The following is a 56,495-nucleotide window of genomic DNA, read 5'->3' as shown; positions in this document are numbered from 1 at the left end:
CACATAGCAGAAAGTTCGGTATTATGCAGTGATGGTGCTTGGGCATATGTCAGTGTTGCAAAAAACACAAATTGCGATCACAAACGATTGATAAGTGGTAAAAAAAGAGTGATAGATAAAATTTATCATATCCAAACAGTTAATGGAGCAATAGCTCATTTCAAAGGTTGGGTGGATGTAAAAATGCGAGGTGTTGCGACAAAGTATTTGCCACATTATCTTGCTTGGTTTAGAGAAAGTAACTCAAACTTTGATTATCAGCGAATTTTACAATCCGCATACGGGTAACAACACATAAATGGAACAGAGCCTTAAATTTACAATCAATGTATCGTCTGAAGGATCATTGTCGTACTCGGACAAAATCGTACCGTTATCCGCAGCGAAGCCTTTGGCTGAATTAAAATACAGCCAATCTAGAATAACTTTTTCTCTTTTCAAATCAATAGACTGTATTATTTCATCCAATATGATTTTATCTCTTCGGCGCTTTTTAGTTGCAGCCAGGTAAATAATATATACACCCGTAATGAACCAGAAAAACGGAAAAAAAACAGATATTGCTATTAGAGTTATTATTGTTAACATTTATAGGCTCCTCTATATGCAGTTAATATACGACCATGTATTTGACAGCATACTTACGAACAAACAAAAAAACATCAATCTTACCTGATTGTAGCAAATAAACATAAAGCCAACGCGCATTTATCACCTCTAAATGATTGTAAAAATATGTAAGAAGCAGCTAATACGCAGTTAAAATATCTTAAATAGCAGACATTAACACCTTATAGTCTTAAATCAGAAGATTAGCTAAAAACACTATGGCAGGTCAGTTCTTTCAATACAGCCTCAGCCCCTATAATTTAATTAATAAAAATATTAAGCTCTACAGAATTTTCGTTTTTCAATATTCCGAAATACTGCTTAAGTATTTCTATACTTGCCGTCCGCCTGCTGCTTTTCCCTGACCGGTGCATTTCATAACGATTCACAAAGCCTTATTCCCGCTGTTGTGAACGGTGGAGCATATTGTTCGGATAACCGCAGACTATGGCGCTTTAAAGGTTTTCGAATAGGTGCGTACGCTTAATTCTGGATCACATTTCCACCAGCCTGGTTGAAAATGCAGCCCCGAGACTAAATGAGCATATGCAGCTAACTGCACAAATTCCGGCGAATGCAGAGTATTACGCTGACAGTTGACGGTCGGCTACTCACATACAGGTATTATTTCGGGTATTTATTCCGTGTCTACACATCCTCGGTTAATTATCTGTTTCCCTTTTTATAAAAACTTTTATTTCATGATCTCATTAGACACACTCACTAAGTGATAGAGATGATCATGCAAGGACCGGGATTTAAAACACCAGACAGCCGTCATGGTCGGCGATGAAAGCCTGATCGGCGACGATCTAGATCCGCTGCGCACTACCGCCGAACTGTCCTTTGAATTAAGCGGCATCAGTAAAGCGCCGCCGGGAAGAATGTACAGTGAAATAATCGATATCATTTTTGAAAGAAATCACCAAATACAAGAGTAAAAAAATGGTTACAGTACGCATAATTTTAACTTTTATGTCGACTGCTTTCTTAAGCCTCTACAGTATTCAGACTATTGCAATCGTGTCGTACGGTGGGATAAATCTTACTCTAGCCAATGGAGATAGTTACGCAATTGGCGGAAGCGCTAGAGGGGCGGCCTGCACTACAGGAACAGCTTCGGCAGCCGCAAGGGTTATGACGCCTAGTGGTCCTGGAGGAGAAATTACTGCAGATAAAAATTTAAGAACCTTTTCTTTAGGTGGTCAGCCCGCTGAGGTGACCTTGATTAGTGACAAGGGTCATACGCTTGATATGAGAATATGGCCGCTGGGTTTTTATAAAGCTTATGTTACTGCCGCTAAGGAACCCCATAAAGGCGCAATAGCCTATAAAATATCCGGCGATACAGCATGTAAAGAAGAAATAAATGAGAAAGGCAGCTCATATGCACGAAAGCGACTCGGATCAACTGCTTCTATGGCTGTTCGCTATGTTTCGGGAAGCAAGAAATACGAAAGTACATATTTCGCATTTGAAGTACTAGACCCGCTTAAAGTAAGAGGCGGCACTTATTCCCTAACAGGTTATATTTTTGACCCTTCGGTGCTGGCAATTAGCACAGCTGGATCAGGGAAACAGGGAGAACCGGGAACTCCGGTTACACCGGTTGGACCAGTCATACCAGTTATAACTCTAGAAATACCGCAGTATTTTTATCTGGACTTTCCTTACAGCGCCATTGCCCTGCAGGCCGATCCAAAAGATGATGATCTAATGATCGGCAGGCTGCCTTTTGTTGTTGATACCAATGACCCCTACAGCATGACTTTACAATGCGGTCAGTCCGGTGCCAGTGCAGCTGGTAACTGTAATTTCGGTCATCCGGAGCTGGAGCTGCACAGCAAAGTCAACTTTATACAGACCGGGATAAGTCTGGATTTAAAACACCAGACAGCCGTCATGGTCGGCGATGAAAGCTTAATCGGCGACGATCTGGATCCGCTGCGCAGTACCGCTGAACTGGCCTTTGAATTAAGCGGTATCAATAAAGCGCCGCCGGGAAGAATATACAGCGAAACAATCAATATCGTCTTTGAAAGTAATTATTAATGACAAACGGGTATAACTAAAGACTATGATTTTTCAATCCTTTTCCTAATAAAACCTGAGGACGCAGGCGCGTATAAACACAAAAAATCCTGCATAAGCAGGATTTTTACTAAGCCTTTATTTACATCGCTAAGCACTATTTAAGCGTCTTTAATATTCTCTTCAGACTCGGCTTGCTGTTTTGTTCCGCCCTCTACTTTTTTAGGTTTAGCAATCCAGGCTCCGTTATATGAATAAGCAGCAAACCACCATTTACTCCAGCTGATTAAGCGGGTTGCTACCCATAAAGACCAGGCCAGCATCACCACCCGATAAAACCACATCGGCAGGCTGAACACAGTGACAAGCGGCAGCCGGCCGTCTGCGGCTGTATCCTGAAAGAACTTAAAATAATGACCGTAACTGCCGTTACCTGTGACCTGCATTTCCGGTGTTGACAGCAGACCTATCGGAATCGATACAAGCAGAGAGATAACACAAATAACGGTTAAGCTCAGTAGACTCAGCTGCAGAAAATTAAACTGCCAGCGCTTCATTGAAGCAGGCTTAACAAACTGGCTGCGCAGTGCCGTTACAAAAAAGAACAGTGCGGTTATCAGCACACCGTAGCTGTTAACCGTTGAAAAGCCGAGACCTAATAAAATCCAGCCGAATGTACTTATCGGCATGTTCAACTGCAGTTTCCGGGCGATAACCGGCAGGACCAGCGCGCCGATTAAGATAACAAAGAGCACTCCCCAATATAACATCGAAGCTCCAAGGGACGGACCGTTCAAATAAATTAACCAGCGGTCGCGGGTAAGGTGGTATTCGATATTAATATTAACGGTTTTACCCGGCAGTTTTACAGCAGCACTGCTGTTACTCCAGCTCAGTTCAGCACGCCTTTCAAATTCCAGCTCAATCTGCTGTTCGCCGGGGTGCAGCTGTACAACCGCGCGGCTGCCGCTGTTAATACTCATTTTCCGTCCGTCGTGCAGCAGCGAATTAATTTTAGCCCCTTCAGCTAGGGCAATTTCATAAGCCGTACCCTGACTGGCTCTGACTTTTAGTTTGAGAGTTGATTTTTGTACATTTTTACCGGACTGCTGCACTAACGCCGCCTTTTCAGTGGTAAATATTTCACCGGGCACACCATCAGGACGTTTTACATGGATATCAAGGGATTCGCCCGGCCATGGTTTCCAGGTCGGCTGCAGCTGACCGCTGTTAAGATCCGATTTTAGCGGTTTAATACCGGCAAATTTTACGTGCCAGATAGAGGAAGGTATTAATGTCCAGGTTTCTGAGTAGGCAGGGTTATCCGCTGCTGTAAGACGAATACTTTCACTCGGCTGCAGTGCCGACAGCCAGCTGATAGTACGCTGGTTTTTCGGGATCTGTACATTAACGGTGCCGTTTTCATTAACCGGATAAGCAGACAACAGCTGTTCGCCCTTTAACAAGGCAATATTAAATGAGGCGGCATCAACTGTCGGCGCCAGCTTTTCTACGCGGGTCAACATGCGCCACTCTTTACCAAGGGTTATGCGGCGGTGCACAACAGCATACGGCTTCACCGGCAGCGGCGCCAGCGTATTGCTGTCCTGGCGGGCAAGCACCTCTTTTGAGGTGAGGCCGATACTGTTATTAACCACCACGCCGTTGCGGACACCGTCAATTAACCAGGACGGCGCATTAACCCTGAAGTTATGAATATTGTGCGGCAGGTTAATGGATATCTGTTCATTTTTCACCGCTCCCGAGATAGTGAACGAATGATGCCCTTGAGCAATAAACGCCGTCAGCACACCTTTAGACTTTCTCAGCACTGTCGGCTTATTATCAAGCAGGATTTTTTCCGCCCGCCAGGTTTCTCCCCCAGTGGGCAGGGGCATGGCAATATCGGCATCGGCAGAAATAGCAAAGCTAATACTTAACTGATTATCCTTTACCAGCAGCAGACCATTATCTAACGATACACAAAACGGCAGGCAAGGCGGCGACTTTAACAGACGGGTTTCATATTCATTAAGCAGATATTCAGGTGGATAGCCGTTTTCTTCCGGAAGCCGATCCGCCGCATCCGCACTCTGCGCTGCAACAAGCATAAGCCCACTTATTAACGGAAGCATAACGCTAAGTACTGCAGGTTCTGAACGACGGGGCTGATTATCAAGCGGTGCTTCGCCGCTGTCAGGAGCGTTTTGATCCGGTTTGTCTTTTTTAAACTGTGCAGCCCTTAAAAGGCGGCGCAGCACAACAGCCCCGGTAAAACCAATCAGCACAACATTAATAATCCGCCACAGCGCAGTCAGTAACGGAGAAGAAAGCAGCAGATGAATCTGCTGTTCCGTTGTCACTGTGCCCGAGGAGTTAATATATAAAGCGTTCCAAGACCACGTGGGAATGCCCGGCCCGGTCTGCACGCGGTCATTATCTCCTACCTGATATAAATTTTGTTTCGCTTTGCCTCCGCTCTGTGAATAAATATCACGTTTGACTTGTTTCTCACGTCGACTGTCTTTTTTACTTCTGACAATAACCGCCTCATCCATCTCCTGCATCAGTACCTCTGCCGGAGCCGCATTCTGCTGATAAACCGGCGGGCTTACCTGATAACTGTGCATATCGTGTTTTTCCAGTGTCGGATATACCGCTAAGCGCAGCGAACTGATAGTGAAAACGATAAATGTCAGTACTAAAGCGGCCGCCGGCAGCAGTGCCATTCTGCTCAGCCACAGCTTATGCCTGCCTAGCGGTAATCCGATAATCGCGATAAAGGCCAGCAAAATAGCCCAAAGCGTATTCGGTGCCTGTTGTTCATGAAAAGTAAACACTAATGTCAGCGCCATTAACAGCGCCCCTTTCACGCCAAGCAGCTTCCTGGCCGCCGCAATTAAAATCATCAGCCAGAAGATATCCCATAAATTCCACTTCTGAATCCAGGTACCGCTAATGCCGTCAACACCGCCGGCGTGAACCGCACGCCATCCAGGAGGAAGGTGGATCACCGCCGTTAATTGTTCAACATCTGTCTGCCAGCCCACCGCATTGATATTCTTCACTGATGCAATAGAGCTGACCGCTTGTAAATTTATCTGCGGACTGCGGATTTCCACGCCCTGGCTGCCTGCAAAACGGGTAATTAATACCGGAGTATGATTAACCGACGCGCGCCCTAAACGGATACTGTCGGCTGCATCTAAACGCCAGCCCTGATGCATTTTACCACTGATATTATCTTTGACTGTGGCATCGTTTCCGTCAAAGGACAGCCAGATCTGCCGGTCAATATTAATACTGTTGTGATGTGAAGCACTGTCTCCGCGCGTTATCGTCTCAAGCAGCAGTGTGTCCCCCTCTTCCAGGCGGTAAGTCGGGTAAGATTTCCACTGCGCCGGTACATCAACCAGTGATGTATCAATGCTTTTAACCGCGTTGATTTTTACTTCCCGGATACGGGGATCGGCGATAAAAGAAAAATACTCATACTGCGGCCACTGCGCAGAAACCTTGCGGGTGGAAACAGCGGTGCGGTTATCTGTAAAACGCCCCGTCACTGTTATTGTATGTATTCCCGGCTTCACCTGCACCCGAAGCATACCGTCTTCTTCTAACCTTGCCGGTAAAGGTGAGTGTAGAGAAATTGTTCTGCTGTCTGCAATTGAAACCTGCCCTATGGTTATTTCACGGGGTTTACCACTAACGAAGAGTTTTATAATGGTAGTTAAAGAGATCGGCACTGCATCCTTTACTGCCCGGTATACCTGAATTTTCAGTGTATTTTTATCATTAAGCCGCGCTTCTTTTTGGTGCGCCGATAAAATAAGACGTCCGTTATTAATGCTGATTGGTAGATCTTTACCGCCTCTTAATACTTTCACTAAACCAATATTGTCCGGCAGCGCAATAGCCGGCGGGATTTCCTGCCATAGGAACTTGCCGCGAATAATATTACTGCCGTTTTGAAGATGCAGCCTTGGTGTTCCGTTGTGATCAACTGAAGCGGCCGGTTGTTTATTAACCGTTAAAGCGCCCGGCCAGTTACGTTTACTGCCGGGTAAGTTTACCAGTGCATCTTTGGAGAAGACCTGTACCGTCATTTCAAACAACATGCCGTCATCCACTATCCGGCCGACAAACTCTCCCGGCCAGTTACAAATTTTTTTGTTCTTCGCAGATATAAGCCAGGGACAGTCTAAATCAGGATGGCGCTCTGCCACCCACTGCTCCCACGAAGCGGCTGTCTCTGTCTGTTGTGAATAACCCGGTAAACTCAATAAACAGCCGAGCAGCGTAACCAGCATGATGATTATACGTTTAAACAACATCAGAAATTCCTTTTGGCAGTTCAGCTTAGGCTGCAGATAAAAGAATAGAACATAACCAATTGATTTTTCGTTGCCGTTTAATTTTATAATGATAAAAGTGAGCCAGCGCTACATTTAAGACACGCAGAGGTTTAAGTACTGTGGGAAAGAAGTGACAGCCATGCACAGAAGCATGCTTAATCATCTGCAAATACACCTAATTAGGGTTTAGCTGCTAACTAGCTTATTATGCAGACTTAGCAGAAATAGTACTGCATGTTTAAAGGCTTTTCAGCCGCTGGAGATAAATAATGAAATACCAATGGATCCTGTTTGATGCTGATGAAACCTTGTTTCACTTTGATGCATTTAAGGGGCTGCAGTTAATGTTTTCACGTTACGACATTGATTTTACCCGTCATGATTATGAGGAATACCAGGTTACCAACAAACCTTTGTGGGTCGACTACCAGGACGGTACAATTACCGCTAAACAGCTGCAGAATATCCGTTTTGAGGGATGGGCAGAAAAACTCAACGTAAGCACACAGGTTTTAAACAGCGCTTTTCTGGAGGCAATGGCCGATATCTGTTCACCGCTGCCCGGTGCTAAAGAACTGCTTGCCTCACTGCACGGCAAAGTCAAAATGGGCATTATTACCAATGGTTTTACCGAACTTCAGGAGATCCGTTTAAAACGCACCGGTTTCACTGAATACTTCGATTCGCTGATTATCTCCGAGCAGGTCGGCCTTGCCAAACCGCACCCGGGAATTTTTGAACATGCACTTGCCAGCATAGGACAACCGCAGAAAGATCAGGTATTGATGGTGGGTGATAATCCCCATTCAGATATATTAGGCGGTTTAAATGCCGGCCTCGATACCTGCTGGTTAAATGTGAACGGTCTGGAAAATCCGGCAGACATTAGGCCGCATTATCAGGTCAGCTCCTTACATGAGCTGCAGGCACTGCTTGAACAGCAGAGTGTTTAAACAGCAGAGTGTTTAAACAGCAGAAAGGGTGATTATAATTTAATAAAATCAACTCAATAATTAGATCCCGCAGCTGTTTTTTTAAACCTAATTCGAAAACTACTGTAAATCTGCAGGTAATACTCTACTATTGCCTGCTTGTTTAAATTTGAACAGATAAGAATACTGCTGCATTTAATCGTTACTGTGCATTATAAAGGTATGGCCCAAAACACGTTATTACTATGAAAAACAAATCCATCATTACAATATCAACTATTTACGGAACCAGAGGTTTTCATTTTGAGAAATGGCATTCTCAATTTCTAAAAATCACAGCGGCAGTTTTTTTACTGGTGATTTTAGCCGTTGCTTTTAACCTTTCCTACCTTACCCAAAAAGTTGATCAAGTCAGCGCACAGGAAGATAAACTCAAACAGCACAGCTCAACGCTGCAGTCGACCATTGAAAATTTAAATTCTGAAAACAAAGACCTTGAACAGGATCTAGAATACAGAGACTCTCTTATTAGTGACGTTTCAACACGCCTCGATGAGATTGAACAATACCTTGAAACAGACAGCTACCCGGCATCATTAAGCAGTGAAAAAGACAGCAGTTTTGATCTGCGCTTAAATATAGCCGCGGTTAATTCCGCAGTCCGTATTAGTTTGCTGGAATCAATACCTAACGGTGCACCGGTTAAAAATGCCCGCCTTTCCTCACGATTTGGTTACCGTACTCACCCGGTAACTAATAAAAAAAAGAGACATAACGGTCTCGATTTTGCGGTTAATACCGGCACGCCCGTTTATGCAACAGCCGATGGTGTTGTTGAAATTGCACGTAAAAGTAATGCAGGGTCAGGTAACTTTATACGTCTTCAGCATGGTTTCGGTTTTACCTCATCGTTTTCACATTTAAGCGCTTTTAAAGTTAAAAACGGCGACTTTGTTGAAAAAGGACAGCTGCTGGCCAAATCGGGTAACACGGGTCTATCATCGGGCCCGCATCTTCACTACGAAGTTAGATTTATCGGCAGAGCACTGGATCCGCTCTCGTTTGTAAAATGGGATAATAATAATTTTGATTCAATATTTGAAAAAGAAAAGGCGGTAAAATGGGAATTTTTGGTAAAAAAAGTGGAGCGCCAAATAAGCTCTCAGCTACAACTATTATCGCAAGTGGATGCAGAATTACTGGTACAATCCAACTAGCCTGCGATATTCAGATAGACGGCCAGGTTGAAGGCAAGATCATTTCTGAAAAAATGGTGGTGATCAGTCACGAAGGCTGCGTTAAAGGTGAAATTTATGCTGAAAAAATCGTAGTCAATGGTGTGGTTAACGGCTCATGTTATGCAAATGCGGTAGAAATTCTCGAAAAAGGTAAAATTACCGGATCGGCATTCAGCGACAATTTAAGTATTGACCGCGGCGGCCTGTTCTTTGGTGATATTCACCCGATGGAAAAAACAGCAGTGTCCAGTATCGACAAAAACAGCGGCCAGCTGGCAGCACCTGAAAAGAACAATGATCTAGCCAAGCAGCTTAAATCTGAAAGCAGTAATAAAGTGGTTAATAAATAATATAGATTACCGGACATCAATACAGCCGTAAATATTTTAAGATTTACGGCTGCGGTAGTCTGCTCTGCACCTACCCGCCAGTTACTTTTCTTTATCCTGAAGAGGAGGTCGAATCCCGTATTGTTTATAGATATGAGTAATTTCACCTGAAATTACCATATTGAGCAGACTCTTATTGAGCTGATTAAATATTCTACTGCCGGCATACTTTTTTGGCATGCCGTAATAATTTCCATTTCTCTGAATATACTTATAATTCGCATAGGCATAATCCGTTATATTATGCCTATGCAGTGCATCTTCAAGTGCTTCTCGATCAAGTACTGCCATGGTATCAAACCTGTCCCGCTGGAACATTCGCACCATATTTCCATCATCCATATGCACCTGCTTTTCAAGGCCATTATCTTGATCAAAACGCTTGAAATAAGCAGTGCCTCTTTTAACTGCTATTTTGATCCCGTAGAGATCTTGATAGTGGTTAATCAAATCCTGCCGGCCCTTTCTTACTAAAAATAAAATGTCCTTTTTCTGGTAGCCAATTGGACCAAGGTAAGTGATAAACTTTTCTCTTGCTTCGTTTCTCACCGTCCTGGGTAAAAGATCTACACTGCCGCCTTTCAGACCTTTTAAGCTTCTAATAAAAGGCGCCTTCCGCCATTTTATTTTATAACCTATTTTATCTGCGGCCTGTTCAATAATATCCTTCAAAGGTCCGGATATCTGCTCTCCTGTAACAACCATTTCCGGCGGACGATGGCGGAAATCTGCCTGCAGAATTTTCTCCTCCGCATGCACTAATGTAAGAGTAAGCAGTAAACTTAACAGCATGATTACTTTTTTCACCCTTGCCCTGCCTTATTTTCCTGCTGTCTAAAAACCGAATTATGCGGCCGTAGCTAGCGTTCAAAAGCGCCGATATCAGGTCTCAAACCGTTATAACTAAGTCCAATGCCCTCCCCGCGTTTCCAGGTAAGCGCTTTGTCCAGCGTAATCGTTTTATGCTTGTGATTAACATGAATGATCACCGCAGTTGCAGTCCGCCCTTCAATCTGCACCCTATCGCCAACTTCTCCCGGAATAGCAAAACCGTCGTAAAAAGAGTTAACATCAGCAAGCTGCAGTTTACTGCCGGAGCCGGAAGCGCTGGTCACCGTGCTTAGAAAAGCGCCGCTGTCCACCATCGGACTGGCAGAGCGCAGCCTGTAGTCATTTTCATATTCATTAGTAAAAAGCGGATCTACAGCCAAATTTTCAGAGAAACTAATGGTGCCGAGACTGTTTTCAAAATCTCTGATTGTATAAGCTGAAGGATTACCCCATAGGCCCAGCACATCTTCACCTGCCCGACTGGCGATATTATTATTCATAAAACGATCCCCGCTTTTTAAACGGGAAAGCAGCAGGATCTGCTTGGCACTGGTTTCGTAACACTGCTCCTGACTGAGCCCCTGGTTATCCCATAAAATATTGTTTTTATATTGATTATCACCCATTTTGTTAATAGGTTTACCAATCGCGACAGCCGTACACCAGTTATTGTGAAAGGTATTATTATAAATACGATTGCCGTAATTATAAGTTGCCTCATCTCGATAAGCCGCCATAGCAAGTCCGGCGTTTACACGAAAGAACCGATTGCCGCGGATAATACCGTTCTGTCCGGCATACTGGATACCGTTGCCGCCGCTGGTTGAGTAATACCTTACTGAGTCTCGGAATATATTTCCTTCAATAAGGTTGTATTGTGTACTGTTCAGCACAGCCTTCCTTTGAGCAAACTTACCATTCCCATGCCAGGCTAAGGTTGATGATTCACAGTCAAATACTGAGCCGATTTTCTGATTCTTATTGCTGAAGTGATTATTACGAATGACGTTATAGCTGCCGCATTTTATATTCCAGATATCATGACCGGCCAGATCCATACGGTTGCCCTCAACCAGATTATGATTTGAATGAACCATCGCCAGAGAGTCAGTGCCCTTATAGAAGTGGTTGTTTAAAATACGGTTGTAATGACTGAAAGCAATATATAAACCACCACGTTTGCTGGCTCCCCTGCCGTCGTTCCAAATCTTCGACTCATTAAAGTTACTATTACTGATAATGTTATAATGCGAGTTTAATAACCGTCCGAAGCCAATTGAACCGCGTACGTCGATTTCATTCACCAGTACGTAGGATACCTGATCCAGCCAGATTGCCCCGTATTCCTCAGCGCCGTCCCAGGAATCGACATCGACTAAAGTCACCACCTCTCCAGGGTAAGCAGAATAACCAAGGTAAGCATCCACCGTTCCGGAAGTACTGATATGAAGGGCTTCTTTGTAATCGCCCCCGCGGATCAAAAAGTTTACACCGGGAGCTGCTGCTGTACCGGCGGCGGCTATACTAAAAAAGGCTCTGTCACTGCCGTCGCCGCACGTTCGGCTGGAAGCATTGTAATCGGCACATGACTGTTTCAATCTGCCGTCAATATATAAGGTAGAAGTAAAACCAAAAGATTCTGGTATCAGAGCCGGTATAACGATCGGACCAGATACAGGCCCGGAAAATGTTTCAAATTCTGCATCAACTTCAGAAGCTGATTCAGCTCCAAATACGGAAGCCGTTTCCTGCGCAGCAGATGATAGGGAATGTGCCTTATCTCCTGAAGTACAGCCGGCGGTTATAAATAACAATAAAAAAATCGGGCTAATTAACTTAATCATATTTATATACATTGTAACCATCCTTATAGGATTTACAGTTAACAAGCAGTCCTGATACACCGAACAGCTTAATAAACATTATTGCCGTAACCTGTAATTATATCAGCCATTCCAGCATTAACCTGTTTAGCCGCAAAAGAAGTCCGTTTATTTTATAGGCGTGAAAGAGAAAATCTAGCGGCTATATGAAGACGCTGTTACATAACTTCTCCTATACTTATCTTCTGCACATGCTTGTTTGAATCAGATTAGGTACAATTTGAGATAAAAAACAGGGGATGTTTTATGAAAAAACTCTTGCTGCTGATCTGCCTGCTGATGACCAGCGGTGCTTATCAGGATGAGGCACTACACTGGAAGCTAGTTGAGTATCGGGCTAAAGGTCAAATTGTTTATATGCATGCCTGGGGGGGAAGTGAAAAGATAAATAAATATTTACACTGGGTAAACACACGCCTGCTGGAGGAATACGGCGTGACCTTAAAACATGTCAAAATTAATGATACAGCGGATCTGATCCAGCCTTTCATCGATCAAAAAAAGGCTGGAAGAAACAGCAATGGAGAGGTAGATATTGTCTGGCTTAACGGCGAAAACTTCAAAAAAATGAAACTGCACGGACTGCTTTCTAAACCTTTCTCGACAAGGCTTCCTAACTGGGTACTGGTCAACAAATCACTGCCCGTCGACAAAGATTTTTCCGAACTGACACTTGGATTAGAAGTTCCCTGGGGCATAGGCCAGCTGCTTTTTATCTACGATACAAACCGGACAACTACCCCGCCGAACAGTTTTTCGGAACTGCTCAGCTACGCAAAACTCTCTCCGAACAAATTAACCTACCCGAAACCGCCCTCCTTTATCGGCAGCAGTTTCCTTAAAGCAGCCCTGCTTGAATTAAGTGCAGATAAGAAGCCGCTCTATCAGATGGTTGATGCAGAGACTTTTCAGCAGATTAGCTCCCCTTTATGGACCTATTTAGATAAATTTCATGATGTTGCCTGGCAGCAGGGTAAAGAATTCCCGACCGGCAGTGCGCAGATGATTAAGTTACTAAATGAAGGTGTATTAGATCTTGCACTGACCTTTAACCCCAATGAAGTGATCAGCGCACAAGCTAACGGTTCATTGACGGATTCAACAGAAATTTATGCATTTAAAAACGGTGCATTAACCCAGGCTCATTTCCTAGCAATTCCATGGAATGCCAACGCTGAAGCCGGTGCTTTAGTTGCGATTAATTTTATGCTCAGCCCGGAAGCTCAATCAGTAAAGGGTGAATTTTCAGTATGGGGAGATCCGACTATTCTAGCACCGCAGTATGTAACCGGCAGTGCAAAAAAAACCAAACTGTTTAAACCTCTCGAAGAACCGCACTCAAGCTGGCAACGTGCGCTCAACAATGAATGGCGACTAAGGTACGGTGATTAAAAAAACATCAAACGAACGGAGCTAGATCACATTTTTTGCACTGCGTACACAACAACTGCAATCTGAACCTAAAACAACGGTAAGTAACACATATACAAAGCAATAAGCTGCATAAAAACAGCAAAAAAAAATTTAACGTTGTATTTTTTAAATATAAAAAATGACAGCAGAAAAAATAGGCGCTTTGTATTTCAGTTGAATAGATCAACACCTTTACGTATAACTAATTGATCTGTTTTGATATTTAAAAAGATGCCTGTAAACAGGTAATGCTATCAGCGTAATTAAAGTTTTATTCCTGACAATTAAGTATAACAATTAACTCATTGGCATATTAAGTCTGCTTACAGTAGAGTGCGGGAGTTATACATAATCTGCACTAAAAATATAAAGGAATATATATGTCATTTACCATCAAACAAAAAGTTTATTTTTTTGTTTTTTTCTCATTAGTTTCCATATTGATTATCGGTTATCGAGGGCTCTCATTAATTAATGATGAACTCTACCAGGACAGAAAAATACAGTTAAAAGTACAGGTTGAAACTGTTGAAGGTTTACTCAAATCATTTCAGAAAAAAGTCAGCAGCGGTGAGTTAACTCTCAGTCAGGCGCAGCAGAAATTCTACCAAACAGCACCTGAGCTGCAGTACAGCGGCAGCGGTTACTTTTTTGCTTTCACTACGGATATGACTCTGCAGGCAACCTTAAAAGGTAAACGAACCGGTGTTAATGTCGCTGCAGTTAAAGATGCTGACGGACGTTTTCTTTACCGGGATATTTTAAGCAGTACTCAAAATTCAGAGGGGCGAGGTTATGTCGAATACAAGTTTCAACGTGTCAGCGGCGGTGCCTCAGAAGACAAATTATCCTACGCTCTTATCTACAAACCCTGGAATCTGGTCATTGGAACAGGTATTTATATCAGTGATATTCAGGAAAAATTATTTGAAAATATCATTACCATGGGCATTATGATCCTGATTAGTTTAGGCGGGCTGTTAAGCATCGCTTATTATACTATCGGCGCTGTTATCAAACCCATAGAAAGCATTCAGAAAGTGATGCTTAAGGCAGGAAACGGCGACATGACCCAGCGCTTAGATATTTTAAAGAATGACGAACTGGGCGCATTAAGCAAATCCATAAACTCAATGCTTAACGAGTTTCATAATTTAGTTAAAAATTTAGTCGGTTCATCGCAAAACCTGGCATCTGCCTCCGACAGTCTGTCAGTTATTGCCGGACAGACTAATCAGGGTGTCAGCCGCCAGACGGAAGAAATCCAAACGGTGGTCAGTGCCATTGAACAAATGTCCTTAACCGTTAAAGAGGTAGAAGGCAATACTGTAAATGCTTCCAATACCACAGCCGAAGCCAGTGATATGATCCACAATGCCAGCCGCATGGTAGCAGACACCATGACCTTAATTTCGAATACTTCACAAAAAATAGACCACGCAGGCGAAGTGGTTGATGAACTTAAACAGGGCTCGGCAGAAATAGCGGAAGTGTTAAATGTTATCACCGGCATTTCCGATCAGACCAATTTACTCGCCTTAAATGCGGCCATAGAAGCAGCCCGTGCCGGTGAGGCAGGCCGTGGATTTGCCGTTGTTGCCGATGAAGTAAGGAGTCTGGCACACAGTACGCAGAACTCAACAGTTGAAATTCAGAAAATAATAGAAAAATTACAGGCTTTATCACAAACCGCATCAGAGAGTATGTCCGCAGGTAAAGAAGCCACCAGACATACAATTGATGCAGCGACACAAACCGATCAGAACCTGCAGTTAGTGGTCAAACATGTCGCACATATAAATGATATGACCGGACAGATAGCATCAGCGACCACGGAGCAGGCTGCGGTATCTGAGGAGGTAGCACGCGCTATGGTCAGTATCAGTGATATTTCCATCGAAACAGGAGAGGCCAGTGAGCAGACCCGCAGTGAAAGTATGAATGTAAAATCACTGTCACAAGGAATGAATGACAGCGTAGCAAGATTCATGATTTAAAGGCCAGGATCAGCGCACTGCGTATTTTATTTAAAATACGCAGTGCGCTGCCCTTCATAGCGGCAAATATTAAAACCCGTTTAACATATCACTGTGATAAGCGTTCACATCGAGCGTTAAATCATAACGCACTGCTAAAGCTTCCAGCGCTTCCTGCTGCCGCACTAAGCTGTTCATATTGAGTGTATTATCATCCAGAAGCCACAGTTGTCGTGAGCCGGCATAGCTAAAATGAATCGCGGTCATGGCATCTGAACAGCCGTTTTCTGCGCCGACTTTAAGTTTCGTCATCTTACGTGATATTTGATTCAAAACCTGTTTCAGTTCCCACACATAAGTCACTTCCGTCATAAAAACATGAGTTTTAAATTTCACTAATAACAACAGCAGTGATAAAGCGCAGCTGATTACCCCGATTAAATTCCAGTGAAAATGCGTGCCGCTTTCTGATGGAAAAAACATAATCAGAATTTGTGCTGCAACGAGACTGCCGATAGTTAAAAAAACGATACAGAAAAGAATTACAATATTTAAATGACGGCGATACTTTTGTTTATTTATCTCTTTTAACTGCATAATTACCTCTTGTTTAAATACGGGCAGTGTAAAAGTTTTACACTTGAATACCAAGATATTCATGTCCCTAAATACATAATTGAAAAATAAAAATAACGCATGATTATGCCCCAACGGGCAGATTAACTGCTAAACAGCGGCTGTTTAACAGTCTCAGTAAAACCTAAAAAAACGCATCTAACTTAGACTATTAGTCAAATTAAAGCTCAATTCATCAAATATTGGACAATAAAATGCCGGATTTGTCCTGCTAAACAGCAATAAACTATCACAACAATTATTGGCTAATACAAACAATCGATAATTTGCTTTGAATCAAGATAAATACTTCTTTATCCCACTAGAGTGCACTTGTTAATATAAACCACCTGAGCTTTCTAAAGGATTTGGCTGCTTGGGTGGACATAATCAAACAACTTAAATATACAGATCGAAGATAAATGAAGATGTTAAAACAGACCTGCAAAACGTGTTTCTCTGCGTTACCCGGCCTTAATGGATAATGACTAATTATTCACTTTTCAATTCATGCTTACCGGCTTATAAAAAGTTAAAACTTCTCAACAGGTCGACTCCTGTATCTGAAAGTGGTTTGAAATATATTTTTTCCAGGGATGAACTCAGCAGTTAAAGGTTCAAGACATTTTATGGTTTTCCACTGTGTCTTTGAAAAACTAAAAACAGCGTTAACTCCGGCAGCAGAGGCCGCCGCAGTAACAAAAACAGGAACACATTTAGATGAATAAAAAACTATCCTCATTTGACCTACTTGCGTTAGGTTTTATGAACTTTGCATTCTTTTTAGGTGCCGGTAACATTATTTTTCCACCTCTCGCGGGCGCAATGGCCGGTGATCACTATATATTGGCGATGTTAGGCTTTCTTATCACCGCAGTAGGTTTGCCGCTGTTAACTCTGATTGCTGTCGCCAAAGCCGGCGGCGGTTTAACCACCATGGCAAAATACCTGCCGGGTAATTTAGCAACAATACTGGCATTAGCTGTTTTCATCATAATAGGACCAAGCTTTGCCACGCCTAGAACCGCATTAGTTGCTTTTGAAATCGGTATTAAACCTTTTCTGTCAGCACCAGGTACGGCTAGTTTAGCAGTGTTCTCGGTACTGTTTTTTGCGGTTGTCTGTGCCCTGTCCTTATCAACCGGAAAACTGCTTGATATGGTAGGTAAAGTGATTACTCCCCTGCTTATTATTCTATTAGTCGTTTTGTCAGTTTCTGTTTTCCTTAACCCGTTATCTGAAATCGGCCCTTCCACTGCAGATTATGTAGAGACACCTTTTATTAAAGGTTTCCTAGAAGGTTATAACACCATGGATACGCTTGCCTCGTTAGTCTTCGGCATGCTGATCATCAATGTTATCAAAGCCAAAGGTATCAGTGATAAGCGGGCGCAGTATAAATACTTATCAATTTCCGGTTTAATTGCAGCCTGCGGTTTAGCCTTTGTCTACATTTCACTATTCTACTTAGGCGCAACAAGTCAGGAAATAGCCCCAAACCTCAGCAACGGCGGCGAAATCATCGCTATCTATGTTGAAGCACTGTTCGGCATGCCGGGTCAGGTATTACTGTCACTAGTGGTAGCATTAGCATGCTTAACCACTGCTGTCGGCCTGGTAAGCGCTATGTCGGATTTCCTGCATAAACTAAGACCCGACTGGAACCGCAGCCTGCTGGTTATTCTTAACTGTGCGTTATGCGCACTGGTAACCAATGTTGGTTTAAGTGCACTGATCAGCCTTTCTGTACCGGTTTTATATACGGTTTATCCGATAGCAATTGCATTAGTCGCACTGACTTTAAGCAAAAACTTCCTGGCTAACAAAACCTTGTCTTTTCGTTTTGTATTAGCCGTTGCTTTCCTGTTCGGCCTGCTGGACGGTATTAAAGCTGCAGGTGTGAATATGAGCGCCTTTGATTTTCTGCCTCTATATGAAGTAGGCATGGCGTCAGCATTACCGATTGCAGCCGCATTGGTAATTGCACTCGTTGTTTTCAAAGAAAAGCAGCAGAGCGTAACTCAGACGGTTTAATACCTGGCCTTAGTTAACTATAAAAAAGGCGCACTATCTGAAATAGCGCGCCTTTTATTTAATTATTTGTTGTAAAATTTTCTGTTTACCTAAAACTGACAATACTGACAATACAAATGGTTATGGAAACTATCAATATCCAGTTTAAAATATACCTCAAATCCATCGAGGCAGAGAAGTTAAACTATTTTCAACTAGAAATTAAGCAGTTACAAGTGACTCGCCTTTATTCGAATGTGCCTTTAAGGCTACCAGCTCTTCTACATCATGAGCGCGTAACTTACATACTCCCATATCATGCAGTTTTGCCCACATTAAAGAAAAGAAAACACCTGTAACGCAAAATAATGCCCAAGGAGCGTATTCTAAAACAGAAACTCCAAGGGTGGCCGACATAAATATACCCGATACCGTCCACGGCATAAGAGGCTCGGTAATAATTATCGAGTCTTCCATCGTTCTAGACAAGTTTACGGGAGCCAGCTTTTGATCATCAAAAACTTTACCGAACATGTCACCAACGATTAAAGCAGATACACCTCCGTGTGAAGTGCTTGATACTAATACAGCACCAGACACCATTGTGGCACTGATTAAACCAAAAACTGTTTCAACTTTAGCAACCATGGTTCGCATGATTTTTTTTAATGATCCTGAAACTTCCAAGCCAGCTGCAATCGTAAATGCACACAGAATAATAATAACCGCGTTAATTAACGAATAAAGTCCACCACGATTAAGCAACTTCACTGATGCATCACTTATCGACTCGGGATCAACACCTGCTGAATGGATCATTGAAACATTGAAACCATGTAAAACTGAATCCATAACTTGCTGAATTGTAAAATCTTGAATAATTAAAGCCTGAATAGATGCAATAACAGAAGCTCCCATCATCAGCAATACCGCAGGTTTTTGAAAGTATGATCCAACAAGAATAAACAAAACGGGTAAAAGCAAACTGAAGTTAAGATTAAAAATACTTTCCATGTCAGCCAGTAAAGAAGCTGTTTGAGCACTTACCTCATCAGTTGCTGCTCCGGAGGAAAAACCAAGAAATGTAAAAACGACAATCGCAATCATAGCGGATGGCACTGAGGTATAAGTCATATTTTTAATATGTTTAAAAATATCTGCTTTAGCGGCTACTGCAGTGATATTACAAGAGTCTGAAAGTGGAGACATCTTATCACCAAAATAAGCCCCAGAGATAACTGCACCAGCAGTAATAGGAAGAGAAATATCCTGCGCAGCGGCAACCCCCATAAGTGCAACACCTATCGTACTCGCCGAGCCCCAGGATGTACCTGTGCAGACGGAAACCATGCTCGTTACCACAAAAGCCGATACAAAAAGAAATTGCGGGCTAATAAGAGTAATACCAAGTTTAATCATCATAGGGATCGTACCGGAAATCATCCACGCACCAATCATAAATCCTACGACTTGTAAGATCAAAATAGCAGGAAGAGCTTGAGCAAATTTATCACCCATTGCCTTTTGTATCTCCTTCCAGCCATAACCCAAGTATACCGCTAGGCCACAAGAGACCACAGCAGATGCCATCATTAATAGCTCTAACGGAAGCCCCGCAAAACCACCAACAAAAAAGAAACCTAACATAGCGACAACAGGTAATAGAGCCTGACTAAGACTAGGGCTCCGCTTAATTGAATTCATTATTATATCTCCACCAGTTTATTTAACATTCACTCACTTCAGCATAAGATCTATTTTCACAACTTCTTTATTCAAACGAGCAGACTCTGCCGCAAAAACCATTAAATGGCTTTCTAAGCTAGCGTTAGCACCTGAAACAATCTCGTTTTCATCATCATTCCGAATAGCATCAATAAATGAACGCATGATTTCATAATCCCCACCGCCATGCAGGGTCATAGCGCTGTCAGGATCACTTGCTTCGATGTCATAACTCGTCGTTTTATCAGTAAGGAATTCATACGCTTTAATACTTGATGTATCTCCCTCAAGCATACCTTTAGTACCAAAAATACGCGTTTTCCGTTCTGCATAATCTGTAAAGGCAGTCATAGTAAAAGAGACTGTTTTCCCCCCCTCAAAGTCCATATTGACAACTTGGTTATCAACTACATCATTGTCACAGTCATAAACACAGCGACCATAATCCCCTTCGAGCAAGGCTTTCTCTAATGACTCCCGTGTAGGGTTTGGAGTAATAACTTCCAGAAATCCTTTATGCACACCAGAGGGTAAAGTGCAGTTCGCATCAAATGAATCTAGATAAATTTTCTTGGCGGAATATGCACAAGTATTTTTGAAAGTACAGTCTAAGCACCGAGATGATGCGCCAATAGGCTGGTATTGCTTTTTAAAATGGGAAAGGTGACCAAAAGAACTGACGTAATTACACTTTGTGTCCATTATATAACTGATCCAGTCCAGATCATGACAAGCTTTGGCTAATAACATGAAGGTTGATTGGTCTTGATTTCGCCAGTTACCACGTACAAAGGAGTGGGCCTGATGCCAATATGCAACCGGTTCTAGATGCTGCATACTTATCACATCTCCAATAATTCCAGAGTTGAGTAACTCTTTTAGCTTTTGTGTATAACGCGTATAACGTAATACATGACAAACAGAGAGTTGTATTTCATTATCTAAGGTAGCCTTAACGATAGTTCGGCAGCCTTCTTCGGTTGGAGCCATTGGTTTTTCTAATAAAATATGATATTTCAAATCTGCAAATGCAACAGCGGGCTCTACATGCATGTGATCTTGAGTTGAGATAATGACGGCATCAGCTATTTTGTCCTGCACCGCAACATCTTGCCAAGATTCAAAAACCATTTCATCTTGCAGGTTATGGATTTTAGCTAAATTATCTCGATAGGTTTTTCTAGGCTCTGCAACTGCGACTACTTTTGCTTTATCAGGGTTTTCTAAAGCATACTGCGCATAAATTGAACCACGAGAACCGGCTCCTATTATCGCTAATGTAACTACTTTCGACATTTTTATTACTCCAACATTTCTATTTTATATTGCGGATATCATCACCAACAAAAAACTGGAAATAGAAAATGAACATACTCTCCTAGCACACAGTTTTTACTTTTTTAAGCTGCCATTAGTATAAAAAGCAGCACCTTCAACTAACGTTTTAAATGTATTAAAAAACGCTTCATCGTCACCTTGGATATTTTTATTATTTTCTAAATACTTCTCTAGTATCTTGGTGAAAAGCATAGATCTAGGCATAAATAACAGATGGGAATAGAAGATCTACATTTCTGCTTCTTTCATTAAAGTACGTATCAGCAGCCAGCTTTAGCAAGCTCTGAATCAAGTTTCCCGGTAGTTGCGATGGTCTGATTTGACGTATTATCACTACGTAATTCATATCGCACTTCAAGACCAGACACATTGCTAATGTTTGCACAAAAAAACTTCAGCAAATAAGTCTTTGGCAACCTTTCTATTACTTTAGTTAACCGAGTAACACATCCCAAAAAACTCCATTTGCTAAAGAAACAAAGCAGCAGGCATAAGAGTATTAATAGGAAGAAGAGGTTTAAACACTTCTAAAACGATAATTTGAAGGAACTTCATTTACTAACACCACAACATATATATAAAAAATGTTGCTATGATGTGAGAGAACTCACCTTCTTTTCTACAATAATAACTTCGACGTTCATTTCTTTTAAAGTAGCCAAATAGTCTCCAGAAATACCAGCATCCGTTACTAGCACACCAACGTTTCTTAAGTCTCTAATCATATGACAACAACGTTTTCCAAATTTACTTGAGTCTGTAACGACTATCACTTGTTCAGATATCTCACACATTAAGCGGTTTAAACTTGCCTCCTGTTCATTATGAGTTGTGATACCAGCTTTCAAATCAAAACCATCAACACCTAAAAATACCTTATCAAAACGATAGTTTTTCAAACTATGCTCCGCTTGAGAGCCCGAAAAAGAGAGTGCGCTTTTCCGTAATACTCCGCCCGACATCAATACCTCGACACCAGGCGCTACTGTCAATTCCATTGCAACATCAAGGCTGTTGGTTAATACCACTACGTTTTCCAGCGACTTCAAACAAGAGGCGATTTCTCTTGTAGTAGTGCCCGAATCTAAAATAACGGTATTACCGCTTTCGATAAGTTTTGCAGCTTCCTGCCCTATCTGAGATTTAATACCGATATTTCGGCGACGCTTTTTCTGAATAGTCAATTCAGCAAGAACCCCTGAGCCTGGAATGACAGCACCGTGTGAACGAACAACATATCCATTCTTTTGCAAAAGGCTAAGATCATTTCTGATAGTGACACTAGAGACATTAAATTGTGCGGCGAGGTCTTCGACACGGGCTGTACCATCACGGTTAACCACACTGACGATTTCGGTCCGCCTTTCGATTGCACTTTGCACTTTAACTTAACCCCTTACGAAACCAGTACATTAACTTTCGTTTACTTACATAACGAGCATATATTTAAAAATCATCCACGACAACGATGGCGATCGATAGACCTGATCCATTTCACACCTTTTCATCACAAATACATAACAAAAGTAATCGTGTTTGAGTAGTCTTTTGAGCAGTGCTGGTGTTAATGCCGTTTTATTTTTACTGAATCTGAAATGGATGACCAGCGAGCTATTGTGATTTACTTCGGGCACAGCTTTAAGATGATTTTTATACCAATATACTGACTTTGGTAAAACCCAGCGATAATTTGCAGTTATTTAGAAAATTCAAACACAAAAACTGGCCGCAACTATTGTTATGGCCAATTTTAAAACCTCTGCAGAATCGTTTAACTTACTAATACTCTCTGCATTAGGGCTCGTTCAAACTTTTTAAGCAAACGATAAACCTTATCTTCTGCTAATCTTGAGTCTTCTACTCAAGGCGACAGCAGCTAATGCAAAGGCAAATAGAATCCCCGTTGAGCCTCCACTTTTCTCTGGTTCAGATGGATCTACTGGCGGCTCTGGATCTACAGGCTCATCTTCATCGCCGGCAAATTTAGCAAAAACATCAAACTCTGCAGCTGAAACAAAATCACCGGATCCGGTTAGAGCTTCAAATTTCAAGTATTTCGCCTCAAAAGGGTCTATATCAACTCGCTGCACTTGATCATGTACCTCAAATGATCCAGCCGCAACCTCACTCCAGATTTCAGAATCATTTGATAAAGAAAGCTTGTAATCCCCTATAGTACCATTGCCCGCTCCTGCCCTAGCTTGATAAGTAAAAGTTTCAACTTCAAACTCACCTCCTAAATCAATAACAAAAGTTTGTGGAGCTTTTTCCGTATCGTCTACAGGACTCCAGGGCGAGTGATATATCTGATTAGGGTCGCCACTCCAGGCATTTTGTATCTCCTGACCAGGCTGAGCAGCCGGCTCAACTAAGAATGTAATTGCCGACTTATCAAAATCATTAAAGGTGGCATTTTCTGGACCATCGAACCTGGCATTTGCCCAGTTGATACAGTTACCATCTAAATTACCGTCATTATTTTCGACTTTAAGCTCAACTATTCTTTTACCAAAAAGATCGATATTAGGCTTAACAACTGTTGGCCCTGAAATGTCATACTCCCAGGCCTTAACATTATCCAGGTATACTGAAGCCATTACAGAATTATCAATGCCATCATCCTTGCAACTGTCATCAATACCGACATCAGCCTGAAAGTTAGTCCACGTGCCGTCAGTACGATAAGTAATGTTTGAAGGAGCATCAACACCGAGCCCTTTATCAAAAGCAAGACCATTCATACTCATCGCAGAGCCTGTTACTGCCACATCCTGCTCCGCATTCCCCTCAACTTCTCCCTCTTCCAACTCCAAATATATCGTTTTCATCTCCTGCGGTTCTTTAGTTGCGACCACATCAAATTGAGATGCGGAAGCATATTCTCCATGTGAACTTAAGATTTCTACCTTTAAATAACTCGCATTCTGTCCAGCAAAGTTTACCAGTTTAGATTCTGTATCTGCCAGCCACTCACCGGATGCCACGGGCGCCCCCCAGTCGCCGTTTGTATTAGACAAGTACACTTTATACTCAGTTATCATCCCCTGGATGTCAGTTTGATCTGGGTGATAATAAAAACCTGAAGTAATAAAGTTATCTCCTAAGCCGATCACAAAAGAAGTTGGAGCCTGCTTTCGAGTAGAAGCAGCGGAGCGCCATATCGTATTATCAGCACCATCCCAGGCGTTAGAGAAAGGATAATTAGGGTCACTGTCTGGCGTTACAACATATTCAATGTTGTTTTTATCAAAATCAGTTGAATATGAAGGAATGGGATAATTGGGTGTCTCCGGTAACGGTTGATTTGGAATGGCTATATTAACGTCTAGTTCAGAGCTTACACTTTGACTGTCAGTTTTAACCCAGATGATACCTAATCTGTCTGTTTCATCATAAAACCAGCCTGTATTGGCAGATTCAAAATCAGATTTGTTTTCATACTCAGTCAATGAAGAGTCGTTTACATCAACAGCATCTGGTGCAATAAGACTGTGTACCATCAAAGTATAATTACGCTGCTCAATTTGATCTTCATAAGTGTTATGAATAACGGTCGGTTCAACTGAAACAGAGATATTTCCCGCATTGATCTCTGGAGCAGACATCGTAATTAACGTTTCAGCGTACGCATTATCCTCTTGATAAGCTCGGCTTTCCCCATCATCCTCGTATAGAATAAACTCAGACTCACCTGATGGGTATAGATCCAGCATCAAATGGTTTTTATCTTGTAAGTCATCTGAACGCGAAGCTTCATACATAGGAATGATGGCACCTGCTTTTACTAAGACAGGTATTTTATTCAGTGTTACAGGGTACTGCTCAAGCAATGCACCACCTTCAGGTGAATCCGTTCTAATACCATCCCAATAATCTATCCATTGCCCTTCAGGAATATAAATATCAGGCCGCCACCCACGGTTATCCAGCATAGATTCAAATACCGGCGCAACTAAAAGTTGATCGCCATACATATATTGATATTTGTAAGTTTCATCCTGTAAAACAGGTATGTCAGGGTGATCCCACATCATAGCCCGTACTATTGGAGCGCCTGTACGTTCCGCTTCATAAGCAAAATTATAGGTATACGGCATCAAAGCAGATTTAAGCATTAAGTATTGTCTATTTATGTCCCTATAGTTAAGCCCCTGCTGTCCGCCTTCAAACCACCAGGGATGTTTTCTTTCTCCACTGTCCCAGCCCGACATGGCAATTAATACCGGACTAAATGCTTTAAATTGTACGTCACGAGTATATATCTCAGAGCCGGAGCCAAAAATACCATTAACGTCGGAAGACGGATAAGCTTGTCCTGAAAGCCCTGAACCAATGTAGGTAGGAATATGCCAGCGTATATAATCCCAGTTCGTCGCTTGATCGCCTGTCCAGGTGACTGAATAACGTTGTGTACCAGCCCAGCCCATGACAGTCCATACCATTCCCCTTGTCTCAGAAAAGTCAGTGAGGCCTTCATGGGCTTTATTGTTTGCATCCAAAGAGTACAATTTACCAGGTCCCGTCCAGGCAACATCTAACTTATAAACTTGTACGCCGGCAGACACTTCGGTTTCAATTTCGGTTAGATCTCTTTCAGTCCACAGCCCGGTTTTAATGCCAAGATCATCAAGTTCATTGACAACCTCTGGTAACTCTGAATAACCGCATCCATATCCATCATTAGGTAAAATCCAGCCAACAGGCATATTATGATCTTTGTAAGGAACACCTACCTGATCGATAACGTCGCTCGTCACACCTGGTTCTGTTGGCCAGCCGGGGGGATAAACACCGTTTTTGTTTTCATAACAATCAGCATCTCCCAAGTAATATGCCCAGCGTGCCATTAAGTGCGGGCGGCCTGTCAACTTGGTATATTGATCAACAAGCCCGGGTATGTCATCCGCGGTAAAATAATAAGCATCAAATCGGTTTTCATTATAACTTGCGGTGACGTTATCTATTGCTCTAAAGTCGTGACCACCATTTCGCCATGTATTTCGTAAAACACCATAGCCGCTATCAGAAAAATAAAGTGGTGAAGGGCTAGGCCTGTCAAATTCCTCCCACCCCCCAGAGTAAGACGCTTTTAAAATTTTACCATTAAACTCAAATTCACCATTTTGCTGCCCGCCACCATAAAAATGTTCATTTTCATGGCTAGAGAGTATTTGAACCGTTTTATAGTCACCGTCTTGCATCCGAAGTTCAGTTTGGTCAAAGCTAGTAACTGTTGCCCCTATATCCAAAGGAGAGAGTTCCTGCCAAATAAGAGTTGAATTATCCGCTTTATATAAAGCAAATGTTAATGGGGAATGATAAATACGCAATGCAATTTCATCAGTTGCCAATAAGTGATAATCCCCTTGGTTTTCTGATGTAAACGGAACATCTCCTTGATCCTCATTAATAACAATGGATGGGAGTTCATCAATATCAAAGTCAGGGTCATTACAGTTTAATAAATCACACTGGTCCTCTAAAGCATCTACTTTTTCATCCTGAAAATTTCCTGCCTGGATCCTAAATGTACTGTCGGATATAAAACTTACACGAACGGGAACCGCGTCTTCCGTCTGCATTGATACCTGATTATCTTCGACACTTAAACTAACAATATCTAGGTTGGTTAAGGGAGCTGCGTAAGCCGCTCCTAACAAGCATGCTTGAATAGCACTTGCCAAAATCAATTTTTTAAACATTTTTTGATTCATCTGTTACTCCAAGTTATTGGTTTATATAAAGGTCTTACGGCAGGCATAATTAAAGCAAAGAAATTGAATGTTTTTTGAGCAGCAAGTCACACAACGCCCCGACCATGAAAGCAACCGAAAGAAAACCAGTCAAGAGATATAAAATTATAAATACTAAGAAGCCCAGTACACAGTGGGTTAACAAGGTTAATTTGACTGGTAAGCACACATAAAAGTTACATCTATTTATGAGTAGAACGGGAGGAGAGTCACAAACAAAAGCCGCTTCCTAACTTTACCGAAAGAGGTTACCTAAATTAAATTAAAATTGAAACGAACAGATTAATCTCTTGAGACACCCACACAGACACATTAAAAAACAACAACTTAAGACATTAAATTTTTAATACCTCTTATACCAGGATATTTAAACATATAAAGCTGAATATTAATGGCTTTAGTTAATCACCAAATGAATATAATTGACATTTAATTGATACTTATAAAAATGTGTGTGACTCATATTAAAAACATGAAATTTAAAATGTGACATTCAACACATGAGCATGTCAGATTACAAACTTTTGATATGCACGTCACGCTTTCGCCACGCTTCGTTATGCTTTCATTAACTTTCCATTTAGTCTTGTTGTAATTTCCTAAAACACTCCGGTGATAGGGAAATAAGATGACTGTTTTCGACCATTGACCTGCAGAAATACTATAAAAATGAATTGCATAACGATCTTTGTTTGCAGCAGTTTTAAATAATCAAAGTGAATGAGCCTATTAACTCTAGGGTCGCAGTAGTAAGAAAAGAACATATTAAAATCCCTTTAGTCTTCATATATCAATAGATACAAAGGGCTCCAATAAATATAAAAACATTTGTTTCGCAGATAAATTTTTTCAATCAAAAGGTGTGGTTTATGCCCAATATAGTATTAAGCAGAATAGATGAGAGGCTGGTACACGGCCAGGTCGGTGTTCAATGGGTCGGCTTTACAGGTTCCAATCTTGTTCTTGTCGCTAATGATGAAGTTGCTGAAGATGAGATTCAACAAAGCCTAATGGAAATGGTACTCGCTGAAGGTATCAGCATAAGGTTTTGGTCCATTCAAAAAGTGATCGCTAACATCCATAAAGCAGCAGACAGGCAAAAAATACTTATAGTTTGTAAAACTCCTGCAGACTTTCTTGCCTTAGTTGAAGGGGGCGTACCTATATCCAACATCAATGTTGGGAATATGCATTTCATTGAAGGCAAAAAACAAATTCATAAAACGGTCTCTGTCAATAGTAATGATATAGAGGATTTCATTCAGCTTAAGTCGCTGGGAGTTCAATGCCTGGTTCAAGGTATACCAACTGAAACTGCAGTTGATATTCATAAACTTTTATAACGAGGAATAGAAGAATGGAAATTAGTTTGTTACAAGCCTTTATGCTTGGAATTCTAGCTTTTATAGCTGGTCTGGATCTTTTTAACGGCTTGACGCACATGCATAGACCGGTTGTTTTAGGCCCTATCGTAGGTTTTATATTAGGAGATTTACAAACTGGTATTTTAGTAGGGGGAACTCTTGAACTAGTTTGGATGGGGCTTGCTCCTCTGGCTGGAGCACAGCCGCCAAATGTCATAATAGGAACTGTTGTTGGAGCCGCATTTGCGATAAGTACAGGGGTATCTGCCGATGTTGCTGTTGGAATCGCGGTTCCTTTCGCTGTTGCAGTACAAATGGGAATAACTTTCCTTTTTTCTGCCATGGCTCCAATGATGTCTAAATGCGACCGAATGGCCGAAAATGCAGATATTAAAGGGATAGAAAAAGTGAACTACATGGCCCTGCTGGTACTGGGGAGTTTTTACTTTTTATGGGCTTTTTTGCCGATTCACTTTGGCGCAGAACATGCGGGAGCTATGGTCGAAGCGTTACCAGAGACTCTGATCGATGGATTAGGCGTTGCAGGCGGAATAATGCCGGCAATAGGTTTTGCAGTTCTAATGAAAATAATGATGAAAAACGCCTATATTCCCTACTTTATTTTAGGCTTTGTGGGAGCAGCTTGGTTAGAACTGCCCATTCTTGCAATAGCCGGAGCGGCACTGGCTATGGCATTGATCGACTTTATGAAAAAAAGTGAACCTGTACAAATTAAAAACGAGGAAGCAGAAGATGGGATCTAGTAAAAACAGCAAACTAAACTCAGAGTCTATAGTCGGCGAGGATGAATATCAGGACCAATCTATCGGTACTGAGTTAACCCGTACAGATATAAATAAAATGGCTTGGAGATCTCTCCTGTTACAAGCATCTTTTAATTATGAACGTATGCAGGCAGCCGGCTGGCTTTATGGTTTACTGCCTGCACTAAATAAAATCCATACCAATAAAGAAGATTTAAGCAAGGCAATGAAAGGACATATGGGCTTTCTAAATACCCATCCTTTCCTAGTGACATTTGTCATGGGGATCATTCTGGCTATGGAACGTTCAAAACAGAATGTATCTAGTATTCAAAGCACAAAAATAGCTATTGGTGCTCCTATGGGAGGAGTTGGTGATGCTATGTTCTGGCTTACTTTACTGCCAATATGCGGTGGTATCGGTGCGGATTTAGCATTAAACGGGTCAATTATGGGAGCAGTAGTTTTTTTCCTGCTCTTTAATGTTGTGCATTTCTCACTACGCTTCGGTTTAGCTCATTATGCTTATCGTATGGGAGTCTCAGCTATCCCGATAATCAAAGCCAATACAAAAAAAGTAGCCCATGCGGCTTCAATTGTCGGTATGACGGTTATTGGAGCGTTAGTAGCTACTTACGTCAATTTATCGACAACCCTGGAAATTACCGCGGGTGATGCGGTAGTAAAAATACAGGCTGATGTTATTGATAAACTAATGCCGGCTTTCTTACCTCTTTTATACACACTAACCATGTTTGCATTGGTGAAACGAGGCTGGAGTCCGGTTCGCCTAATCGTATTAACCGTAACTCTAGCTGTCGTAGGAAAGTTTGCAGGTTTCTTATAAAACTATTGATATTGCAGGGCTGACCCCCTGCTCGAAAAAGGAAAAGATATGTTAGGTATTATTATTAGCGGACACGGGGCTTTCGCCACCGGCATGCACCAGGCGATGCTGCAGATTATTGGTGAGCAAGAGCAGGTTGTAGCAATCGACTTTCCTGTTGAGTCAAGCACCCAGAGGTTAGAGCAAGAGTTTAAGACTGCACTGGAAATAGTTGACAGTGGGCATGGGGTGATATTTCTTACCGATCTTTTAGGAGGAACCCCGTTTCGTGTCGCTTCAACTTTATCGATGGAATGCTCTAATGCTGAAGTGATAACCGGTTGCAACTTGCAACTCATTGTTGAAATGATGATGGATCGTAATGAGTTATCTACTGCTGAGTTTAGAGAGCAGGCACTGGTATGTGGGCACAGAGGCATGACAAGTCTAGTTGATGAGCTGGCTAAAAATACTCAGCCAAAAAGTTCAGATGATGGTATCTGACCAGGCTTAGCACATAAATATCTAGTGTTCATTCACTGAACCAGGCTGATGAGTAAAAAATAGTAGTATGTTTTTTACTCATCTAGGTCATTGCCCTTAGCCCTTGGAATACAGCGCCACATAGATATCTAATCAATCCTAAGCAGGGAAAGCGGAACATTTATTTTGGATCTCAATATACAGCTAGTTAGAGCGCTGGGGGAGCGCATTAGAATTACTCGGTACTTTATCGGAAAAATAAACAGAGTAATTATCATGGAAAAACAATAATTACTTCTACTAAATGTAAAGTTGAGGAATATATGAAAAAAAGCAATAAATTATCTAGTGCAATAAAGGCTGGTCTGCTGGCAAGCTGTATGCTGGCTCCACAAGCTTTCTCTATGGAAAAAGCCGTGGCCAACCAAGTTCAACCCAACATTGTACTTTTTTTAGTTGATGATCTGGGCTGGTCTGATACCTCGCTGCAGTTTGCTCGCGAGAGAGTGCCGTCCAATGACTTTTTTAGAACACCTAATATTGAGAATATGGCTAAGACGGGAGTAAAATTTACCCAGTCTTATGCAGCGGCAGTGTGCTCCCCTACACGAACTTCTATAATGACGGGGCAAAATACTGCAAGACATAAAGTAACTAACTGGATTATGCTGGCTGAAGGAGACCATTCTGGTACATGGGGACCAAATGCAGCACCTGCAGACTGGCGTTTAGAAGGCATACAACCACAGGATGTTACTTTACCAAAGCAGCTTCAAATGAATGGTTATCATACGGTCCATATAGGTAAAGCACATTTTGGTGCATTAAATACAGAAGGGGCAGATCCGTTAAAAATGGGGTTTGATGTTAACGTTGCAGGGCATGCTGCTGGAGCCCCCGCCTCGTACTACGGGGAAGAAAACTTTGGAAATGATATGCCAGTCATTGATGGTTATCCTCAAGGTGTTCCTGGTTTATCTGAGTATCATGGTAAAGATGTCCATTTAACCGATGTATTAACTTGGCGTGCAGAAGAAGAGATCGACAAGGCAGCTGCCACTGGAAAGCCGTTTTTCATAAATATGTCATATTATGCCGTTCATACTCCAATTGAAGCACACCCTCGTTTTATTGGAAATTATGAAAATAGGCCGTACAAAGGAACAAATATAGACATTCCTTTAGTCGAGGAGCGGTATGCTTCACTGGTTGAAGGTACAGATGACAGCATTGGAAATATACTTGAACACTTAAAAGAGAAAGGCCTTGCTGAAAATACTTTAGTAATTTTTACCTCCGATAATGGTGGACTGTCTGCGCATACTAGAGAGACAACCCCTAGAGGAACCGAACGGAATACACATAACTACCCGTTAAGATCAGGTAAAGGTTCGGCTTACGAGGGGGGATCTCGAGTTCCTTATGTTGCTTCCTGGGCAAAAATTGACTCAACAAGTAAATTGCAGCAAGAGCTGCCGATTAAACCAAATAGTACTTCTAAGCAGCCCCTCATGATTGAGGATCTCTTTCCGACTATTTTATCTGTTGCCAAGGCAACAGCAAAACTCCCTGAAGATTATATCGTAGACGGAATTGACGCAACTAAGTACTGGGTAAATAGTGAGCTAAAAGAAAGCCGAGAAATGGTCACGCATTACCCGCACGTGTGGGGACCATTTGGCCCTGGTTATGAGCCTCACAGCACACTCATTCTTGATGGGTGGAAAGTAATTTACTTTTATAACAGCAACACATGGGAATTATATAATATAGATAAAGATATAGGTGAATCATTCAACCTAGCAGCTAAAGAACCTTCAATTCTAAATAAACTAGCGCTTAAGCTAAAAAACAATTTGAATGAAAAAGGTGCACAGTGGCCAGTGAATAGAATGACAGGCAAAGAGGAACCATTACGCACACCAAGCTTGTAATAATTCGACCCTGTAAATAATTCTGTGTAGCTGCGGTTTTTAAACGTAGTCTTTAAGACGGTCTTCAAATGTGAGCATAAAGCGATTTAAGACCGTTTTCCAATTTCTAATCGACATTGTCCATTTTTTTGGCGCCCTCATTATGCAATGATAGACTAATTTTTCGCGGAGTCATCCGTTGGGAATACCTTACGTTTTTTAATTGTAAACGTCCAGCCAACTAACAGCTGATCGAGTTTTACATTCCATAACAAGAGCGAATCTATCTCATTTGGCTGATTTGATAACAGTTTAAAGCAGTACGTTAAGTTAAAAGGCATTAGCTCGTTTGATTTTCTGCTTCGATAACGCTATAGAGGCTCGCGCTTGCCGACGCGCCGTTTTAAGTTTAGCAAACAGGCAGTTCTTACGACCAATAACAAATGCTTTATTCACCCGCTCAGCGTGATTATTATCAATAGATAATTGACCATCATTAATATACTACAGCAGCTTAAGGCACTAATTAATATTGTAACTGACGGTTTTTCAAGTGCGCTTTTCGGCGGAACTTGAACCGCAGATTTATCTAACTACCCTTTAAATTTATCCAGTAAAGGTTGTAACTGCTCTTACCGTACTGCGAGTTTTTCGGCTGAAAATTTTCCCTTGAGTAAGGCTTCAATACGATATAACTTTTGAAGTTGATTCAATGCGCAGTTCATTTATTTAAACTCATTCAATCTTTTTCCCAACCAAGATGCTTTGTCATGCCATCTGTTTATTAAACTCTACTTATCTATTTAGAATAGCAGCAGAGCGTAACTCAGGCTGTTTAAGCTAGATTACCTATAAAAAAGGCGCACTATCTGAAATAGCGCGCCTTTTAAATTCAGACTAATTATTAAAACTAAAGCGTCATACCCCGTACATCACTGTCAATATCTGACATCTCCTCTCTGCCGTCAATATCCTGCAGTATATAATTAATAAAAGTGCGCGTGGCCAGGGAAAGGTGTTTTCGCGAAGCGTACACAAGCCAGCAGTGATTTATTGACGGCTCAATATCGTTAAATATACGCACTAACAAGCCCCTTTCAACATAAAAATTTGCTACCTTTTCGGGAATAAAAATAATACCGCGGTTCTGCAGGCAAGCCTCGATAATTAACGGTACGCTATTCATAATCAAGTTGCCAGAGACTTCAACGGTTGACTCTTTACCAAAAGGCAGCTGACTATATATCTGCCCGTTGGGAAAGCGGTAACGGATCACATTCAGTTTCTGCAGTTCCTCTGCACTCTGCGGCGCACCATTTTTTTCAATATACTGAGGCGTAGCGTAATAACCAAAAGTTGCTTTACCGAACGGACGGGCAATCAAACTTGAATCTTCTAATGTTTCACCTATACGCATGGCGACATCAATATGATTTTCCACCAGATTTTTGTCTTCAGAACTGTTAATAATTTCAACGCTGATTTTGGGGTACATATCCATAAACTGAAAAATCTGGCGTCCGATATCCAAGGTATCCGGCAGCGGTAGTAACTGAATACGCAGATGCCCGGAAACTTCATAAGTCGGCGCACAAATCTCCTGAATACTCGCTTCAAGCTCATTGAGCATAGCTTTGGTTTTTTCGTAAAACTTAATACCAGAATCGGTCAGCTGCAGCGCCCGGTTCTGGCGATGAAAAAGCAGAATATTAAGTTCCTCTTCCAGTGTTTTAATACGCCGGCTGATATTTGATTTGGGCAGTTCAAAGATCTCCGATGCACGAACCAGACTGCCGGCATCAACAACTTGATGAAATAACTTGATATCTTCTGTTTTCATAATGATGATCTTATGTTTATTAATATTTTTTAAACGCACAATATCAGCTTACAATAGCTGATATAAGTCTAACTGTATGCTACAGCCAGTCTGTCAACGAGATACCTAAGCCGATAGTATTCGTATATTGATTATACTCAATTAGACTGTTTCCGTATCCGGAAAACAGCTGCACATAACCGTGCAGTTTTTTATGTATCGGGAAATTCCAGGAAAACTGTATTGAACCTCTGCTGAAACCACTTTCAATATTATTACGGCTGACCAGACTAAAGGTATTGTTTTCAATATGGTACACGGCGTTTATCTCTCCGTGACCATAATAATCCAGCAGATCCGGATTATCATCTGATTCATAGTCTTCTTTAAGGCGGTACCAGGAAGTAAGTGCAATAACCAGATCTTCTTTTTCTAATAGAAAATTACTTTCAATTCTATTCCAGCTGCGTGACGCTGGCTCTCTTTGGCCATTGGACTGATGAACAAAACCGGCGGAGGCAAGTTTAATTTTCCAGTCAGCGGCAATCTCTTTATCGAAACGCCATAAGGCAAACACTTCCGGTTCATAATTAGTTTCTCGAAACGGCGATGACTGTTCTGAGTTATAGGCCTGCCAGTAAGATACCTGTGTATAAGCAAAAAACACAGCAAGGGGCAGATCCGCAGGTTCAATTAAAAGCGGCATTTTGAAGCTGATTTGAAATTTTACTTCCAGCTGCTGGAAATCGTTATAGTCACTATTTTGTGCGCTTTCATAAGAGCTGTACTGCTGGATTTTATCATTAAAGACAAAGGGCAGAATATATGTGGGTTTATGCGGAATAAGTGCAAAACGGGAGTGATTTACTTCAATTTCTTCTGCCAGACGCAGATCGATTAAAGACTCGGAGGCAAGACATGCTGAAATACTAAAAATGATAACCGCACCTGCAACTGCAATAGCTATAAATGTATATATAAATGTATCAATAAAGCGCATATTCACAACCCTGTGATAATAATAGAATACACTTCAATCCGCCTGAACAGTCGCTCAGGCAGGTATTAGGTGCATAATTTACTGCATATTAGGTGCAGGTACTTTATCAGTTAAAGCATCGGATACCTGACTGATATCCTGCTCGGATAAGGTGCCGGCAAAAAACTTCAGATCAAGCATATTAATAATATAATCGTAACGAGCATTAGCTAACTGGTTTTCAGATGCATATAAACTGCGTGTTGCATCGAGTACATCAACAATGGTTCTAGTCCCCACTTCAAAACCGGCTTCAGTTGCTTCAAGCGCACTTTTTGATGAGATGACCGTCTGCTCATAAGCATGAATTGAGCTTAAAGAAGCAGTAACATTATTGTAACCGCTGCTGATCTGGGCTTCAGTGCTGCGGAACGTCTGCACTAAGTCTTCACTGGCGATAATATAATTGTACTGTGCCTGTTTTACCCGTGAAGTGATACTACCGCCGGAATAAATCGGCACATTCAAACTTAACCCTACTGTACCACTGCTGAGCTCAGTGTCCTGTGCAGGCGAATTATCATAACTGCTGTTGTCATACCCCAGTCCGGCGGTAAGATCTAATGTCGGCAGATGTCCTGTTTCAGCACTGTCAATATTCATTTTTGCCAGCTCTTTAGCAATACGTTTAGCATGCAGACTTAAATTGTGCTCCAGTGCTTTATTACGCCACAGCTGCACATCCGCCTGTAGTTTCTGCGGCGAAAAAGTGTTTATATCAAGATGAGAAACGGCGCCGACATCTTGTCCGGTTAATTCACGCAGTGCGTAGTAGGTATTTGCCAGGGTGTTTTCAGCGCTGATCTGATCCGCAAGCGTCCGGTCATATTCAGCTTGTGCCTCGTGAACATCGGTAATCGCAATTAATCCAACTTCAAAACGCTGCTTAGTCTGCAGCAGCTGACGCTCCACCGCACGTATATTGGCATTAATGGACTTTACCGCTTCGTCTGCACGCAGCACATCAAAATAAGCATTCGAGGTACGCAGCAGCAGTTCCTGTGCCGCGTAACCATAAAGCGCCGCATACTGTGTAACCTGCTTCTCGGCTATATCCAGCTGCTGCCAGTAGGTGCCGTTATAAAGTGACTGCGACAGGGACAGATTAGCGCCGTAATTTGAGTTTGATAAAGTATTATCACTAACATGGCTGTAACCGGCATTTAGTCCGAAACCAACCTGTGGTAACAATACTGCATTTGCTTCACTAACTTTTTCCAGATAAAGATCATACTGTGCTTTACTTTTTAGAATAACCGGATCTTTAAGTTTAGCAGTTTGATACACGTCGAATAAGTTATCACCGTGAGCAGAATAACTAAGGCAGCTTAAAACAATAACTGCTGCAGAAGAAATAGATTTGATGGTCATAAGGTGTTCCTGTTAAATAAAAAAATGTTGCTGATAACTGACGGCAAAGCATATAAACGCACCCTTTCGGCAGACTTATCTGATTAATAAAAAGTTCCCTTTTCAGCCTTAATTACAGACTCTAAGAAGCAGTGTTGTATTCTTAAATTATCGCATTGTTCGAATCATCGCTGACACACCTCACTATGCAGCCGTTTTGTACTTCAGAAAGTATGTATTCGATAAAAGTCCGGGCAGCCAGAGAAAGATGTTTTCTGTAGGGATAAACCAGCCAGCCGTAATTGAGCGAAGGCTCAATATGAGTGAATAACCGTACTAAGCTGTCTCTACCTGCACAACTCTCAGCAAGCTGTTCGGGAATAAAGATAATACCGCGGCTCTGCAGGCAGGCTTCCAGCATTAAGCTCACATTGTTCAAAATCAGGTTACCGGAAACCTCAACCTCCTGATCTTTGCCAAAGGGCAGGCTGCTGTGGATCTGACCACTTGGAAAGCGATAACGAATCATATTGTGTTTTTTGAGTTCCTCTGCTGTTATCGGCATGCCGTACTCGTTGATATACTCTTGTGTACAGTACAGTCCAAAGGGCGTATAACCGATGGGACGGGCAACCAGACTGGAGTCCGGGAGCTTTTCGCCGACGCGCAGAGCAACATCGATATTATTCTCAAGCAGGTTTTTATCTTCTGCGCTGTTAAATATTTCAATACTTACCTCCGGATAAATATCCATAAATCGAAAGATCATTCGGCTGATATCAAGCAGTATCGGCAGAGCCAATAACTGGATGCGCAAATGCCCGGAAACCTCATGATTAGGCGCACTGATCTCCTTAAGGCCCGTTTCAAACTCCTGCAGTATTGTTTTGGTTTTATCGTAAAATTTAATGCCGGCATCACTTACCTGCATAACACTGTTGTGACGGTGAAACAATTGGAAGTTGAGTTCCTGCTCCAGGCCTTTAATACGCCGGCTGGCATTTGATTTTGCCAGAGAAAGTATTTCACAGGCTCTATTCAGGCTGCCGCTGTCAACTATGTGATGAAATAATTTAATATCTTCTGTTTTCATAATGCTCTGCTTACATCACCCGATTTCAATTTTGAAAGACTTTAGCATGCTTATTAATAGAATAGCGTTCCATTTTGTGAAACCTTTCGTTCTATTTAGTTTGGTTTTTGGAAATGTTTTATCAGGTTATAGTGCAGCTAGGATAAGGGACAACTAATAAGGAATGACCTAATGACCTCAACCAACCTCCGCCTGCTGGCTATGCTGTCAGGCACTATCTTCATGGGCTCACTACTGAGCGGCTGCGACAGCGCTGAAAGTGCGGCAGTACAGGCAGAAACTGTACGTCCGGTAAAATTAATAACCATAGGTGATAGCGATTTTCAGAAAAACCGTATTTTTCCAGCCGAGCTGGCAGCCAACCAGCAGGCAGACTTAGCTTTTCGTATTAACGGCGAACTGGTTAAACTGGATTTAATTGAAGGCCAGCAAGTTAAGAAAGGCCAGTTATTAGCACAGCTTGACGACCGCGATGCAAAAAACAACCTGTTAAACGCAGAAGCAAACTACGATTTAGCCGAACTTGATTTCCAGCGTAAACAGCAGCTGTTAAAACAAAAACTTATTTCTAAAGCTGAATTTGATTCAGCCAGAGCAACGTTAAAATCCACTAAATCAGCATTAAACAGCGCTCAGGATCAGCTCAAATATACCCGCTTAACCGCCCCTTTCTCCGGTGTTGTCGCCAAAGTTGAATCGGATAATTATCAAATGATTCAAGCCGCACAGGTGGTATTGGCGCTGCAGGGCAATCAGCTTCTGGATGTCACTATTCAGGTACCGGAATCGTTAATCATCAGCTTAGATAAAAATAAGTTAAACAAACAATATCAACCGCAGATACGGTTTGTTTCGCAAGGCCCAAACGACGACACTTATCCAGTAAGATACAAAGAACGTTCCAGCAAAGTCAGCCCGGGCACCCAAACCTACGCCGTTACTTTTAGTTTTGCTCCACCAAAAAATTTATATGTTATTCCTGGAATGAGTGCTGAATTACTACTGGATATGTCGGCTATTTACCGCAGTCAGTTAAGCGAAGAAAACCGCGGTTCTATTGAGGTTTTACCGCAGTCTGCCATTGTCAAAAGCGATATCGACGGCACAACTAACGTATGGCGTTTTAATACGGCTAATAACCGCCTTGAGGCGGTAAATGTAACCCTGGGACAAATACGCACTAACGGCATAGAAGTGCTGTCCGGCTTAAATAAAGGGGATCAGATTGTCGCTGTCGGCGCCTTCGCAGTTAAAGCCGGTATGGAAGTTAAACCGCTTCGCTGGGAAAGAGGAGTGTAGTTAATGAATATCGCACATTACAGTATTAATCATAAAGTTATCAGCTGGATGTTCGTCCTGCTGATGCTGGTTGGCGGCAGTGTTTCATTTACCGGCCTTGGCCAGTTAGAGTTTCCTGAATTTACCATTAAACAAGCGCTGGTTATTACTCCTTACCCGGGCGCGTCGCCGCAGCAGGTTGAAGAAGAGGTAACACTGACACTCGAAGATGCAATTCAGCAGATGCCTCAGATCAAGCATATCACATCTATCAACAGTGCCGGTTTATCACAGATTGAAGTTGAAATGCAGGAGCAGTACGACAAAAATGAACTGCCTCAGATCTGGGATGAACTACGCCGTAAGGTTAATGACGCAGTTGCTGATTTACCGCCAGGTGTAATGCAGCCGCAGGTCATTGATGATTTTTCCGATGTTTACGGCATCTTGATGAATATCAGCGGTGAGGGTTACAGCTACCGCGAACTTGAAAACTACGCCAATTTTTTACGCCGTGAACTGGTAATGATAAACGGCGTAAAAAAGGTCTCTGTTGCCGGCGCAACAGAAGAGCAGATAGTGGTTGAAATCAGTCAGCAGAAACTAGCCGCAATCGGACTGGATCAGAATTATATCTACAGCCAGATCAGCAGCCAGAATGTTGTCTCTAATGCCGGCAGCATTCGAGTCGGGCAGGGAAGAATTCGTATTAATCCGACCGGTGAATTTGCTGATGTTAATGATATGCGTCGTTTATTAGTAAGCCCGCCGGGCAGTAAAGATCTGGTCTATCTGGGTGATATTGCCGACGTCTATAAAAGTGAAAGTGAAGCACCGGCGGTGATTTACCACAACATGGGTAATAATGCTCTGTCGCTGGGCGTATCATTCAGCTCTGGTGTAAATGTTGTTGATATTTCTCATGCAGTGACGGCAAAGATCAGCGAGCTGCAGGAGAAACTGCCGCTGGGAATGGCCCTCAACACAGTATACGATCAAGGGGCTGTGGTTGATAAATCAATAAGCGGCTTTCTTATCAACCTTGCTGAATCCATCGCTATCGTTATTATCGTTCTTCTGGTCTTTATGGGGGTTCGTTCCGGCTTATTAATGGGTGCCGTGCTGCTGCTGACCATTCTGGGTACTTTTATTGTTATGAAAGTACTAAATATTCAGCTGCAGCTTATCTCATTAGGCGCGCTGATAATCGCCCTGGGGATGCTGGTAGATAACGCCATTGTAGTAACTGAAGGCATACTGATCGGCCTTAAACGCGGCCAGACCCGGTACCAGGCTGCCGGGGATGTTGTCAAGCAGACCCAGTGGCCGTTATTAGGTGCGACCATCATTGGAATATTAGCTTTTGCTCCGATCGGCTTGTCACAGAATGCAACCGGTGAATTCTGTTCATCGCTGTTTCAAGTGCTCCTGATTTCACTGTTTCTCAGCTGGATCACGGCTATCACTATTACACCGTTCTTCTGTCACCTGTTATTTAAAGACGGTGAAGTAAGTGAAGAGCAGCAGGAACTTTATAAAGGTGTGTTCTTTAGCGCTTACCGCGCAATTTTATCTTTAGCAATGCGTTTTAGACTGCTTAGTTTAACATTGGTGATCGCTATGTTAGCGGCGGCGGTATTCGGTATGGGGCAGGTTAAAAATGTCTTCTTCCCGCCATCAACAACACCGATATTTTTTGTTGATGTCTGGATGCAGGAAGGTACGGATATCCGCGCAACAGAAGATTTTATAAGACGCATTGAAACAGATATTACCGCCCGCCAGCAGGAATCTGATGTTGGTCTGAAAAATATTACTTCGGTTATCGGCCAGGGTGCACAACGTTTTGTACTGCCCTATTCACCGGAAAAAGGCTATAACGCCTATGCGCAGTTAATTATCGAAATGAATGACTTAGAGTCACTCAATAAAGGGGTACCAGAACTAACCAGTGTTCTGCGGGATAACTATCCTGAAGCACAATTCCGCGTAAAATTAATGGATAACGGCCCGTCACCGGCGGCAAAAATTGAAGCGCGCTTTTACGGAGAAGATCCTGTTGTACTGCGCCGACTCGCCAGCCAGGCCGAGCAGATTATGATTACCGAGCCGACCACTGAGAATATACGTCACAGCTGGCGCAATCAGGTCAATGTTGTACGCCCGCAGTTCAATAGTGCACAGGCGAAAAAAGTCGCAGTCAGCAAACAGGATCTTGATACTGCCATGCTGATTAACTTCAGCGGCAAACCAGTTGGCACCTATCGTGAACAGTCGCACTTAATGCCGGTTGTTGCCCGGGCACCGGAGCAGGAACGTCTTGATGCAGACAGTCTGCTAAAACTGCAGGTATGGAGCAGTGAGAACAGCACTTTTGTGCCGGTTACACAAATAGTCTCCTCATTTGACAGTGAATGGGAAAACCCGATTATTATGCGCCGTGACCGTAAACGCGTCTTAACAATAATGGCAGATCCGGTGCTCGGCAGTGGTGAAACTGCAGATTCTGTACTGCGCATACTGCGCCCTAAAATTGAAGCAATTACACTGCCGGCCGGTTATGAACTGGAATGGGGCGGCGAATATGAAACTTCCAGCGAAGCACAGGCCGGTATTGCCAGCTCAATACCTATGGGTTATCTGGCAATGTTCCTGATCACTGTCGTGGTTTTCAACTCAGTAAGACAACCGCTGGTTATCTGGTTTAATGTACCGCTGGCAGTCATTGGTATCGCATCGGGACTGCTCTTGTTTGATGCACCGTTCAGCTTTATGGCTATACTGGGTATGCTCAGTTTAAGTGGTATGGTGATCAAAAACGGTATCGTTCTGGTGGATCAGATCCGCGTCGAACTGGCCGAGGGTAAAGTTCCCTATGATGCGGTATTTGAATCGTCAGTAAGTCGTGTTCGGCCGGTATGCATGGCGGCAGTTACCACTATGCTGGGTATGATCCCGCTGCTGTTTGATCCGTTTTTTAAGTCAATGGCAGTGACAATTATATTCGGCTTAGGCTTTGCCACCCTGCTGACACTGATTGTACTACCGGTCACCTACGTGCTTATTTTTAGGATTCCGAATAAGGACAAAGTTGAAAATCAAGAGCCGGCGGCTGAGTTAGCAGCGGTCTAAACTCCTCCGTAAAGCATAAAAAAACATAGGGAGCAGGATAACAGTCCAGCTCCCTTTTTATCCCCGCTAGAAAAGTATCAATATTACGATCCCAGATTCATTCTGAACTGCGGCCCCTGTATAAATAGACATCAAACTCAATTCATAAATATTACATAGTTAACAATTATTACCAAGGAAACTACCTAACTGGCAAAATACGTATATTCTAAAAGCAATGGAAAAAAAATTCAGCACCACATAGTAGGGATAGCTTATGAAAGAAGTACAGTTTCGCAACATCGATAAATTATTTATTAAAATGTCGATTAATGACAAATTTATGGTTATTTTCGGTTTGTTTTTAATCGTTTTAACAGCTCTATCAGTGGGACGTTACCAGAACTCTATTGAACAGATTGAACAACAGTCAATGCAGGCACTCGAGCAGCGGCTGTCAGGCATGGTGCAGGCAATGGAGTCGTCAGGACAGACGGATAAATTAGCTTCACTCGGCCTGCAGGTTTCAAGGTCAGCCGCCGATTCTTCACGTCGCCAGGAGATGCTCACCGCAGTCGTTAAAACAAGTTCGCAGCAGTATGTTTCTTTATCTCAAAAAGCCCCCTATCAGGAAAAAGGTGCTAAAGAGCAGGCTTTTTACTCATTTCTGCTCTCTTTTCTATGGATACTGCCTTTCACATTAGCGCTGTACTGGACTGCCACATTTATCGGCGGCGCATTATGGGTGCTTTGGGATACAACAGAAAAGATTGCCAAGGGTGATCTGACTTCCCGTTTAGGCTTCCACCCGGGACGTGACGAATTCGGTACAATCGGCTGTGCACTCGACAAAGCGATGGATACCCTGACCGAGTTAGTGGTAACAGTAAAAGAAAATGCACAGACACTGCACACCACTTCATCTTCATTTGCCGATGAAACAAAGCAGAGTGAAGAGCAGGTAGAGCAGCAGTACACTTCCTTGGATTCAGTTGCAACGGCAATGGAAGAGATGACCGCATCTTCACTAGAAGTCACTGATATTTCTAAACTAGCATCGCAACATGTAGAGCAGAATTCGGAATATATCAAGCAGAGCGATGAGCGGGTACAGCATGCAATCAGCGAGATCCAGCAGCTTTCCAGTTATATCGATCAAACTTCAGACTCAGTGTCTACCCTCAAAGATAATGCCACTAAAATCAACGATGTGATCACCACCATCAATGCTATTTCTGAACAGACTAATCTGCTTGCACTGAATGCGGCTATTGAAGCTGCACGCGCAGGTGAGCAGGGACGAGGTTTTGCCGTTGTTGCGGATGAAGTAAGAACGTTAGCCAGCCGTACCCAGGCGGCAACGGTTGAGATTCAGTCAATGATCGAAAACCTGCAGTCAGAAACCAACAACATTGCCCATATGACAGACAATACCGTAAAACAGGCACAGGCAAGTCGTGAAATGATCGTTAATATCGGCAGCGATGTAAACTCAATCAGTGAATCCTCACAGGCCGTGATTGATATGAGCTTTCAAATTGCAACTTCCTCGGAAGAGCAAAGTTCAGTGGCTAACAATATCTCTGCAGAGCTTAGTGATATCCGTCTGAAATCTAATACCATCAAAGATTTAGTGGCTCAGTCTTCCGAGGGCGTGGTTAAATTATCTGCAGCGTCTGAAAATCTGGGTGAAATTTTAGCCCGTTACCAGACCGCTTAAGTATTTCTTCCCCTAGTCAAAACAGGCGCATAATGCGCCTGTTTTGACTTATAGAGTATGAAAATATAACAACATTTTACACTGAAAGACACTACCCTTTATTTAGACAGATATATAAAGGGATTTCTTATGTTTCGTATCAGTTCTGCAAAAACACTTCTCAGTTTCATGCTGTTTATTCTGCTTTTAAGTATCCCGGTTCAGGCAAACCTGTCGATATGTAAACATTTAGTTGTGACTGGTAACGCGGAATACCCTCCCATTCTTTGGCGAGATCAGCATAACCCCGGAAAACTCACCGGGCTGGCAGTCGAACTATTAGAACTGGCATTAATGGACAGCGGCATTACAATTGATGCCCGGGATCGAGGCGTTTGGGCCCGGGCGCAGCAGGAAGCTAAGCATGGTGAAGTGGATATGCTTGCCGGCGCATTTATTACCGACCAGCGTCAGGAATATATGGACTATATTCTGCCGCAGTTTACCAACGTGCCGAGTGTCGTATGGGTAAAAAAAGGCAGGGAATTTCCTTTTAAAGAATGGAGTGATTTACTGACTAAAAGAGGCGGTACCTTAGTCAACAACAGTTTCGGTCAGGATTTTGATAAATATGCGTCAGAAAGATTAGATATACGTACTAGCGCCACGGCAGAGCGCTCCTTTGCAATGCTGATCGCAGAGCGCTTCGATTATGTGTTATACGAGTTATACCAGGGACTGACTATACTCGAAGTATCAGGTTTAAAAAATAATGTCACACATTTACAAGAGCCTGTTTCTATCGAGGGTCTATATTTTACCCTGTCAAAAAAATCCGGATGTAACAGTAAAGCTCTCAGAAACTATTTAAATAAACGTATTCAAGAATTAACTGATTTTAATACCTTTGATAAGCTGTTCGATAAACATATGCAGCTATGGTTAGAACAACAGAAGTAAGTCGTTTAATGAGAAAACATCGACATGCTTTAATGCGGCTTCGGCTCTTGTATTTGATATAAAGTGCGGTGCGCATCGCAGACAGCCTCGCAGTCACAGCTCGGCTCAATATCCAGGTTAACTAACCCAGCGCAGCTCCCCTGCAGTTCCCGGCGGTGAAAAATAACACCTAATGCCATGGCGCCAGCAGCCAGAGAAAAAATTATAAATGTTATTACAAATTCCATAAGCTTTTTCCTTTTGTTAAGCCGAACAACCGGAGCCTTTACTTTTTACTCCCTGCTCTGGGCGGGTTAATGAATTTTTCTGTAGACGTGCATTTTCTAATAACACTTCAGTCGTATCCCGGGTACTGCCCTGCTCAACTTTAAAACCGGAAAATAACAGTTTTGCCAGTGTTTTTTCACCTATTTTACGCACAATGACTACATCACAATTGAGTTTTTTGAGCAGTTCAATTAATAGTTTTTTTCCTGTACATCCGGATACTGCTAAACAGGGGTTCTTCTGTACCGCAACCACTCTGCCAAGTTCATTATAAAAAGTAAAAATTTCCGCCTTTGAGAAGCGCGGAGAAAGCTGTTTTTCTGTTGTAGCAATAGCGTAAATCATAATAATTCCTTTTCTAATTTTATAGTCGTCAGATTGTTTTCAGGCAGGACCAAAGCATCACCGTTAAGTAGAGCGCTGGTCACTTTGTGCCGGGCTTTTTTTATAATATTGGCAAAAGTTTGTCGTGATACCTGCATTTTTTGTGCGGCATCCTGCTGCGACAACTGCTGGAGATCCACTAAACGCATCGCTTCAAACTCATCTGCTTCAATTCTAATTTTATTCAGCTCTGAAGCGGGAATACCGTTGGGTTTGAATAAACTGAACCTGGCACAGCCGGAGGCACAAATATGTCGTTTAATTTTTGGTCTCATAACTTAATACTCAATTAATAATTATTACGCTACTCTACTCAAGTTATTGGCATATGCCAATAACTATTTTCATTTACCAATAAGGTGTCCGCATAAAGCAGCCGGAAAATACTAGCGATCAGCAGATCTTGGCACTCGCTAAAGGTACAATCCACCAGCAGGGGTTTCAGGGAATTATGCACGGCGGCTTTCTAGCAGATCGGCTTGATGCTGGTATGTGCCATCCGGTTTTCAAAAGATTATTGAGGCCGTTAGTGCAGATATGAGTATCACCTATCTTCATGAGATGCAGCTTAACAGTGAGATTTTAATCACAGGCAGAGTGATTAAATTTTAGCTGCTGTATAAAGCTGAAGCCGAGCTTTATACAAACGCCAGATTGATGGGCAAAAATAATGCCCGTTTCATGAAAATGAACCTGCAGCGAAATAGCGGCTTTTCGTACCTGATTCCTGGCAGAAAATAGACCGGCTATCAGAAAGACAAAGCTAAAAACGAGTTGTACATCTGGTATTTGTCATAAAAAAAACAAAAGTCTGACAGCACTATCCGGATATGGATTGCAGGCTAAAGTTCATGCTGATAAAGTACGCTGTTAAACTGCTTCGTATAATCCCAATGATATGGTTTGGGAGTTTCTACCAAGATCCTTAAATTCTTGATTATGAAGTCTGTAACTTTAACGACCCCTAAATAAAGGTAGAGACTTATGAATTACTTTAACTTACCGAAAATCGATCTGCACTGTCATCTAGACGGCAGCGTGCGTCCGCAGACAATTATTGATCTTGCCCGTGAGCAGAACCTAACACTTCCTGCAGACAACATTGAGGAAATTAGAAACTTAATGATTGCTCCAGAGACCTGCTTAAACTTAGATGAGTACCTGAAACGCTTTGAACTGCCTCTTTCAGTTATGCAGACCGCAGAAGGTATCGAACGTATCTCATTTGAACTTTTTGAAGATGCAGCCAAAGAAAATGTTAAATACCTGGAAGTTCGTTTTGGTCCCCTGCTGCATCTTGAACAGGGCTTAACGCTGGATCAGATCATCGGCAGTGCTGTCAAAGGCATGAAGAAAGCTGAGCAGATGTATGACATCAAGGGTAACTACATCCTGTCACTGTTAAGACATATGCCCAAAGAAACCATTAAAGGTGTTGTCGATGCGGGTGAGAAATACTTAAATAACGGCGTTGCCGCATTCGATTTAGCCGGTGGCGAAGCTGATGGATTCTGCCATGAATTCATCCCTTATGCACAGTATGCGGCTGATAAAGGTTACCGAATCACCATCCATGCAGGAGAGCAGGGATCGGGTCAGAACGTCCATGATGCAGTATCGCTGCTTGGTGCGGAGCGTGTCGGACACGGTATCCACATTACTGGACATGCCGACGCTTATGAGCTGGTCAAAAGCAAAGAAGTTGCCCTGGAAACCTGCCCGAGCAGCAATGTTCAGACTAAAGCTGTCGAAAACCTCAGCAGTCACCCGCTCAAAGCCTTCTATAAAGACGGTCTGCTGGTTACTATCAATACCGATAACCGCACGGTTTCTAACACCACTATGACCGATGAAGTGCGTAAGGTAATGGATGAGTTTGCTCTGAACCGTGAAGACTATTTTAATATCTACAAAATCAGTGTTGCCCACGCATTCGCTTCAGAGTCAGTTAAACAGCACCTGCTTCAGTTTGCAGAATAAGCTTTTGTTTAAACGCCGAGACTGTATTTAAATCTCAGCCTGCATTTATAAAAGCCGTCAGTTAACTTGTTTAACTGACGGCTTTTTTATTTCCCCCGCAGGATGTATGTCACGAAAAAGTGTAAACATAAGTAAAGAAGCTGAATAAAACAGTTGTTTGTCGATACACTCCGTTGTGGATTTACATTGTGTAAATCTATTTATTGTTCAACAAGTAAAGGTAATACGGAGCGAATCTTTTTAAAGATTGGTGATGATAGTAGAGACCTAATCATACTTTTTAAAAGGATAAGAAATGATTAAGTTAAACAGAGCATCTGAAAAACCAATTTTACAAGCAAACAAAAATAATGAATGGGAACAAGCAGCAGTATTTAACGTTGCCGCCATTGCAGATAACGGCCTGGTACATATGCTGTACCGTTCAACCAATAAAAACAGCAACGGCCGAGAGTGTGACGATTATTTAAATTATTTCGGGTATGCCGTCAGCAGTGACGGTATTAATTTTTCCAGATTAGATACCCCAATACTGGGCCCGATAAAAGACTCTCAGGAAGAGCGTGGTGTAGAGGATGCAAGAATCGTAAAAATAGACGATATCTTCTATATGCTCTACACAGGTTACGGCGGCCGCTTTGACGGCGATTTTAGAATTTGCCTGGCTACCAGTAAGAATTTAATTACCTGGCAGAGACACGGGATTGTTTTAGACGAACCCAACAAAGATGCCTCCTATTTCCCTAGAAAAATAAATGGAAAATACTATCTTCTGCATAGAAGAGCACCACATATCTGGATATGTGAATCGAACGATATGAAAACCTGGGAAAACCATAAAATTCTTTTACAGGTTAAAGAGGACAACCCCTGGGAAAATCATAAAATTGGTTTAGCCGGTCCGCCAATAGAAACTGAAAAAGGCTGGATTTTAATCTATCACGGTGTCAGTCAGGAGCACCAGGATAACTGCGGCAACGGAACCTATGCCCTTGGTATTGCCGGACTAGCAAAAGAAGATCCGACAACAGTGATATACAGGCAAAAAGAACCGATATTAGTGCCTGAATTAGAGTGGGAGAAAAACGGCTTTGTGAAAAATGTCGTCTTTAGTAACGGCCAGGCGGTAGTAGACGGAATACTCTACGTTTATTATGGCGGGGCAGATACAGCAACTGGAGTCGCCAGCATAAATTTACAAACACTGCAGGACGAACTGTTTTCTTAAAACTTCTGCACTAGCCGCCGCTGCAGCAGCGGCGGCTCAATACAAACGGCTCAACGAAATCAATATCTGCCGCCGACACTTCTTGACGTCCCTGCCAGGCAGCATGTGCGCCGGCAGCATGAAAGAGCTGTAAATCAGCACGTAAACCGTTAACCCGTGCGGCGTCGCAGCGCCGCGCAATATCATTCAATATATTATCCGAGAAGGTGACTCTGTGTAAAAGCTCCCTAGCATCTGAAATCTGCTGCTGCAGTTCTACCTGCTGCATCTGATAGAACTCACAAAATCGCCCGGGATCAGATTCAAACGCCTGGCGCGTTTTAATTATCTGCACCCTCTGATCAACGCTATAACTGCTGTCCAGCTCCACTACGAATCCAAAGCGTTCTAACAATTGTGAGCTTAACGCCCCCTGCTCCGGGTTTATTGTCGCAATCAGAGTGAAATTAGCCAGATGAACAAAACTAAACCCATAACGCTCAATTCGGTTCACACCGCTGCCCGCTACATCAAGCAGCTGAGCGACAAGTAGTTCAGGAAGCAGGTTAACCTGATCTGCATATAAGACTCCACCATGTGCTTTACTCAATAATCCCGGTGAAAAATGAACGTTCTGCTGGTTTAAAACATGGTCTAAATCTAAGGTACCAAGCAGCATCTCTTCACTGGCAGTTAAAGATACGTTCACAAAATCGGAATTATGCAGGGCTGTGCCGGGTAGAATATCGATTAGACCTCGAGATAATGTTGATTTACCGCAGGCTGCAGGGGCACAAAGCAGCAGGCCGCCGATTTTGGGGTTAATCGCGGCCAGAATTAAGGCTTTTTTACAGCGTTCCTGTCCCTGAACAGCACTAAAAGGAAATACTTTTAATCTATCGTCTGATGAACCATGAGCGCTGTTTTCTGACGACATATTACACCTCTCATAAACTGCTGTATGCTTCGTTATTAGTAATAAATTTAGTCCTAATAGCGGCACAAGACAACCGGCTAAACAAACAAAGCATATTACGACGGCAGCAGTTGAGAGGAAAGAACATTCGGATTAGGTAAACAACTGCGTGGTTTTATTGAGCTAAGCACACTGCAGATCAAAATTAACCGACCGCAGCCAGTTCAATGCTTCGCTTTTCTCCTTAAAAAAACTAAGTTTAATATTATTAAGGTTGTTGAGCATTTTTTCTATCAGATAACGCTGCAGCGGTGACAAACAGATCACGACTTCATACTTCTGGTTATTACGGTTTGCCCAGGTATTTCTATCTTCAACTAAAGCACGTATATCAGGGGTTGCCAGTTCCCACTTGGATAAATCTAATAAACATGCCCAGGGCTCTTGAATCAAAGACTGAGCGGCAGCTTTATATTCTATACAGAAGCGTTTAGCTGTTTCATAATTCCAGGCACCAAACGCCTGTACCAGAATCAGCTGTCCGGTGATCCGGATAGTAAAAGAACCATGCTCCTGCATTACTATTCCTTAAAAAGATAAAAAGTCCATTTTACAGCGAGGCTGCTACTTAATGCGCGTAATTAAAACAAGCTTCTAGTCTTAAAGCTTTGATTTTGATCCATAATCCTATTTATTTAACGTACACTTTAGCTGCGTTTATCTTAAAAGCGGGCGTGCCTCTCACTAAGGCTTCACGAGCGAATACACTGGCGCAGTTTGGACAAATGCATGTTTCTTTGGTGTAATCAATAGAAATACGTTCTTTGAAACATTTTACCAAAGCCCCTTTACCGCCTTTACGGTATTTGTACAACTGGCTCTTACATTTACTGCAGAAAATATCAACCGTCTGCACCGGCCCTTTTTTATTTGGTTTAGCCATCGATTAACAGGCTCCTGGCAATTACTGAGATTGAAAAGATTAGTCCCAATATACGCCGGGCTTACGATTTACCAGGCTGATCTTAATCAATGCATCATTAATCAGCATCAACAATATTCGATTATTTATTCAATATTGAATACACTAAGCATTGTTTAAATTATTGGGAAACATTAATGTATAAACTTGTTGCTTTAGATATGGACGGTACGCTGCTGAACAGCGAAAAAGCCTTAACTAGTAGAGTTCGAGAGGCAATTAAATCAGCCAAAGAACAAGGAATAAAAGTAGTATTAGCCTCAGGGCGCCCCTTTGAAGGTATGCTGCCGACATTAAAAGAACTGGATTTAGACGGCGCAGATGATTACGTACTGACTTACAACGCCTCGTTAATTCTTAAAGTCGCTTGTAAAAGCGTAGTCAGCAGTGCCATTCTAACCGGCCAGGATGCTATTGACCTTAACAAGTTAGCTGATAAATTGGGCGTAAATATTCTCGCTTACTCCATGACCCGCGGTTTGATCACACCTAAACAAAATGAATATACCGATTATGAAGCAAAACTTAACGGTATTGAATATTCAGAGTTTGATTTCAATATGCTTGATGCAGATGAAGATATTTTAAAGGTGATGATGATTGACCAGGAGCAGACCTTGTCAAAAGCGGTTGAGCAGCTGCCTAAGTCACTGCAGGAAAAATACTCAATGGCCAGAAGCACCCCGTTCTTTTATGAGTTTATGAATAAAAACAGCAATAAAGGCATGGGTATGGCGGCTTTAACCGCGCACCTTGGACTCACTGCAGAGCAGATAATTTGTGTCGGCGATGCGGCAAATGATTTAGAGATGATTAAATACGCCGGTCTTGGTGTCGCGATGGAAAACGGCAGCGATGAAGTAAAAGCAAATGCCGATTATATTACTGCTAGTAATGATCAAGACGGTGTTGCTCACGTATTTGAAAAATACGTATTAAACTAGTCGTCCGCCCCGTAAAAAACGGCTGCTATTCAGCTTAAACGAATACTGCCGTTTTTTATCTTTTCTCCAGCCCCTGCTTAAACAATTCAGCGTCTTCATTGTATAAACTGATACAGTTGCGGCAGATACAGGACTTACGCTTGAGGTGTTCCGGTACCAGGTCAGTCAGCGATGTCGGTATCGGCAGATCATAACACCAGCAGGGCTTGGCAGGATCAGCCTGACAACGGTTAATAGCAGCACAGAACGGACAGGTTTTATCACTACTAGTGTTGATGGTCACAATTATCACCGCAATCTTCGTGAGTGTGTTCATGGCTGTGCACATCACTAGCAAAAAAACCAAGAATCTCTGAGCTTGGGCTGAACTGATCATCATTACCGGCGATGTAGCGCAGATGTTCCCAAGTCAGCATCACAGCAAAATACAAACGAACCTGTTGTTTCTTATAAAGATTAGGCACGGAAAATAGCTGACTGCCGTTATAGCCCTGCAGATTTTCAATCATATTGACAAAACGCAGCCATTTTCTGCAGTTTCTTTGAGACTTGTTTTCAGGCATAACAAAGCTGTCGAGTACCGAGTCAAAAGATAATAATGCCTGCCAGAATTTTTTATCCGTATCTGCATTATTTAGTTTTCTCGCAGTACACACAGATTTATAAAAAGAGTTCTCACGACACTCTTGTTGATTTAAGTATTCCTGGAGCTGCACCTGAAGCAGATACCCTGCTTGGGCAAAAAACGACCTTTCATTGAAAATATAATCGGGTGTAGTGAGTTCTTGTAAGAAGTTGGTTAAATCCTGATCCACAGACAGTTCCTTTACCTAAAGAGAAAAATAATAATCAGCTTATATTACAGAAATTTTACCCGCTTATAAAATCCAATTTACTGTTAATTTTAGTTATCAGTCCAGCCTAACTTAGCCATGAAAAATCATATATATTAACTAATTCTCAGGCAGACATCAGAACCTACAAGCCATGACCATTCCGTGATGTAAACGTGACCACCGCACGTAACATCGACACCTTTCATTTTTCAAAAACATCTAAAACAAGTAAATGAAACGACATCCAAAAGAAATCAGCAAGTAAAAACAAACCACTGAAAAACAACATAAACCAACAAGGAAAACAAACCAAACAACTGATAAACAACAATAAATATTAACACACGATCTTTCACCCCCCGACTAACAGTCACTATAAAAACACCTTACCCCAAGACAAAACAAAAACAAACGAAAGTAACAAAAAGTAACGAGGCGTAACAAAAAGTAATTACACAAAGGCTCTAGAATAAAACATAAAAATCACAGCGTTATGAATTTGACATCTATATACTGCGTTTTCCATGAGATTGACCGGGCGTCGCTGTAAAGGATTATTACGCTTTGATTTAAGGAGAGTTGAGTCTGCAGCTGAACTTCCTTTTCCCGCTCCCGATAATCTCCTTGCCTCTAGTATTAAACAGCTAAGGTTGATGCCGGGAAGCATCTGTCATTTTTATAGCTGTATTACTAGAATCACATACAGATAGGACGTTAAAAAGCATGACTAACTTCAGATTTAAGAAAACACGCATTGCAACGCTTGTTTTACTGTTCAGCGGTTCGGCACTGACAGGCTGTTCAACCGACGAAGCTCAAACGCAGACCATTATTAAAAATGATCCCTTAACCTGCGAGGCACCGGAAATTTTGAATGAAAGACAAACTGCTTGTGTTACTCCGGATCCAGATAAGCCGGATGTTCCGGACCAGCCAGATGCGGCCGTAGCTCCCTATGCGGTTGATCTCTATTTAAAAGGCAGCTTCAGCGGCTGGGGCGCAGAAGATACCTACAAGTTAATTTTCAAAGATGATGCCTACTACCTTAATAATGTCGCATTTACTGCGGGTGTGCCGGAGTTTAAAGTGGCAGACGCAGAGTGGACATTGGAAACAAGCTTCACCGTTGATATTGAAAATCTGACCCAAGTTAGTCCCGGTCAGAAGTATACGCTGCAGACTGGCGACGCTGCTGCCAATATGGGCCTGCTTATTACACAAGCCGGCTTGTATGACTTCAAATTAGAAGTTGGAGATGATCTGCTTCACCCGGTATTTAGTTATGCACCAGATATCGCACCTTTAAGCTACGATCTTTATATTCGCGGCGGCTTTAACGGCTGGGGTACGGATAACCAGCTGCGTTATGTCGGAGATAACCAGTATCAGGTAACCATGCAGGTCGCTCCCGGCAACCATGAATTCAAACTGGCGGCGGCAGACTGGTCAAGCGAGTGGGTATTAGGTGAAGAAGCGCTTACAGCTGAATTAGATACCGCTTATACCATGCTTCCCGGCGGTGCAAATGCAACCTTCTTTATTACCGAGACAGGTTATTACAAATTTACTGTTGATGCATCAGATACTAATATGGTTTCGTCTGCTAGACTTTGATAATCCGTCATTATCAGGCCCGGTGATTAACTCTAAACGCCAGCTTTGGTCTGTCGGCGCTTATGTGGGTATGGTCATAGAAGATGTCTTCGGCTTTACTACTACAGATACAGGGATCAGCCTGAATCCGTTTATTACCAGCGAACTGCGCAAAGAAAAATTTGCAAACAGCACAAGCCTTAAATTACAAGGTCTGACACTAAAAGGTAAAGTAATTAACCTTGAAATTCTACTGCCTGAAGCATCTGAGGACAGCGGTTATTATTCAGTACAGAGTCTAACCCTGAACAATAAATCAGTAAGTGATCCTAAGTCTATTGCGTTCGCAGATTTAAGCGACAGCAATAACCTAGTGATTACTCTGGGTGACTTAATCAGCGGCTCAACTGCTATTACTATGGTAGAAGCACATCCGCTCAGCAATAGTGACCCCGTTGTTTTTGCACCCAAAGAGCCGTTGATCAGCAGTGTTGCAGCAGACAAAGACGGATTCCTAACGGTACAATTCAGTGATACACAAACTGGTAATATCAGCTATAACCTATACCGTAACGGCGAATTAGTGAAAACTGATGTGGCAAAAGGAGTCGTTACTGACACTCTTAAAGCGGCTGATGCCGCCGGTACTTGTTATGCTGTAGAAGCTGTCTACACTGAGACAAAAAATTACTCTCATCACAGCGCACCGGTATGCTTTGGTACAATACAAGCTATTCCAGTGACGGATACACGTGTCAGTTCAAACATCAGCACAACACCTGCTGACGAGCAGATTAACAGCGCTTATCTACATAATTGGGGAAGTTTGAACGATACGTTAACGGTTAGTGATATCACAATAAGTGCAGATAGTGATTACGATATCCAGCTGCAGTATCACAATAACTTCAATGCGATTAACCTGGGTGTTACCAACGGTGTTAAATGGCTGGAAGTTAAAGACGGAGCGGGTGAAGTTGTTGCTAAAGGTATTATTCAAATGCCGCACGCAGCGGTTAAAGACGGTAAAAAACCACTGGTTTACTCAACACCGCTTTCTGCCAGTCTTGCTGCAGGAACTTATTCTTTAGCAGTGACTGACTTCTACAATATGAGTTACCTGGAAAGCAACACCACTTATATCGCCAGCGGCGGAAAAGATGGACAAGTAAATAAGTTTGATCTTGCAGCTATCCGCATTCAGCCGGCTACTCCTCTGGCAGACTGATTTGTATATTAAATAATTAACTTATAGCGGCTAAAAAGCCCGAGTGAATTGAACTGCCCCCCAATAGTTGGACAACCAATTATTGAGGGGCTTTTTTATAATATGCCTGTCGAATCAGATAGCACTTAATCGCCCCCTTTCCCCCTGATAATATTCTGTAAATATTTCAGCAGCTCGAGTGGCTTCAGCGCCTGTACTTTAAATTAGCTCGATATAGGCCCACTTTCATGTTAACATTCCAATAACAAGCAGAGGTTTTTATTAACATGTTGAAGTTGTAAATAAAAAATAACACCTCACCTGCAAGCAGCGCTTTTATCTGTGTAAAAACAGACTACAGTCCTGTTTATATTTCACATCCGGCTATCCCCTTTATAACTTCACATAACTTCACATAACATCACATAACATCACATAACATCACATAACTTCACATAAAGTGATATAAAATCATACACTTACATAGATAACATCTATGTACCGCATTTTCCATGACCTATATACTGCGTTTTCCATGAGATTGTCAGGACGGTATGGCAAGAGTAATTCCCTTACATTATTCCTGAACATCTCTTTTTCTCTGTATTGAACTGCTGACACTTATGCCGGACGGCTCTGTGCTTTTCAGCTGCATTACTAGAATCACATATAGATAGGATGTTAAAAAACATGGCTAATTTTAGATTAAACAAAATACGCGTTACTACGCTTGTTTTGTTAATGGGCGGATCCACTCTGACCGGCTGTTCAAACGACGATGATACAAAAGTTGGTAAGTTAACCGGTGACGATATTACAAAAACAGAAATAATCATTAAAAATGAACCATTAAACTGCGAAGCACCAGAAGTTTTGAACCAGGCGAAAACTGCTTGTGTAACCCCGGCTTCTAAAGGGCCTGACGCGGCTGTTGCTCCTTATGCGGTTGACCTTTATTTAAAAGGCAGCTTCAGCGGCTGGAGCGCAGAAGATACCTATAAGTTGGTTTTCAAAGATGATGCTTACTATCTTAATAATGTCGCATTTACTGCGGGTGTGCCGGAGTTTAAAGTGGCAGACGCAGAGTGGACATTGGAAACAAGCTTCACCGTTGATATTGAAAATCTGACCCAAGTCAGTCCCGATCAGAAGTATACGCTGCAGACTGGCGACGCTGCCGCCAATATGGGCCTGCTTATTACACAAGCCGGCTTGTATGACTTTAAATTAGAGGTTGGCGATGATCTGCTTCATCCGGTATTTAGCTACACACCGGATATGGCGCCTTTAAGCTACGATCTTTATATTCGCGGCGGCTTTAACGGCTGGGGTACGGATAACCAGCTGCGTTATGTCGGAGATAACCAGTATCAGGTAAC

Annotated in this window: 46 protein-coding genes and 1 riboswitch; of the genes, 24 read left to right on the top strand and 22 right to left on the bottom strand. The window is 42.3% G+C overall.

Going from position 1 to position 56,495, the window contains the following annotated elements:
• Positions 1–288: IS1595 family transposase (locus tag G327_RS26585; RefSeq protein WP_019615245.1), on the top strand; the 288-nt coding region annotated here is incomplete at its 5' end.
• On the opposite strand, the gene G327_RS0115260 is transcribed toward G327_RS26585, so the two are convergent.
• Positions 268–588, bottom strand: a complete 321-nt coding sequence (locus G327_RS0115260; protein WP_019615668.1) for a hypothetical protein — start codon at positions 586–588, stop codon at positions 268–270. The genes G327_RS26585 and G327_RS0115260 overlap by 21 nt on opposite strands.
• Before the next feature lie 800 nt (positions 589–1,388).
• On the opposite strand from G327_RS0115260, the gene G327_RS26895 reads away from it, so the two are divergent.
• Together G327_RS26895 and G327_RS0115250 are read left to right on the top strand one after the other, a co-directional pair.
• The gene (locus G327_RS26895; RefSeq protein WP_019615667.1) at positions 1,389–1,550 is read left to right on the top strand and encodes a hypothetical protein; all 162 of its coding nucleotides are present in this window, start codon (positions 1,389–1,391) and stop codon (positions 1,548–1,550) included.
• 4 nt (positions 1,551–1,554) lie between these two features.
• Positions 1,555–2,661 (top strand): hypothetical protein, encoded by a 1,107-nt coding sequence (locus G327_RS0115250; protein WP_019615666.1) that lies wholly within the window; start codon positions 1,555–1,557, stop codon positions 2,659–2,661.
• A gap of 140 nt (positions 2,662–2,801) precedes the next feature.
• Here G327_RS0115250 and G327_RS0115245 read toward each other — a convergent pair whose 3' ends face one another.
• Positions 2,802–6,974, bottom strand: a complete 4,173-nt coding sequence (locus G327_RS0115245; protein ID WP_019615665.1) for a hypothetical protein — start codon at positions 6,972–6,974, stop codon at positions 2,802–2,804.
• A gap of 290 nt (positions 6,975–7,264) precedes the next feature.
• Here G327_RS0115245 and yjjG point away from each other — a divergent pair, with 290 nt between their 5' ends.
• From yjjG to G327_RS0115230, 3 genes are all read left to right on the top strand, one after another.
• A complete protein-coding gene (yjjG, locus tag G327_RS0115240) occupies positions 7,265–7,948 on the top strand; it encodes a pyrimidine 5'-nucleotidase (protein ID WP_019615664.1) in 684 nt (227 codons plus the stop codon).
• Positions 7,949–8,172: 224 nt separating this feature from the next.
• Positions 8,173–9,144 (top strand): M23 family metallopeptidase, encoded by a 972-nt coding sequence (locus G327_RS0115235; RefSeq protein WP_019615663.1) that lies wholly within the window; start codon positions 8,173–8,175, stop codon positions 9,142–9,144.
• Positions 9,048–9,515, top strand: coding sequence for a bactofilin family protein (locus G327_RS0115230; protein ID WP_051090320.1), 468 nt, complete (start codon positions 9,048–9,050; stop codon positions 9,513–9,515). Before G327_RS0115235 ends, G327_RS0115230 begins: the two co-directional genes overlap by 97 nt.
• 81 nt (positions 9,516–9,596) lie before the next feature.
• On the opposite strand, the gene G327_RS0115225 is transcribed toward G327_RS0115230, so the two are convergent.
• Together G327_RS0115225 and G327_RS0115220 are read right to left on the bottom strand one after the other, a co-directional pair.
• Positions 9,597–10,361 carry a substrate-binding periplasmic protein gene (locus G327_RS0115225; RefSeq protein WP_026339381.1) on the bottom strand — a complete coding sequence of 255 codons (765 nt, stop codon included), beginning with the start codon at positions 10,359–10,361 and terminating at the stop codon, positions 9,597–9,599.
• Between the two features lie 53 nt (positions 10,362–10,414).
• Positions 10,415–12,241 carry a NosD domain-containing protein gene (locus G327_RS0115220; protein ID WP_019615660.1) on the bottom strand — a complete coding sequence of 609 codons (1,827 nt, stop codon included), beginning with the start codon at positions 12,239–12,241 and terminating at the stop codon, positions 10,415–10,417.
• A gap of 273 nt (positions 12,242–12,514) precedes the next feature.
• Between G327_RS0115220 and G327_RS0115215 the strand changes: the two genes are divergently transcribed.
• Together G327_RS0115215 and G327_RS0115210 are read left to right on the top strand one after the other, a co-directional pair.
• A complete protein-coding gene (locus G327_RS0115215) occupies positions 12,515–13,660 on the top strand; it encodes an ABC transporter substrate-binding protein (RefSeq protein WP_019615659.1) in 1,146 nt (381 codons plus the stop codon).
• Positions 13,661–14,061: 401 nt separating this feature from the next.
• Positions 14,062–15,678, top strand: coding sequence for a methyl-accepting chemotaxis protein (locus tag G327_RS0115210; RefSeq protein WP_019615658.1), 1,617 nt, complete (start codon positions 14,062–14,064; stop codon positions 15,676–15,678).
• A gap of 69 nt (positions 15,679–15,747) precedes the next feature.
• Here the strand turns inward: G327_RS0115210 and G327_RS0115205 are convergent, their stop codons facing one another.
• Positions 15,748–16,254: a DUF3087 domain-containing protein gene (locus G327_RS0115205; protein WP_019615657.1), complete on the bottom strand. Its 507-nt coding sequence runs from the start codon at positions 16,252–16,254 to the stop codon at positions 15,748–15,750.
• 738 nt (positions 16,255–16,992) lie between these two features.
• Here G327_RS0115205 and brnQ point away from each other — a divergent pair.
• Positions 16,993–18,306 carry a branched-chain amino acid transport system II carrier protein gene (gene brnQ, locus G327_RS0115195; RefSeq protein WP_019615655.1) on the top strand — a complete coding sequence of 438 codons (1,314 nt, stop codon included), beginning with the start codon at positions 16,993–16,995 and terminating at the stop codon, positions 18,304–18,306.
• A 201-nt stretch (positions 18,307–18,507) separates the two neighbouring features.
• Here brnQ and nhaC read toward each other — a convergent pair whose 3' ends face one another.
• The 4 genes from nhaC to G327_RS0115170 all read right to left on the bottom strand — a co-directional run bounded on the left by nhaC (position 18,508) and on the right by G327_RS0115170 (position 27,062).
• Entirely contained in the window at positions 18,508–19,989 is a 1,482-nt protein-coding gene (gene nhaC, locus G327_RS0115190) for a Na+/H+ antiporter NhaC (RefSeq protein WP_019615654.1), read from the bottom strand.
• A gap of 33 nt (positions 19,990–20,022) precedes the next feature.
• Positions 20,023–21,306, bottom strand: a complete 1,284-nt coding sequence (locus G327_RS0115185; protein ID WP_019615653.1) for a Gfo/Idh/MocA family protein — start codon at positions 21,304–21,306, stop codon at positions 20,023–20,025.
• 632 nt (positions 21,307–21,938) lie between these two features.
• A complete protein-coding gene (agaR, locus tag G327_RS0115175) occupies positions 21,939–22,730 on the bottom strand; it encodes a transcriptional repressor AgaR (RefSeq protein WP_019615651.1) in 792 nt (263 codons plus the stop codon).
• A 450-nt stretch (positions 22,731–23,180) separates the two neighbouring features.
• A complete protein-coding gene (locus G327_RS0115170) occupies positions 23,181–27,062 on the bottom strand; it encodes a discoidin domain-containing protein (RefSeq protein WP_019615650.1) in 3,882 nt (1,293 codons plus the stop codon).
• Between the two features lie 908 nt (positions 27,063–27,970).
• Here G327_RS0115170 and agaV point away from each other — a divergent pair.
• The 5 genes from agaV to G327_RS0115145 all read left to right on the top strand — a co-directional run bounded on the left by agaV (position 27,971) and on the right by G327_RS0115145 (position 32,472).
• A complete protein-coding gene (gene agaV / locus G327_RS0115165; RefSeq protein ID WP_019615649.1) occupies positions 27,971–28,444 on the top strand; it encodes a PTS N-acetylgalactosamine transporter subunit IIB in 474 nt (157 codons plus the stop codon).
• Positions 28,445–28,458: 14 nt separating this feature from the next.
• Positions 28,459–29,229, top strand: coding sequence for a PTS N-acetylgalactosamine transporter subunit IIC (gene agaW / locus G327_RS0115160; RefSeq protein WP_019615648.1), 771 nt, complete (start codon positions 28,459–28,461; stop codon positions 29,227–29,229).
• A complete protein-coding gene (agaE, locus tag G327_RS0115155; protein ID WP_019615647.1) occupies positions 29,219–30,076 on the top strand; it encodes a PTS N-acetylgalactosamine transporter subunit IID in 858 nt (285 codons plus the stop codon). Before agaW ends, agaE begins: the two co-directional genes overlap by 11 nt.
• 48 nt (positions 30,077–30,124) lie before the next feature.
• Positions 30,125–30,559: a PTS galactosamine/N-acetylgalactosamine transporter subunit IIA gene (gene agaF / locus G327_RS0115150; RefSeq protein WP_019615646.1), complete on the top strand. Its 435-nt coding sequence runs from the start codon at positions 30,125–30,127 to the stop codon at positions 30,557–30,559.
• Between the two features lie 302 nt (positions 30,560–30,861).
• Positions 30,862–32,472 carry a sulfatase gene (locus G327_RS0115145; RefSeq protein ID WP_019615645.1) on the top strand — a complete coding sequence of 537 codons (1,611 nt, stop codon included), beginning with the start codon at positions 30,862–30,864 and terminating at the stop codon, positions 32,470–32,472.
• Positions 32,473–32,781: 309 nt separating this feature from the next.
• On the opposite strand, the gene G327_RS26580 is transcribed toward G327_RS0115145, so the two are convergent.
• The 5 genes from G327_RS26580 to G327_RS0115125 all read right to left on the bottom strand — a co-directional run bounded on the left by G327_RS26580 (position 32,782) and on the right by G327_RS0115125 (position 37,752).
• Positions 32,782–32,952: an IS66 family transposase gene (locus G327_RS26580; protein ID WP_083938537.1), complete on the bottom strand. Its 171-nt coding sequence runs from the start codon at positions 32,950–32,952 to the stop codon at positions 32,782–32,784.
• 409 nt (positions 32,953–33,361) lie between these two features.
• Complete coding sequence (locus G327_RS0115140; RefSeq protein ID WP_033298412.1) at positions 33,362–34,291, bottom strand: LysR family transcriptional regulator; 930 nt, start codon at positions 34,289–34,291, stop codon at positions 33,362–33,364.
• Positions 34,292–34,370: 79 nt separating this feature from the next.
• Positions 34,371–35,270 (bottom strand): phospholipase A, encoded by a 900-nt coding sequence (locus G327_RS0115135; protein ID WP_019615643.1) that lies wholly within the window; start codon positions 35,268–35,270, stop codon positions 34,371–34,373.
• A gap of 78 nt (positions 35,271–35,348) precedes the next feature.
• Complete coding sequence (locus tag G327_RS0115130) at positions 35,349–36,680, bottom strand: TolC family outer membrane protein (protein WP_019615642.1); 1,332 nt, start codon at positions 36,678–36,680, stop codon at positions 35,349–35,351.
• A gap of 142 nt (positions 36,681–36,822) precedes the next feature.
• Positions 36,823–37,752, bottom strand: coding sequence for a LysR family transcriptional regulator (locus G327_RS0115125; protein WP_019615641.1), 930 nt, complete (start codon positions 37,750–37,752; stop codon positions 36,823–36,825).
• 171 nt (positions 37,753–37,923) lie between these two features.
• On the opposite strand from G327_RS0115125, the gene G327_RS0115120 reads away from it, so the two are divergent.
• The 4 genes from G327_RS0115120 to G327_RS0115105 all read left to right on the top strand — a co-directional run bounded on the left by G327_RS0115120 (position 37,924) and on the right by G327_RS0115105 (position 44,800).
• The gene (locus G327_RS0115120) at positions 37,924–39,051 is read left to right on the top strand and encodes an efflux RND transporter periplasmic adaptor subunit (protein WP_019615640.1); all 1,128 of its coding nucleotides are present in this window, start codon (positions 37,924–37,926) and stop codon (positions 39,049–39,051) included.
• 3 nt (positions 39,052–39,054) lie between these two features.
• On the top strand, positions 39,055–42,162 hold the full coding sequence (locus G327_RS0115115) for an efflux RND transporter permease subunit (RefSeq protein ID WP_019615639.1): 3,108 nt from the start codon (positions 39,055–39,057) through the stop codon (positions 42,160–42,162).
• Between the two features lie 256 nt (positions 42,163–42,418).
• Positions 42,419–43,861 (top strand): methyl-accepting chemotaxis protein, encoded by a 1,443-nt coding sequence (locus tag G327_RS0115110; RefSeq protein ID WP_019615638.1) that lies wholly within the window; start codon positions 42,419–42,421, stop codon positions 43,859–43,861.
• A gap of 129 nt (positions 43,862–43,990) precedes the next feature.
• Positions 43,991–44,800 (top strand): substrate-binding periplasmic protein, encoded by an 810-nt coding sequence (locus G327_RS0115105; protein ID WP_019615637.1) that lies wholly within the window; start codon positions 43,991–43,993, stop codon positions 44,798–44,800.
• A gap of 29 nt (positions 44,801–44,829) precedes the next feature.
• On the opposite strand, the gene nqrM is transcribed toward G327_RS0115105, so the two are convergent.
• The 3 genes from nqrM to G327_RS0115090 are packed head-to-tail and all read right to left on the bottom strand — an operon-like array spanning position 44,830 to position 45,726.
• The gene (gene nqrM / locus G327_RS0115100) at positions 44,830–45,027 is read right to left on the bottom strand and encodes a (Na+)-NQR maturation NqrM (RefSeq protein ID WP_019615636.1); all 198 of its coding nucleotides are present in this window, start codon (positions 45,025–45,027) and stop codon (positions 44,830–44,832) included.
• A gap of 16 nt (positions 45,028–45,043) precedes the next feature.
• A complete protein-coding gene (locus G327_RS0115095) occupies positions 45,044–45,412 on the bottom strand; it encodes a NifB/NifX family molybdenum-iron cluster-binding protein (protein WP_019615635.1) in 369 nt (122 codons plus the stop codon).
• On the bottom strand, positions 45,409–45,726 hold the full coding sequence (locus G327_RS0115090) for a DUF134 domain-containing protein (protein WP_019615634.1): 318 nt from the start codon (positions 45,724–45,726) through the stop codon (positions 45,409–45,411). The genes G327_RS0115095 and G327_RS0115090 overlap by 4 nt, the downstream gene beginning before the upstream one ends.
• A gap of 585 nt (positions 45,727–46,311) precedes the next feature.
• Positions 46,312–46,411: riboswitch (purine riboswitch) on the top strand.
• A 24-nt stretch (positions 46,412–46,435) separates the two neighbouring features.
• Between G327_RS0115090 and add the strand changes: the two genes are divergently transcribed.
• The gene (add, locus tag G327_RS0115080) at positions 46,436–47,431 is read left to right on the top strand and encodes an adenosine deaminase (protein WP_019615632.1); all 996 of its coding nucleotides are present in this window, start codon (positions 46,436–46,438) and stop codon (positions 47,429–47,431) included.
• Positions 47,432–47,726: 295 nt separating this feature from the next.
• Positions 47,727–48,659, top strand: a complete 933-nt coding sequence (locus tag G327_RS0115075) for a glycoside hydrolase family 130 protein (protein WP_019615631.1) — start codon at positions 47,727–47,729, stop codon at positions 48,657–48,659.
• Positions 48,660–48,669: 10 nt separating this feature from the next.
• On the opposite strand, the gene G327_RS24845 is transcribed toward G327_RS0115075, so the two are convergent.
• The 3 genes from G327_RS24845 to G327_RS0115060 all read right to left on the bottom strand — a co-directional run bounded on the left by G327_RS24845 (position 48,670) and on the right by G327_RS0115060 (position 50,497).
• Positions 48,670–49,575 (bottom strand): magnesium chelatase ATPase subunit I, encoded by a 906-nt coding sequence (locus tag G327_RS24845; RefSeq protein WP_019615630.1) that lies wholly within the window; start codon positions 49,573–49,575, stop codon positions 48,670–48,672.
• A gap of 162 nt (positions 49,576–49,737) precedes the next feature.
• Positions 49,738–50,133, bottom strand: a complete 396-nt coding sequence (locus tag G327_RS0115065; protein ID WP_019615629.1) for a hypothetical protein — start codon at positions 50,131–50,133, stop codon at positions 49,738–49,740.
• Positions 50,134–50,245: 112 nt separating this feature from the next.
• A complete protein-coding gene (locus G327_RS0115060; protein ID WP_019615628.1) occupies positions 50,246–50,497 on the bottom strand; it encodes a hypothetical protein in 252 nt (83 codons plus the stop codon).
• A gap of 176 nt (positions 50,498–50,673) precedes the next feature.
• On the opposite strand from G327_RS0115060, the gene G327_RS0115055 reads away from it, so the two are divergent.
• Positions 50,674–51,480: a Cof-type HAD-IIB family hydrolase gene (locus G327_RS0115055; RefSeq protein WP_019615627.1), complete on the top strand. Its 807-nt coding sequence runs from the start codon at positions 50,674–50,676 to the stop codon at positions 51,478–51,480.
• 55 nt (positions 51,481–51,535) lie between these two features.
• On the opposite strand, the gene G327_RS0115050 is transcribed toward G327_RS0115055, so the two are convergent.
• Complete coding sequence (locus tag G327_RS0115050; protein ID WP_019615626.1) at positions 51,536–51,763, bottom strand: cysteine-rich CWC family protein; 228 nt, start codon at positions 51,761–51,763, stop codon at positions 51,536–51,538.
• On the bottom strand, positions 51,747–52,295 hold the full coding sequence (locus tag G327_RS26890) for a hypothetical protein (protein ID WP_019615625.1): 549 nt from the start codon (positions 52,293–52,295) through the stop codon (positions 51,747–51,749). Before G327_RS26890 ends, G327_RS0115050 begins: the two co-directional genes overlap by 17 nt.
• Before the next feature lie 744 nt (positions 52,296–53,039).
• On the opposite strand from G327_RS26890, the gene G327_RS0115040 reads away from it, so the two are divergent.
• The 3 genes from G327_RS0115040 to G327_RS24835 all read left to right on the top strand — a co-directional run.
• Positions 53,040–53,930, top strand: coding sequence for an early set domain-containing protein (locus G327_RS0115040; RefSeq protein WP_019615624.1), 891 nt, complete (start codon positions 53,040–53,042; stop codon positions 53,928–53,930).
• On the top strand, positions 53,842–55,137 hold the full coding sequence (locus tag G327_RS24840; RefSeq protein WP_169337242.1) for a hypothetical protein: 1,296 nt from the start codon (positions 53,842–53,844) through the stop codon (positions 55,135–55,137). Before G327_RS0115040 ends, G327_RS24840 begins: the two co-directional genes overlap by 89 nt.
• A gap of 669 nt (positions 55,138–55,806) precedes the next feature.
• Positions 55,807–56,495, top strand: a 689-nt coding sequence (locus G327_RS24835) for a hypothetical protein (RefSeq protein ID WP_033298400.1), incomplete at its 3' end; no start/stop codon positions are given.

The sequence above is a fragment of the Psychromonas ossibalaenae ATCC BAA-1528 genome (genome assembly GCF_000381745.1).
GTDB lineage: Bacteria > Pseudomonadota > Gammaproteobacteria > Enterobacterales > Psychromonadaceae > Psychromonas > Psychromonas ossibalaenae.
This window is presented reverse-complemented; position numbering and strand designations above follow the sequence as displayed.

Coding starts and splice junctions, on each gene's coding strand:
- G327_RS0115260 (WP_019615668.1), bottom strand. CDS start 588: ATGTTAACAATAATAACTCTAATAGCAATATCTGTTTTTTTTCCGTTT.
- G327_RS26895 (WP_019615667.1), top strand. CDS start 1,389: ATGGTCGGCGATGAAAGCCTGATCGGCGACGATCTAGATCCGCTGCGC.
- G327_RS0115250 (WP_019615666.1), top strand. CDS start 1,555: ATGGTTACAGTACGCATAATTTTAACTTTTATGTCGACTGCTTTCTTA.
- G327_RS0115245 (WP_019615665.1), bottom strand. CDS start 6,974: ATGTTGTTTAAACGTATAATCATCATGCTGGTTACGCTGCTCGGCTGT.
- yjjG (WP_019615664.1), top strand. CDS start 7,265: ATGAAATACCAATGGATCCTGTTTGATGCTGATGAAACCTTGTTTCAC.
- G327_RS0115235 (WP_019615663.1), top strand. CDS start 8,173: ATGAAAAACAAATCCATCATTACAATATCAACTATTTACGGAACCAGA.
- G327_RS0115230 (WP_051090320.1), top strand. CDS start 9,048: ATGGGAATTTTTGGTAAAAAAAGTGGAGCGCCAAATAAGCTCTCAGCT.
- G327_RS0115220 (WP_019615660.1), bottom strand. CDS start 12,241: ATGTATATAAATATGATTAAGTTAATTAGCCCGATTTTTTTATTGTTA.
- G327_RS0115215 (WP_019615659.1), top strand. CDS start 12,515: ATGAAAAAACTCTTGCTGCTGATCTGCCTGCTGATGACCAGCGGTGCT.
- G327_RS0115210 (WP_019615658.1), top strand. CDS start 14,062: ATGTCATTTACCATCAAACAAAAAGTTTATTTTTTTGTTTTTTTCTCA.
- G327_RS0115205 (WP_019615657.1), bottom strand. CDS start 16,254: ATGCAGTTAAAAGAGATAAATAAACAAAAGTATCGCCGTCATTTAAAT.
- brnQ (WP_019615655.1), top strand. CDS start 16,993: ATGAATAAAAAACTATCCTCATTTGACCTACTTGCGTTAGGTTTTATG.
- nhaC (WP_019615654.1), bottom strand. CDS start 19,989: ATGAATTCAATTAAGCGGAGCCCTAGTCTTAGTCAGGCTCTATTACCT.
- G327_RS0115185 (WP_019615653.1), bottom strand. CDS start 21,306: ATGTCGAAAGTAGTTACATTAGCGATAATAGGAGCCGGTTCTCGTGGT.
- G327_RS0115170 (WP_019615650.1), bottom strand. CDS start 27,062: ATGAATCAAAAAATGTTTAAAAAATTGATTTTGGCAAGTGCTATTCAA.
- agaV (WP_019615649.1), top strand. CDS start 27,971: ATGCCCAATATAGTATTAAGCAGAATAGATGAGAGGCTGGTACACGGC.
- agaW (WP_019615648.1), top strand. CDS start 28,459: ATGGAAATTAGTTTGTTACAAGCCTTTATGCTTGGAATTCTAGCTTTT.
- agaE (WP_019615647.1), top strand. CDS start 29,219: ATGGGATCTAGTAAAAACAGCAAACTAAACTCAGAGTCTATAGTCGGC.
- agaF (WP_019615646.1), top strand. CDS start 30,125: ATGTTAGGTATTATTATTAGCGGACACGGGGCTTTCGCCACCGGCATG.
- G327_RS0115145 (WP_019615645.1), top strand. CDS start 30,862: ATGAAAAAAAGCAATAAATTATCTAGTGCAATAAAGGCTGGTCTGCTG.
- G327_RS0115140 (WP_033298412.1), bottom strand. CDS start 34,291: ATGAAAACAGAAGATATCAAGTTATTTCATCAAGTTGTTGATGCCGGC.
- G327_RS0115135 (WP_019615643.1), bottom strand. CDS start 35,270: ATGCGCTTTATTGATACATTTATATATACATTTATAGCTATTGCAGTT.
- G327_RS0115130 (WP_019615642.1), bottom strand. CDS start 36,680: ATGACCATCAAATCTATTTCTTCTGCAGCAGTTATTGTTTTAAGCTGC.
- G327_RS0115125 (WP_019615641.1), bottom strand. CDS start 37,752: ATGAAAACAGAAGATATTAAATTATTTCATCACATAGTTGACAGCGGC.
- G327_RS0115120 (WP_019615640.1), top strand. CDS start 37,924: ATGACCTCAACCAACCTCCGCCTGCTGGCTATGCTGTCAGGCACTATC.
- G327_RS0115115 (WP_019615639.1), top strand. CDS start 39,055: ATGAATATCGCACATTACAGTATTAATCATAAAGTTATCAGCTGGATG.
- G327_RS0115110 (WP_019615638.1), top strand. CDS start 42,419: ATGAAAGAAGTACAGTTTCGCAACATCGATAAATTATTTATTAAAATG.
- G327_RS0115105 (WP_019615637.1), top strand. CDS start 43,991: ATGTTTCGTATCAGTTCTGCAAAAACACTTCTCAGTTTCATGCTGTTT.
- nqrM (WP_019615636.1), bottom strand. CDS start 45,027: ATGGAATTTGTAATAACATTTATAATTTTTTCTCTGGCTGCTGGCGCC.
- G327_RS0115095 (WP_019615635.1), bottom strand. CDS start 45,412: ATGATTTACGCTATTGCTACAACAGAAAAACAGCTTTCTCCGCGCTTC.
- G327_RS0115090 (WP_019615634.1), bottom strand. CDS start 45,726: ATGAGACCAAAAATTAAACGACATATTTGTGCCTCCGGCTGTGCCAGG.
- add (WP_019615632.1), top strand. CDS start 46,436: ATGAATTACTTTAACTTACCGAAAATCGATCTGCACTGTCATCTAGAC.
- G327_RS0115075 (WP_019615631.1), top strand. CDS start 47,727: ATGATTAAGTTAAACAGAGCATCTGAAAAACCAATTTTACAAGCAAAC.
- G327_RS24845 (WP_019615630.1), bottom strand. CDS start 49,575: ATGTCGTCAGAAAACAGCGCTCATGGTTCATCAGACGATAGATTAAAA.
- G327_RS0115065 (WP_019615629.1), bottom strand. CDS start 50,133: ATGCAGGAGCATGGTTCTTTTACTATCCGGATCACCGGACAGCTGATT.
- G327_RS0115060 (WP_019615628.1), bottom strand. CDS start 50,497: ATGGCTAAACCAAATAAAAAAGGGCCGGTGCAGACGGTTGATATTTTC.
- G327_RS0115055 (WP_019615627.1), top strand. CDS start 50,674: ATGTATAAACTTGTTGCTTTAGATATGGACGGTACGCTGCTGAACAGC.
- G327_RS0115040 (WP_019615624.1), top strand. CDS start 53,040: ATGACTAACTTCAGATTTAAGAAAACACGCATTGCAACGCTTGTTTTA.
- G327_RS24840 (WP_169337242.1), top strand. CDS start 53,842: ATGCAACCTTCTTTATTACCGAGACAGGTTATTACAAATTTACTGTTG.